Annotated in this window: 49 protein-coding genes, 1 pseudogene and 1 riboswitch (2 of these 51 only partly in view); of the genes and pseudogenes, 17 read left to right on the top strand and 33 right to left on the bottom strand. The window is 46.8% G+C overall.

Annotated features, from left to right (window positions below; genetic code table 11):
* Together gntK and MKY16_RS02465 are read left to right on the top strand one after the other, a co-directional pair.
* A protein-coding gene (gntK, locus tag MKY16_RS02470; protein WP_340953967.1) for a gluconokinase crosses the window boundary here: on the top strand, nt 1–53 show its 3' portion. The gene continues 1501 nt to the left of window position 1, outside the view; 53 of the gene's 1554 nt are visible here — the last part of the coding sequence; its start codon lies beyond the left edge, outside the window; the stop codon is at nt 51–53.
* A gap of 87 nt (nt 54–140) precedes the next feature.
* Nucleotides 141–332 carry a hypothetical protein gene (locus MKY16_RS02465; protein WP_307351902.1) on the top strand — a complete coding sequence of 64 codons (192 nt, stop codon included), beginning with the start codon at nt 141–143 and terminating at the stop codon, nt 330–332.
* A gap of 145 nt (nt 333–477) precedes the next feature.
* Here MKY16_RS02465 and MKY16_RS02460 read toward each other — a convergent pair whose 3' ends face one another.
* From MKY16_RS02460 to MKY16_RS02450, 3 genes are all read right to left on the bottom strand, one after another.
* Nucleotides 478–597 (bottom strand): YjcZ family sporulation protein, encoded by a 120-nt coding sequence (locus MKY16_RS02460; protein ID WP_340953961.1) that lies wholly within the window; start codon nt 595–597, stop codon nt 478–480.
* A gap of 116 nt (nt 598–713) precedes the next feature.
* Nucleotides 714–1535: a serine/threonine protein kinase gene (locus tag MKY16_RS02455; RefSeq protein WP_340953958.1), complete on the bottom strand. Its 822-nt coding sequence runs from the start codon at nt 1533–1535 to the stop codon at nt 714–716.
* A 143-nt stretch (nt 1536–1678) separates the two neighbouring features.
* Complete coding sequence (locus MKY16_RS02450) at nt 1679–2500, bottom strand: MerR family transcriptional regulator (RefSeq protein ID WP_340884179.1); 822 nt, start codon at nt 2498–2500, stop codon at nt 1679–1681.
* A gap of 534 nt (nt 2501–3034) precedes the next feature.
* Here MKY16_RS02450 and MKY16_RS02445 point away from each other — a divergent pair.
* Nucleotides 3035–3991 carry an L-lactate dehydrogenase gene (locus MKY16_RS02445; RefSeq protein WP_165147978.1) on the top strand — a complete coding sequence of 319 codons (957 nt, stop codon included), beginning with the start codon at nt 3035–3037 and terminating at the stop codon, nt 3989–3991.
* A 71-nt stretch (nt 3992–4062) separates the two neighbouring features.
* Here the strand turns inward: MKY16_RS02445 and MKY16_RS02440 are convergent, their stop codons facing one another.
* From MKY16_RS02440 to MKY16_RS02420, 5 genes are read right to left on the bottom strand one after another with little or no spacing between them, the layout of a single operon-like run.
* Nucleotides 4063–4791: an ABC transporter permease gene (locus MKY16_RS02440; RefSeq protein WP_069010775.1), complete on the bottom strand. Its 729-nt coding sequence runs from the start codon at nt 4789–4791 to the stop codon at nt 4063–4065.
* Nucleotides 4791–5507 carry an ABC transporter permease gene (locus MKY16_RS02435; protein ID WP_029514716.1) on the bottom strand — a complete coding sequence of 239 codons (717 nt, stop codon included), beginning with the start codon at nt 5505–5507 and terminating at the stop codon, nt 4791–4793. The genes MKY16_RS02440 and MKY16_RS02435 overlap by 1 nt, the downstream gene beginning before the upstream one ends.
* Complete coding sequence (locus tag MKY16_RS02430) at nt 5504–6421, bottom strand: ABC transporter ATP-binding protein (RefSeq protein ID WP_069010774.1); 918 nt, start codon at nt 6419–6421, stop codon at nt 5504–5506. The genes MKY16_RS02435 and MKY16_RS02430 overlap by 4 nt, the downstream gene beginning before the upstream one ends.
* A 59-nt stretch (nt 6422–6480) precedes the next feature.
* The gene (locus MKY16_RS02425; protein ID WP_340953955.1) at nt 6481–7911 is read right to left on the bottom strand and encodes a sensor histidine kinase; all 1431 of its coding nucleotides are present in this window, start codon (nt 7909–7911) and stop codon (nt 6481–6483) included.
* Nucleotides 7911–8585 carry a response regulator transcription factor gene (locus MKY16_RS02420; protein ID WP_340957541.1) on the bottom strand — a complete coding sequence of 225 codons (675 nt, stop codon included), beginning with the start codon at nt 8583–8585 and terminating at the stop codon, nt 7911–7913. The genes MKY16_RS02425 and MKY16_RS02420 overlap by 1 nt, the downstream gene beginning before the upstream one ends.
* A gap of 151 nt (nt 8586–8736) precedes the next feature.
* Here MKY16_RS02420 and MKY16_RS02415 point away from each other — a divergent pair, with 151 nt between their 5' ends.
* Entirely contained in the window at nt 8737–10539 is a 1803-nt protein-coding gene (locus MKY16_RS02415) for an alpha-glycosidase (protein WP_340953952.1), read from the top strand.
* 131 nt (nt 10540–10670) lie between these two features.
* On the opposite strand, the gene MKY16_RS02410 is transcribed toward MKY16_RS02415, so the two are convergent.
* The 6 genes from MKY16_RS02410 to MKY16_RS02385 form a co-directional block, all read right to left on the bottom strand.
* A complete protein-coding gene (locus MKY16_RS02410) occupies nt 10671–10823 on the bottom strand; it encodes a hypothetical protein (RefSeq protein ID WP_176715694.1) in 153 nt (50 codons plus the stop codon).
* Nucleotides 10824–11270: 447 nt separating this feature from the next.
* Complete coding sequence (gene manZ / locus MKY16_RS02405) at nt 11271–12113, bottom strand: PTS mannose transporter subunit IID (RefSeq protein ID WP_275041127.1); 843 nt, start codon at nt 12111–12113, stop codon at nt 11271–11273.
* An 11-nt stretch (nt 12114–12124) separates the two neighbouring features.
* The gene (locus MKY16_RS02400; RefSeq protein WP_013369101.1) at nt 12125–12895 is read right to left on the bottom strand and encodes a PTS mannose/fructose/sorbose transporter subunit IIC; all 771 of its coding nucleotides are present in this window, start codon (nt 12893–12895) and stop codon (nt 12125–12127) included.
* 31 nt (nt 12896–12926) lie between these two features.
* Nucleotides 12927–13415, bottom strand: coding sequence for a mannose/fructose/sorbose PTS transporter subunit IIB (locus MKY16_RS02395; protein ID WP_013369100.1), 489 nt, complete (start codon nt 13413–13415; stop codon nt 12927–12929).
* A 2-nt stretch (nt 13416–13417) separates the two neighbouring features.
* A complete protein-coding gene (locus MKY16_RS02390; RefSeq protein WP_013369099.1) occupies nt 13418–13837 on the bottom strand; it encodes a PTS sugar transporter subunit IIA in 420 nt (139 codons plus the stop codon).
* A 200-nt stretch (nt 13838–14037) separates the two neighbouring features.
* A complete protein-coding gene (locus tag MKY16_RS02385; protein ID WP_069010772.1) occupies nt 14038–16830 on the bottom strand; it encodes a sigma-54-dependent transcriptional regulator in 2793 nt (930 codons plus the stop codon).
* Between the two features lie 254 nt (nt 16831–17084).
* Here MKY16_RS02385 and rpoN point away from each other — a divergent pair, with 254 nt between their 5' ends.
* Entirely contained in the window at nt 17085–18401 is a 1317-nt protein-coding gene (rpoN, locus tag MKY16_RS02380) for an RNA polymerase factor sigma-54 (protein WP_340953950.1), read from the top strand.
* 141 nt (nt 18402–18542) lie between these two features.
* Here rpoN and MKY16_RS02375 read toward each other — a convergent pair whose 3' ends face one another.
* The 3 genes from MKY16_RS02375 to MKY16_RS02365 all read right to left on the bottom strand — a co-directional run bounded on the left by MKY16_RS02375 (nt 18543) and on the right by MKY16_RS02365 (nt 26573).
* Nucleotides 18543–19694 carry a response regulator gene (locus tag MKY16_RS02375; protein WP_340953949.1) on the bottom strand — a complete coding sequence of 384 codons (1152 nt, stop codon included), beginning with the start codon at nt 19692–19694 and terminating at the stop codon, nt 18543–18545.
* 156 nt (nt 19695–19850) lie between these two features.
* Complete coding sequence (locus MKY16_RS02370) at nt 19851–22997, bottom strand: ATP-binding protein (RefSeq protein WP_340953948.1); 3147 nt, start codon at nt 22995–22997, stop codon at nt 19851–19853.
* A 159-nt stretch (nt 22998–23156) separates the two neighbouring features.
* Nucleotides 23157–26573, bottom strand: coding sequence for an S-layer homology domain-containing protein (locus MKY16_RS02365; RefSeq protein WP_340953947.1), 3417 nt, complete (start codon nt 26571–26573; stop codon nt 23157–23159).
* A gap of 273 nt (nt 26574–26846) precedes the next feature.
* Here MKY16_RS02365 and MKY16_RS02360 point away from each other — a divergent pair, with 273 nt between their 5' ends.
* Together MKY16_RS02360 and MKY16_RS02355 are read left to right on the top strand one after the other, a co-directional pair.
* Entirely contained in the window at nt 26847–27827 is a 981-nt protein-coding gene (locus MKY16_RS02360; protein WP_340953945.1) for an aldo/keto reductase, read from the top strand.
* A gap of 99 nt (nt 27828–27926) precedes the next feature.
* Nucleotides 27927–28222 (top strand): annotated as a pseudogene (locus tag MKY16_RS02355) (MerR family transcriptional regulator).
* Here the strand turns inward: MKY16_RS02355 and MKY16_RS02350 are convergent.
* Together MKY16_RS02350 and MKY16_RS02345 are read right to left on the bottom strand one after the other, a co-directional pair.
* A complete protein-coding gene (locus MKY16_RS02350) occupies nt 28219–28884 on the bottom strand; it encodes a methionine ABC transporter permease (RefSeq protein ID WP_029514704.1) in 666 nt (221 codons plus the stop codon). The pseudogene MKY16_RS02355 and the gene MKY16_RS02350 overlap by 4 nt on opposite strands.
* A complete protein-coding gene (locus tag MKY16_RS02345) occupies nt 28881–29903 on the bottom strand; it encodes a methionine ABC transporter ATP-binding protein (protein WP_340953943.1) in 1023 nt (340 codons plus the stop codon). Before MKY16_RS02345 ends, MKY16_RS02350 begins: the two co-directional genes overlap by 4 nt.
* A gap of 261 nt (nt 29904–30164) precedes the next feature.
* On the opposite strand from MKY16_RS02345, the gene pdaA reads away from it, so the two are divergent.
* Nucleotides 30165–30962 (top strand): delta-lactam-biosynthetic de-N-acetylase, encoded by a 798-nt coding sequence (gene pdaA, locus MKY16_RS02340; protein ID WP_165147948.1) that lies wholly within the window; start codon nt 30165–30167, stop codon nt 30960–30962.
* Nucleotides 30963–31114: 152 nt separating this feature from the next.
* Here pdaA and MKY16_RS02335 read toward each other — a convergent pair whose 3' ends face one another.
* Nucleotides 31115–32815, bottom strand: coding sequence for a glycoside hydrolase family 13 protein (locus tag MKY16_RS02335; protein ID WP_340953941.1), 1701 nt, complete (start codon nt 32813–32815; stop codon nt 31115–31117).
* Nucleotides 32816–33076: 261 nt separating this feature from the next.
* On the opposite strand from MKY16_RS02335, the gene MKY16_RS02330 reads away from it, so the two are divergent.
* Nucleotides 33077–34168 carry a hypothetical protein gene (locus MKY16_RS02330; protein WP_029514701.1) on the top strand — a complete coding sequence of 364 codons (1092 nt, stop codon included), beginning with the start codon at nt 33077–33079 and terminating at the stop codon, nt 34166–34168.
* 222 nt (nt 34169–34390) lie between these two features.
* Here MKY16_RS02330 and MKY16_RS02325 read toward each other — a convergent pair whose 3' ends face one another.
* The 6 genes from MKY16_RS02325 to MKY16_RS02300 all read right to left on the bottom strand — a co-directional run bounded on the left by MKY16_RS02325 (nt 34391) and on the right by MKY16_RS02300 (nt 41973).
* Entirely contained in the window at nt 34391–35179 is a 789-nt protein-coding gene (locus MKY16_RS02325; protein ID WP_029514700.1) for an SDR family oxidoreductase, read from the bottom strand.
* 18 nt (nt 35180–35197) lie between these two features.
* Entirely contained in the window at nt 35198–36355 is a 1158-nt protein-coding gene (locus MKY16_RS02320; protein WP_340953940.1) for an SMP-30/gluconolactonase/LRE family protein, read from the bottom strand.
* A gap of 153 nt (nt 36356–36508) precedes the next feature.
* On the bottom strand, nt 36509–37522 hold the full coding sequence (locus MKY16_RS02315; protein ID WP_340953938.1) for a zinc-dependent alcohol dehydrogenase family protein: 1014 nt from the start codon (nt 37520–37522) through the stop codon (nt 36509–36511).
* 359 nt (nt 37523–37881) lie between these two features.
* Nucleotides 37882–38943 (bottom strand): EAL domain-containing protein, encoded by a 1062-nt coding sequence (locus tag MKY16_RS02310; protein ID WP_029514697.1) that lies wholly within the window; start codon nt 38941–38943, stop codon nt 37882–37884.
* Between the two features lie 270 nt (nt 38944–39213).
* Complete coding sequence (locus tag MKY16_RS02305; protein ID WP_340953935.1) at nt 39214–41316, bottom strand: bifunctional 2',3'-cyclic-nucleotide 2'-phosphodiesterase/3'-nucleotidase; 2103 nt, start codon at nt 41314–41316, stop codon at nt 39214–39216.
* A 222-nt stretch (nt 41317–41538) separates the two neighbouring features.
* Entirely contained in the window at nt 41539–41973 is a 435-nt protein-coding gene (locus MKY16_RS02300; protein WP_340953933.1) for a pyridoxamine 5'-phosphate oxidase family protein, read from the bottom strand.
* A 270-nt stretch (nt 41974–42243) separates the two neighbouring features.
* Nucleotides 42244–42353, top strand: a riboswitch (TPP riboswitch).
* 188 nt (nt 42354–42541) lie between these two features.
* On the opposite strand from MKY16_RS02300, the gene MKY16_RS02295 reads away from it, so the two are divergent.
* The 5 genes from MKY16_RS02295 to MKY16_RS02275 all read left to right on the top strand — a co-directional run bounded on the left by MKY16_RS02295 (nt 42542) and on the right by MKY16_RS02275 (nt 47049).
* Entirely contained in the window at nt 42542–43585 is a 1044-nt protein-coding gene (locus MKY16_RS02295) for an ABC transporter substrate-binding protein (protein WP_318627663.1), read from the top strand.
* A gap of 534 nt (nt 43586–44119) precedes the next feature.
* Complete coding sequence (locus MKY16_RS02290; protein ID WP_016818835.1) at nt 44120–44413, top strand: MTH1187 family thiamine-binding protein; 294 nt, start codon at nt 44120–44122, stop codon at nt 44411–44413.
* Nucleotides 44410–45186 carry an ABC transporter permease gene (locus MKY16_RS02285; RefSeq protein WP_029514693.1) on the top strand — a complete coding sequence of 259 codons (777 nt, stop codon included), beginning with the start codon at nt 44410–44412 and terminating at the stop codon, nt 45184–45186. The genes MKY16_RS02290 and MKY16_RS02285 overlap by 4 nt, the downstream gene beginning before the upstream one ends.
* Before the next feature lie 44 nt (nt 45187–45230).
* Nucleotides 45231–46181: an ABC transporter ATP-binding protein gene (locus tag MKY16_RS02280; protein WP_069010756.1), complete on the top strand. Its 951-nt coding sequence runs from the start codon at nt 45231–45233 to the stop codon at nt 46179–46181.
* A 55-nt stretch (nt 46182–46236) separates the two neighbouring features.
* Nucleotides 46237–47049 carry a TatD family hydrolase gene (locus MKY16_RS02275; RefSeq protein WP_340957539.1) on the top strand — a complete coding sequence of 271 codons (813 nt, stop codon included), beginning with the start codon at nt 46237–46239 and terminating at the stop codon, nt 47047–47049.
* A gap of 179 nt (nt 47050–47228) precedes the next feature.
* Here MKY16_RS02275 and nfsA read toward each other — a convergent pair whose 3' ends face one another.
* The 6 genes from nfsA to MKY16_RS02245 all read right to left on the bottom strand — a co-directional run bounded on the left by nfsA (nt 47229) and on the right by MKY16_RS02245 (nt 52930).
* The gene (gene nfsA, locus MKY16_RS02270) at nt 47229–47972 is read right to left on the bottom strand and encodes an oxygen-insensitive NADPH nitroreductase (RefSeq protein WP_318627665.1); all 744 of its coding nucleotides are present in this window, start codon (nt 47970–47972) and stop codon (nt 47229–47231) included.
* Nucleotides 47973–48263: 291 nt separating this feature from the next.
* Nucleotides 48264–50720, bottom strand: coding sequence for a heavy metal translocating P-type ATPase (locus MKY16_RS02265; protein ID WP_340953929.1), 2457 nt, complete (start codon nt 50718–50720; stop codon nt 48264–48266).
* 117 nt (nt 50721–50837) lie between these two features.
* A complete protein-coding gene (locus MKY16_RS02260; protein WP_165147930.1) occupies nt 50838–51038 on the bottom strand; it encodes a copper ion binding protein in 201 nt (66 codons plus the stop codon).
* Nucleotides 51039–51093: 55 nt separating this feature from the next.
* Nucleotides 51094–51444: a metal-sensitive transcriptional regulator gene (locus tag MKY16_RS02255; RefSeq protein ID WP_013308456.1), complete on the bottom strand. Its 351-nt coding sequence runs from the start codon at nt 51442–51444 to the stop codon at nt 51094–51096.
* A 129-nt stretch (nt 51445–51573) separates the two neighbouring features.
* On the bottom strand, nt 51574–52374 hold the full coding sequence (locus MKY16_RS02250) for a DUF3600 domain-containing protein (RefSeq protein ID WP_039270283.1): 801 nt from the start codon (nt 52372–52374) through the stop codon (nt 51574–51576).
* Nucleotides 52364–52930, bottom strand: coding sequence for a sigma-70 family RNA polymerase sigma factor (locus MKY16_RS02245; RefSeq protein WP_340957538.1), 567 nt, complete (start codon nt 52928–52930; stop codon nt 52364–52366). Before MKY16_RS02245 ends, MKY16_RS02250 begins: the two co-directional genes overlap by 11 nt.
* A 279-nt stretch (nt 52931–53209) precedes the next feature.
* On the opposite strand from MKY16_RS02245, the gene MKY16_RS02240 reads away from it, so the two are divergent.
* On the top strand, nt 53210–53668 hold the full coding sequence (locus MKY16_RS02240) for a hypothetical protein (RefSeq protein WP_340953926.1): 459 nt from the start codon (nt 53210–53212) through the stop codon (nt 53666–53668).
* A 69-nt stretch (nt 53669–53737) separates the two neighbouring features.
* Here MKY16_RS02240 and MKY16_RS02235 read toward each other — a convergent pair whose 3' ends face one another.
* Nucleotides 53738–54967: a multidrug effflux MFS transporter gene (locus MKY16_RS02235; protein ID WP_318627668.1), complete on the bottom strand. Its 1230-nt coding sequence runs from the start codon at nt 54965–54967 to the stop codon at nt 53738–53740.
* 202 nt (nt 54968–55169) lie between these two features.
* On the opposite strand from MKY16_RS02235, the gene MKY16_RS02230 reads away from it, so the two are divergent.
* Entirely contained in the window at nt 55170–55763 is a 594-nt protein-coding gene (locus MKY16_RS02230; protein ID WP_029514685.1) for a DUF5317 domain-containing protein, read from the top strand.
* Between the two features lie 282 nt (nt 55764–56045).
* On the top strand, nt 56046–57671 hold the 5' portion of the coding sequence (locus MKY16_RS02225; protein ID WP_049816859.1) for a bifunctional diguanylate cyclase/phosphohydrolase. It continues 225 nt past the right edge of the window; the window shows 1626 of its 1851 coding nt (coding positions 1–1626); its start codon is at nt 56046–56048; its stop codon lies off the right edge, out of view.

Genomic DNA, 57671 nt, shown 5'->3' with positions numbered 1-57671 from the left:
AATTCAAGGATATTGCGGAATTTCAGGCCAAGTCCCTACAATCCTTAAAATAGTGGAACCTGTTCTAACGCTGCTGCGTATTACCGTTTTATAAAAACCTGTCTATGTCAGTTGGGCAGGGTAAGAAGGAGGATTAGACGATGCTCAAACAATTACTGCACCGCCTGCTACATTCCACCTCTCATTCTCATAAGCGGCGATACAGCAGCTCAGACCGTTATTACGAACGTGAACGTGAACGTAAACGCCATTCTTCTTCAGACGGTTACAAGAATAGTCACAATGGACACCGATATTACAAGGATAAACGCCGTCATTACTCCAGTTCTTAGCCAAACAACAAGAAGTAGCGACGGAATAGAACGTAACTAAAGCGAAGACCCTTCTCATCTCAAGGGCCTTCGCTTTATTGTTGTGCGCCCTTCGTTATACAGGGCAACATCTGTGCATTTTACAGGAAATCGGTTATAACCGAAATTACAGAAACAGGGTTTTAGAGATGATCACCAGCAAAATAAACAGAACCAGAATTGCTCCTACAGAGGTCCATGCTCCTACACCATAACCCATTCCGCCTACTCCACACATATGACTCATTTACAACACTCCCTTCGCTCATTTACAGGATCATTGTATGTAGACCTGGTCAAATGCGTAAGGGGGGCATTCCCCCATTTTTGCGGCGAATGCCTGTTTATTTTCAGGAATTAACGTTATGGGTTAACCTCAAGCAGCAACAATGCTTCCTCCAGCTCTTGCATAAACTGTCGGCTATTCTCATAATGTGGCCGAATCTGAAAAAGACGCTCCAGCATATGACGCACAGGTGAACTCAGCTTCAATTCTTCCTGCCAGCTTGCCGGCGGTTGATCCGGCTGAGGCTCGTAACTGCTATACAGCATAAAAAGCATTAAATGTCCGACATCGTACAAATCGCTGTAGACGGCGACATCTTGTCGCTCGAATGCGCGCTTTTCCAGCATGGATTCGGTAAATACATCCTCCTGTCGCTCTCCCACCGCCAGAGCAAGACCAAAGTCGATCAGGTAAGGCTTCCCCTCACGGTGAATCACATTGGGAATGCGGATATCCCGATGGATATAGCCCCGTTCATGTACATGCAGAACTCGCTCCATTAACTCCAAAATGTAGACAACGCATTCCTGTTCTGTAAAGGAACGCTCCTGTTCAAATATAAGCTCCTCCAGCGTCATGCCGGAGATGTATTCCATGACCACAACTATTCCGTTCGAATGTTCGACACTTTCCAGTAGCTTCGGAATATTGGGGTGTTCCATCTGCCGCATAATATGAGCCTCGCGCTGCAATAGCTGAACTGCCTTCGCCCGTTTGCTCGGTCTGGGCAATTTCACCGCCACCTCTTGTCCGCTGTGCCGATCCAAACAGAGATAGGTCAGACCATAGCTCCCCATGCCTAAAAGCGAACGAACATCATAACGTCCGCTCAGTAAATCGCCAGGCTGTTTCGGATAATCCAACCATGATTCATATGCGTTCCGCAACCATGCAAACATACTTATATCCTTTCCTCTACATGCCGCAGCAACGTTTCTTATGCGGCTTGTTCTCGTATTCTTGTATTCCGTTATTATACCATCCACGATAAAAGACCATCAGTCCCGGAAGGTCTGATGGTCTTTATCAGAAAAGATGCTGGCTATGCCTCTCTGCGTCTGCGTGGTGTCAGACCAAGCCAGGACAACAACGAACTGCGCGATTTTCGTTGTCTGCCCTGGTAGGTACGCAAATTCGTAATTAACTGCCGATCCCGTTCTTCCTCGACCCTCTCTTTCATCCAACGTTTATGGTCCTCCAGTTGGTTTGATAAGCTAACATTTTTCTCCACCAAACGACTATGCTCTGCTTCCAGTTCCTCCAAACGGCTCCGCATTTCCAACAAAGCGTTTTGCACCATGTCCTGCATCTGCGCCAGTTCTTGTGGCTCTACGGACTCCTGTGTTTGTACAGATACAGGCGCTTGCTTCAATCTATACTCAATAGTTGATGCCAAAGTCTGGAACTCTTCCTGCAATTGTAGCTGCATGGGTTCTTCTGACAGTGTCTGAGCATTCATTTCATCCTGTAACTCTGTCAGTTCAACTGTAGCAGCGACTTGAGCCTGCATGACCGTCTCTTCCCTGCCTTCAGCCGCCGCCATTATTTCTTCCCAGGTTGCGGTCAGTGACTCAGCATCCGAGATGGGTGGCAAGCGGAATTCTTCATCCTCCATTGGAAAGGGAGCGGTCACTCTCTCAAGCACCACCTGAACCGCCTGCTCCATCGTCATATGCTGCTCACGCAACGCCCTCCGCATCACCTTCAAGCACTCAACATCCTCAGCACTGAACATTCTTGATTGATTCGCGGAACGCTGAAACACATACCCCTGCTCCTCCAGCGCCGCTGCATATTTACGAAGGGTACTCGCCCCGATTCCCAACTGTTTTGCTGCTTCCGTCGTCGATTTGATTTCTTCCATTTAATCATTACCTCCCCGGATGGTATGGAAAGAAATAAGCTTGTATATGTAGAATTCGCGAAATCCATTGGAAACCCTTTGGCAAAAATGTTCTAATATTGCAGACTGCTAAGAACCTTTGTCATAACGGAATCTTTGTAGAAATACAAGAAACGACATTGCAGAGAATACTTCGTTCTATGTACACTAAAGACTCTTTAAAGAGCATCACATAAATGTCATACTTTTATAATTCCTATGGCACTATTCCTTCCATCAACATAGTTCATGTTATAATTTATACAGCGATCACCTTAAATATAAATTGAAATGTACTCTCCTACCTTCCAGTAAAAGTATTGATAATTTACGTTCATTCTTCAATTAATCGCAGAAAGACACCTATTTCACAGTTCATTTTTAATTTTCCGGAATGGAGACAAAAAAATGGATATTTTCAAAAGATCAGCAATATGTTATGTTATGTAACGTAAAATGGATTTCAGGCATAATTTGTAGCATATTAACGTTCGCTGGAACGAGGAGGCAACATAGATGAAGGGGAAGGCAAGGAAAGTAGCTATTGTCGGCGCGGGAATGGTCGGTTCGAGCTGTGCCTACTCAATGGTTAATCAGTCCATTTGTGATGAAATCATGATGATTGACCGCACGTATGATCGGGCTTTGGCCCATGCACTGGATCTGTCCCATTGTATGGAGTTTACGTCCACACGTACTAAGGTACGTGCAGGCACGTATGCAGACTGCACGGATATGGACGTGGTGATTATAACGGCTGGAGCCAACCCTAGACCAGGTCAAGACCGCCTGTCTGTACTGGACGACGCAGTGCTTATCACCAGAGAGATTGTAACAGCGATTATGGAGGGTGGCTTCGACGGTATATTCGTCATTGCCGCTAATCCTGTCGACATTGTAACGTATATGGTACAAAGTATATCCGGTCTGCCGCGCAACAAGGTGATCGGCACGGGCACCTCTATCGACTCGTCCCGGCTCAAGACGTTGCTTTCTGAGGTGTTTTCCATAGATCCACGCAGCGTACAAGGATATGCTCTTGGCGAGCATGGCGAATCCCAATTCGTTGCCTGGTCACACGTAACGATTGGCGGTAAGCCGCTTTTACACATTTTACGGCAGCATAAGGAACGATTCAGCCACGTCGATCTGGACGACATTGCCCGTAAAACCAGGGATGCAGGCTGGGAAATCTTCACCCGCAAAGGCGCCACTTATTTTGGTATTGCCAATGCTCTGGCATACATTACCCGTTCCATTTTAAATGATGATGGTAAAATTATAGCGGTCTCTGCTGTATTGGACGGCGAGTACGGGCACACCCATGTCTGCACAGGCGTTCCAGCGATTATCGGCAGCGGAGGAATTCAAGAGGTCATCGAGTTGGAACTAAGTCCAGAGGAACAAGCGAAGTTCGACGCCTCTTGCCACTTTATCAGCAATAATATCCGTGCCATTTCAGACTTAGTGTAAACCAATAGCACAGAAAAAAACTCCTTACCCTCATTGAGGATAAGGAGTTTTTGCAATCCCCGTATTTCGCCCTATATCTCTTTATAACGAAATACCGTCAGTCCCGCCAACGTAAATACGACAAAGCTGCCCATTATAACCGTCAATAGTGTATCAGTTGGCACCATGAACGCCCCAAAGTTGTCTCTTCCACTCGGCATCATCGCCAATAAAGGCTGTGTCCATGGATAGTACGGACCGTAGGTTTGAGAATTGGCGACCAGAATATTCGGCACGGTGAACACAAAATTCAACGCAAGCGGTGCGGCAAAGCTGGACCACAAGAAGGATACCATCAACTGCAACGCAGCCAGCGGCAGGCAGGCTACCCAGCCTGCGAGCAGACTTTGAGCGATCACAGCCCAAGGAATCGGTCCGTTCATCCCCTGCACAGCTCCAACACTCAGCAACGCTCCCCCGAACAGTAGCTGGGTCAATCCGACCAAGGCCATAATGATAGTCAGCTTAGCTGCGTACAGACTGGTGCGGGACAATGGCAATGACATCAGCTGCTTCCAGCCGCCGCCCCCATGCTCGAAACGGCAGACCAGAGACCCAAACACGGCCGTCAGCATCGGCAGGAACAGCAGCGCATGAACTGTAAGCATGGCTGACAACAGCAACAGCCAGTTCCCTCCCGGATTCGCCAGCAAACCAATCAGGACGGCAATCGCCGGGCTGACGAGCGCGAGCAGCCAGACGGGCGATTTCGCCATTTTCAACCGTTCAACAGAAAGTAACCGTGCATATCCTCCGAACATTACGCCACATCCTTTCGGCTAAAATGGGCCGCTGTCAGCAGGCTGAGAAGCATACCCGTTCCGCACCCGACGGACGCAAACATCCACGCTTGAGGTGCAACCCAGGCGAATTGAGGCCAGGCCAATGGAAACCATTCGGACAACTGTGAAGCAAACAAGCTGCCAATGCCTAACGTAATGCCCAGTGTTACAGGTAGCGCTTGATTATGGAATGTGACTGTTAACCACAACAATAATACGAGCATAGGCAACGTGCCGCCTAAGGGCCAAAATCCGAGTCGTAGCAGTTCTCCTACGGGTGCAGGTTCTCCCCCGAAGCCAAGGATCATTCCCAACACCCAAGTCCCTACCGTCAGGAGTAGACAGGACACACACAGCATCCCAATCGCCAACGTCAGCTTGGCCATATAGACGCTGAATTTGGAAATCGGCAAGGCCAGCAACTGCTTCCATGAGTTAGATGTATGCTCCACATTCGCCAACATGGAAGCCACCATAGTAGCTCCTAGCACCAGCGCAAGGGGTACAAAAAGAGCGATGTTATCCATCAAAACTTCCCACAGATGACCCTTGTTACGCGGAATCAGATAGTCATATCGAAGTCCAAAGTTGAGCGCCTGCATGGCCACCAGCCCAAGGGGACCGAGGAACACCAAGAACCAGATTCCCTTTCTGCGTGCTTTGAGCAGATCCGCCGTGAGTGCTCGCAGCATCATAAGGAAGCCCCTCCTTTGCCCACCACCTGCATGAACATATCCTCCAGCGATTTGCGGCGTTCCTCCACACGGTATACGGCATGCGTATTTTCGACCAATCTTCTGACCAGCAGCGCAACAGCCGCATCATTCATGTTCTCGAACTCCAGCGCCGATCCGTCCTTCACCGAATGGTAGCCCTGCTCACGCGCAATCAATTGGGCTGCTTCCGGTTCCGACACGACGATCCGAATTCCGCCCGCGGATTCCTGACGGAGATTATGAATCGTGTTTTGAAAGACCAGCTCTCCTTCACGAATAATACCTACGGTATTCGCCATATGCTCTACCTCGCTCAACAGATGGCTGGATACCAGTACGGTGATCCCCCGTTGCTTGGGCATCGCCTGAATCAATGTGCGCATTTCCTGAATACCCTCCGGGTCCAAACCATTCGTAGGCTCATCCAAAATGAGCACTTCTGGATTCCCAAGCAGGGCTGCTGCAATACCAAGTCTCTGCTTCATGCCCAGCGAGTAGCCTTTGACTGGACGTTTGGCATGCTTGGTCAGTCGGACGACCTCTAACACTTCCGCAATGTTTTGCTTGGGTACATTCAAAATACGGCGAATGGCCTCCAGATTTTCAATGGCGTTCAAATGACCATAATACGAAGGATACTCCACCAACGAGCCGACTTTACGCAAAATATCAAGCTTATGTCTGCGAATATCTTTGCCGAATATACGGATCGTTCCTCGAGTTGGGCGAATAAGTCCAAGCAGCATGCGGATCGTTGTCGTTTTCCCTGCTCCATTTGGACCCAGAAATCCGTAAATATCTCCCCGAGCTATTTTCAGGTCCAGCTGATTAACCGCCGCGCGGCCTTTGTATATTTTGCTGAGACTGTTCGTTTCAATAATGTATTCGTTCAAGTTCCTCACCTCGACACCTATCGTAACGTGCCAAGTTTAAAGCCAAGGGAACTCTGAGTTTAAGTTTTGTTTAAAAAACGGATTCGGGTCCCGGCTGATGAACTGAAAATCTCCCTCTCCAAATTCATTTCGCGAGCCAGCAGTTCTGTAATCGCCAACCCAATCCCGGCTCCTTTTTCACTGGACTGTTGCTCCATACCAGGCCCTTTATCTGTGATAACCAATGCCTCTGTCCCATTATCCTTCTGGACTTGAACACCAATATATCGGCCTGAGGCAGCATGGCGAACTACATTTTGAAAGAGATTGTCCAGCAGACGACGGAAGCCTTGCTCATCGACATTCCACACCATACTATGCTCAGGCAGGTCGATATCCACTTCAAAGCCCTCCTTCTCCCACACCGGATACCAGCTGGCTACACACTCCCGCACTAGCCGCAGGATATCACGCGGTGTGTTATTCATGGTGTATTTGCCACTGGATAGGAGATTATAGGTCAGCAAGTTGTCGATCAGACTCCCAAGGTCCTTTAGCTTGTTTTCCATTAGTGTAATCGACTGTTTCCCTCTGCTGCTGAGATTTTCACCATCTAGTGTATACAGATGGCTACGCACGACCGTAAGCGGCGTCCGAATATCGTGTGACAGATCCGCGACCAGTCTCTTCCGTAGCTCTTCCTCCTGACGCTCACGTCCCCGACTCTCTGCCAACTGCTCGACCATCTGATTAAATGCTTCTTCCAGCTTGCCGATTTCATCCGGGCGTCCATTGGCAACAAGAATAGGCAAGCCGTCCTCTCCTCGCTGCGACATGGCGGCCTGAAGCTGCAACAGTCTACGCCGAATGTCTCCAAAAAACAGAAGAGATACGGATATAAAAGCGCCCAAAATCAATACAATAAAAAAGAAATAGTACATCAACATACTACTATCAGTAGGTGGCTGTTCAAAGAACGAACGAGGCACTTTTAATACCATATAGCCCTGATTTACATCATTCTTGCCCCCGCCAATAAAGGCTACTACCGTAAACGGCCCCTCATAGCTTGCTTGCTTCATAAAAGCTATAGCCTGCGCAGCGTTCCATTGTTTTGGCAGGTTAGGTTGGGTCGGTAACTCCAACCTAGTTAACCCTGCGGTATCCACCCAAAATATTTGGGATTTAGGGAACATATCTTGTTGTATTTTGCGCAGATGGACTGAGATTTGCTCTGGTGTGGCTCCCTTCAAGGCTACAGCTTCGCGATGCCAGCTATTTTCGGTATGGGTAGCAGAGGGATAGTAAGCGTTTTTAGGCTTGGACCCCGCCCCCCAATTGAATAACACGCTATATATCAAGGCTGTAGCAGGCAACACAATGGGCAACAGCATCATAGCAACCACAATGATGACCAGATAACGGAACAACAGTGAACTGCGAAACCGACCTCCCTGATCCGGCTTAGAGCTGGGATGCAGCCTCCTCCAACCCTTGCGCGTCCTGTTCATTATGCTTTCACCCGATATCCTACACCACGGATCGTCTCAATGATGCGAGGTGTCGCAGGATCAATCTCCAGCTTTTCGCGCAGGTGTCGGATGTGAACCATTAAAGTTTTGTCTCCGTCGATATATGGATCTCCCCATACCGCTTCAAACATTTGCTCTTTCGTCATAATCTGGCCCAAATGCCGCAGTAAATAAGCAAAAATGTGATATTGCTTGCCTGTCAGTGTAATTTCCTCCCCGGTATCACGGTTCACAATACGGTTATCAGGAGAGAACACAGAGAGATGCCCCAGTTGTAAGGATTCTTCAGGCACGGTTCCTGATCGGCGCAGCAAAATCTCCATACGTGCTATGAGCTCGTCCGGGTGAAAGGGCTTGGTTACATAATCGTCGGCGAAATCCAGTCCTTGCAGTTTATCGTCAATGGAGGTACGAGCAGACAACATGAGAATGGGAAGCTCCGGGTACTCTTTCTTGAGCCGTTTCCCTATGGTGAATCCATCCAGACCAGGTAACATCACATCCAAAATCACGAGTTGGCACGTACGGGCTGCCTCCACAGCCCCATCCCCGCTGCGAAGCCATACTACAGCGTAATTCCGCTCTTCCAAATACTGATGCGTCCAAGCACCGATATCCTGGTCATCTTCGATATATAACACATTTGTTTTCATCATGAGCACCTACTTATCGTTTTTCTTTTATGTAATGGGCATTATAGCATTTATGGTACATAACCCACTTAAAAAGGTTAATAACTATCTTATACGACATACGCTTCACATTTTCAAATTTGAATGCTTATGAAAAAAGGAGGCCTACCCGATGCTGCTGGAAGCAATATACCATCACCCGAAACGCAATTGGGCTTTTGGTTATAATGATGAAACGATATTTCTACGGCTACGTGCGAAGAAAAATGACCTGAACACCGTTCATGCTCTCACCGGAGATAAATACGATTGGGACCGCACCCGACAGCTTGTCCCGATGTCCAAATTCGCTACTGATGGCAGGTTTGATTACTATGAGTGCAGTATAAAACCTACTCACCGTCGGCTGAAATATGGATTTTTGCTAGAAGACGGTGAGGAACGTATTTGGATGAACGAGGACGACTTTACTACCCAAGAACCCGAAAATGCAGATAAACTGTTCCAATATCCGTTCTTGAACCCGATTGATATTCTGAAGCCACCTGCATGGGTGAAGGATGCGGTATTTTATCAGATTTTCCCGGAACGATTTGCGAACGGTGACCCCTCCATCAGCCCAGAAGGTGCAGAGACATGGGGTGGAACCCCACAAAGAGACAATTTTTTCGGTGGCGATCTACAGGGGATCCTGGATCACCTGGACCACCTGAACGATCTGGGAATTAACGCCATATATATGACTCCTGTCTTCAAGGCGACGACCAATCATAAATATGATACAGAGGATTATATGGAGGTGGACCCACATTTCGGGGACAAAAAGACATTGAAAAAACTGGTCGATGCCTGCCACGATCGAGGAATTCGGGTGCTGCTTGATGCGGTGTTCAACCATTCAGGGCGTACTTTTAAACCGTTCGTCGACGTCCAGGAAAAAGGCGAAGCCTCGCCTTACAAGGACTGGTTCCATGTACATAGCTTTCCCCTGAAAGTGGTGGATGGCATACCGACGTACGATACATTCGGGCTGGAACCGATGATGCCCAAGCTGAACACCGAACATCCTGAGGTAAAAAAGTACCTGCTGGATGTGGCAAAGCACTGGATCGAAGAAATCGGCATCGATGGTTGGCGGTTGGATGTGGCAGACGAGGTGGACCACGCCTTTTGGCGGGAATTCCGCACTACGGTCAAGCAGGCCAATCCGGATGCGTACATTTTGGGTGAAATGTGGAATGAATCGTCTGAATGGCTTCAGGGGGACCAATTCGATGCAACGATGAATTATCCGTTCACCTACGCGGTGAATGATTTTTTCGTCAAAAAAGTGACCGATGCCCAAAGCTTTGCCTACGCCATCGGACGACAGCTGGCCCGCTATCCACAGCAAGCATCCGAGGTTGCTTTCAATCTGCTGGATAGCCATGATACACCGCGCCTACTGACGCTGTGCGGGGGCGACATGCGACTGATGCGGCTGGCTGCTTTGTTCCAGTTCACGTATATGGGCGCACCCTGCATTTTTTACGGCGATGAGATCGGCCTGGATGGAGATGCCGATCCAGGCTGCCGCCAGTGCATGGAGTGGGATGCCGATAAGCAGGACCACGAGCTGTTCGACTTTTACCGCGAGCTGATTGCGCTTCGTAAGGGGCACCCGGTCCTCCGTGATCAAGGAGGCATCACTTTCCTGGAGGCACAGCCGGAGGGTGCCTCACTTGCCTACGAGCGCCGCAGCGGGGAAGAAGTGCTGCTCGTGCTGCTCAATCGTTCCGATGAGGATCACGTTTTTGAATTGGACATTCCTGAGCAGGAATGGCAATTAGCCTTTGGCGAAAGCCAGTGGTCCGTAGGACCGAAGGGACTGCATGCCGAGCTTCCTCCTTACGGATATGCTGTGCTGAAGGCAACGCCTGTGCGATCAATCAACTCTGCAAAAGAAGTCGACAACAAGACGCAAAGCAAGGCATAGGCTATGTAGACGCGGATGCTGATGAAAGTACCTGCCGAATACGGCAAAAAAAGCGAAACCACCAGGAACAAGATAGTTAACTTGTTCCTGGTGGTCTTTTTACGTTAAATATGGGCTTCTATCCAAGTCGATTATTTGTTTTTAACATCTGTTCTTACTACCCCAACGTCTGAAGCATTGATAGAAATGGGGTTGCCGCCTTGCCCTGTTTGAGCTGAAGAAGATTGTCTAACGTCCACCCTAATTCTTTTGCCCTTAAAGCCAGTTCGTCTCCTTTTTCCCAATGCAGTGGCCTCCTTAAGTCTTCATGGCTTCATAAACCTCTCAATATGACCTAACTGTGGAGAGATATGCTATATGCATATGCCGCTGAAGAAAACAGGTCTCGGCGAATATCAGATCATAGAGAAAAGAGGCTATTAGTACCCGAGCTGGCAAGCTCCTCCAAGAAATTGCAACGAACATACTAACAGCAAAAGAGCGGAACCTGCTTTTACAGGCTCAATGTGGCTTTAAAACCATCATTGAGCCTGTAGTGATTAATGATATAGAATCATTGCTTATATCAGCTATCAACAAGCCAGCAGCCTTTCATGACTATCGTTGAACGCTAGCAGATTCGCTTGTAGATGATTGAATATTTTAATCCGTAAAATTTAAAGCGTTTACAAGTTAAGCGGCAGGTTGCCGGTCAGAGACGGCTGCTTGACCGGATCACTTTACAAATTGGCTTAAGCCAATACACCAAGAGCGTATCCAATAATTCCTATTGCGAATAAAGCAAAAATCAGAGCTATAGCATTTACTTTCTTTTTGAGCAGTCTCATGCATAAAAAAGTCAGCAAGAGAGGTAACAGACCAGGTATCAATTGATCCAGAATCATCTGTATCGTCGTAACAACCTCTACTCCATCCGAACGGGTATATCGGGATACTTCGAGTGGTATATTCAGAGTAGTCCATTTGGATACGAGGGCGCCCATAACAAATAGTCCCAGGATGGAGGCCGATTCCGTAAGCTTTTGCAGTCGGTTTCCGGACATGTCGGACACAATCTCCGTCCCTTTTTTGTAGCCGTATTTCAGTCCGTACCACTTAGTGGCCAGGCGAATAACATTAAAAAGCAAGAAAAATAGGACAGGCCCGATAACGCTTCCGGACAACGCAATGGAAGCTCCTAATGCAGCCAGAACGGGGCGTAATGTTCCCCAGAAAATAGGGTCTCCTACTCCAGCCAAAGGTCCCATTAAGCCAACTTTCACACCACTTATGGTAGCATTATCAATCGGCTGGCCATTGGCTTTCTGCTCCTCCATAGCGGCCGTTACCCCCATAATCGGTGCAGAGATAAACGGTTGAGTATTAAAAAACTCCAAATGCCGCTTTAGTGCTTCTTTTTGGTCTTCCTTCTTGCTGTATAACCGCTTGATTGCCGGAATCAAGGTGACACAAAAACCAATCGACTGCATACGCTCAAAGTTAAACGAGCCCAGCAGGAACCATGAACGGAAAAACATTTTGTTTAAATCGCTTTTGGTCAACTTTTTTTCTTCCATAGTACCCCACTCTTTCATTAAGAATTTCTTTAGAGCTCTTCAATTTCACCCACTTGATCTTTGCGCTGGCTATATTTAGGATTGAGCTGGATATACAGCAGAGCCAGAACCGCCCCCATGATTCCAAAGCCAACCAGATTGATGCTTGTAAATGCTGCGATGACAAAGCCCAAGAAAAAGAAAGGCATCAGATATTTGGCTGCCATCATGTTAATAACCATGGCATACCCTACAACGACGATGAATCCCCCAGCAATTTGCAGCCCTTTTGTAATGACCTCCGGGATCGCGTCCAGCAAAGTCGTAACCAGACCGGTTTCTGCTGCAATAGCCACCAATACGGCAGGCAAAGCGACGCGTAATCCCTGAAGAAGGAGGGCTATGAAGTGACATAATTCAATTCCTTTGAAATTTGAAGATTCGGCATATTTATCTGCCAGATGCTGAAAGAACACGGTAATCGTTCTAACAAAGATAGTTAACACTTGTCCGCCAGCCGCAATCGGAATCGCAACGGCAATTCCCGCACCGATCGATTGGTGCCCGACAATAACCAATATGGTTGAGACTACACTGGCCAAAGCCGCATCCGGAGCCATGGACGCTCCGACATTCATCCAGCCCAAAGCCAACAATTCCAGCGTACCGCCTAGAATAATACCGGTTTTGAGATCTCCCAGGACCAGACCGATCAGTGTACACGCAACTATAGGACGATGAGTCTGTCCTTCATCCAAAACACTGCCCATTCCGCAAATGGCTGCAACCAGCGTGACCATTACGATTTCAAAAACACTCATGTTTGACCCCCTCTCTTATGCGTACGTGTTGTTAAAACTGGACATTTTGGAGCTTGTTAATCAAATTAATTTTAGGATCACTGGCCACTTTTCTAATCTCCAGTTCTATCCCCTTTTCGTGCAATTTATAAAATGCCTCTACATCCTGCTTGTCTACGGACACTGCTCCGGTAATTTGTGTTTTGCCTTCTTTGAAGCACATTCCACCTACATTTACCGATGTAAACGGTACCCCACCTTCTACAACCCGCAGTACATCCGTGGGATTGGTAAACAGGAACAAGGTCTTGAAATCGTTATATTTAGGATTGTTATAAGCTTCAATCGCTTTCGCAATCGTGACAACATAAGCTTTAATCCCTGGCGGCGCCACTTGTAACAATAAGGTTTTGCGCAGCGTATCCGCAGCGACCTCATTGCTGACGGCGATAATTTTGTTACACTTCGTTTCCTTCACCCACACCGTAGCCACCTGACCATGAATCAGACGGTCATCAATACGAACAAATGATATTTCCATACCTATAATTCCTCCTCTGTTTGTATGTCCCGGATGACACGAAAAGACTTCATTGAATCCTGACCCGCACGGATGGCCAGATCACTTAGATTCTCCACGTTCTCCAGCCCTCTATTAGTCAGCAGGTCTACGATCATTGGCAGGTTTACCCCTGTTACAATGTCCATTTTTTCATACCTGGCCACAATCCTACTGGCCGCATTATAGGGACTGCCACCAAACAAATCGACGAGAAAAATCAATCCGTCCGTCCAATCAATTGTTTCCAAGGCCGCTTTGTACTTCTCAACAAGTCCGTTAACACTTTCACCTGGTTCAAACGTTACACCCACCACATTTTCCAGATGGCCAAAAATCATTTCCGTGGATCTTAGGATCTCTTCAGAAAATTTTCCATGAGTGCCAACAATAACACCTATCATTTGTTTCACCCCCTCCTTGCATCCTTCGCCTATACTTATATGCAAGTCTCATGCCAAGATTCTGTATGATGCGATTAACTATCAAAAAAAAAGACCAAACCCTCGGCTACTCCGGGAATTTGGCCTTTTCTCACCAACTACTTATTATCCTTATCCGCATGATTAATACACATCCAGCATCGTTTTATACACTTGCGCCACTACTTGGGGATACAGTTATATACTTCGCTTAGGATTTCGCAAATATAATATTTTTCATCATTAGTCAGCTTAATGTTAATACTGGAGGCAAATATATTGCAGGAACGGTTCACCACATCGATTAATCGTTGGTCAAGCAAGGATACATCCTCCTGATACACTAGCCCTTCTCCAATGACCATTCGTTCCAGCGCATGAGCCGTATGAACAGCAAGCTGAACCTTCTTTGCATAATGGAAATCAGCCTCCAGTTCCTGTTCCAGCTGCTCGATAAATTTCATCAAAATCCCCAAAATTTTGTGAGGATTCAAATAAGTCATAAACTCCTTTAGCGTATCCTCACATAGATCTCTTACGATCACGCTTCCGTGTTCATGCATAACAGGCAACTGATTGTTGAGCAACAATTCTCTTAATGCCTGTTCACCGCTTGCCTCGATCAGTTTTTCCAAAGGGATAAACGGTACATTGAGCTCGCTTGGCCGCTTAACCCCAATCACCGCAAGAAGCGTATGCTTGGCCCGTAAATCCTTCACCACTTTATCCAATTCCCTGACCTTTGCCGGTACAACAACTATTTTCTCTTCGGTTAAGTCATAAACAACCTTCTCTACAAACTCCTTTAGCTTGGCGGCGGCACCTTTGCCGGAGGAACAGACCGTCACGATTACCTTATTACTGGTCTTTTCCGCTTTCACTCCAGCATTTCCAGTGTTATATCCACGAAAATCCTTCAAAGATTGATAAATTTCCTCTATATTCATATCAAAAATACTGGCCTTTCGCACAGCCTCCAACACAAGCGGGGTTGAAACCATATCGATAGTCTTCACCTTAATCCCGACACGTTCCATAATGGTTGCTTCAAGATTGAGCAAGGAGCCCATATCAACCAGCAGCAATACGCCTCTGCCATTGTCAATGTCCTTCACTTTTTCCACAATAACTTCCAGGATTTCTCTGGGGCTAACATCCAAAGGCATGTCTACTGCGCAAATATTTGAGCTCCCCAGCAGGCTGTCGACAACGCTAACGACACTGCTTGCCGTACTGTTGCCATGTGCAGCTACGATGATTCCCACATTTCCCTGGTGCTCCTCTTCTACCGATTTCAGAAGAATCGCCACATAGGTGGTCTCGGCATCGGGTACGCTGACTTCAAACTTGGACTCGATCAAATCCTTGATAATGAGTGCCAGTCTGTATTCTTCATCCTGATCATTCATCGGTTCATAGATTTGTTTACTGACATATTTTTTCTCCCGGATTCGCTTTAAAAAAGCACTTAAATGAAGACTGAAGGCATAAACAAACCTGTCGCTGTAATTTCTGTTCAATTCTTTTTGAGCCATCTCTTGCACCTGTTCAGCGAACTCTAGGATATTTCTGCCTACGATCTTAAGGATCCGTTCCCTTCCCCCTTTGATGTTATAAAATCGGTTATAGAAGCTTTTGATGTGAATATTGACATCTGTAGTAATAAACTTATTGATAAAACTGTCGTCGAGTCCTTCTTCTTTGAGCATCCCTATCTTGTCTTCAATCAATTTGTACAAGTTGAACGGCAGTTCAAAAGCGTCTACTTCATCCATTCCTTTGCTGCCTTCAGGAGTAATATACAGCGAGGAGTTGACCATCTCCATTTCGGCAATCTCCTTGCGGTTCTTCCCCATATTAAATAGACCTTCCTTGATATTTCCGGGCAAAATTTTAAAATCAAGTTCAATCTCTTCCTTATTTTCATGTATGCTGTTCAAAAATCCTTTGGCACACACAAGCTGAATGTTCGATTTCAACTGACCGATATTTCCATAGGTTACGCTGCCAATCAGTGCTTTTACAGTTTCCAATTCAACCCTAATAGGCTTGTTCACACGATGGGCTTCGTTTGCAAAGAGATGCTTCAGGATCAAAAACCTCTCTTCAACAGTTCGCTCTTGCAAGGAAGGAATGTTGATCGTAATCGGTATCCGTCTGATAAAGGTTTTCAGCATGGAAGAACCGGGATCTTCGGTCGTAGCGCCGATGAGCAGCACATTCGCTTCCCGCTTGCGCTCCGACTCGCCCAATTTGTTGTAACTGTTCGTGTCCATGAAATAAAATATCATTTCTTGGCCTTCTGGGGGCAGCCGATGAATCTCATCCAAAAACAGAATGCCCCCATCCGCTTTCTCGACCAGTCCCTCTTTCTCCCGATCAGCCCCGGTAAATGCTCCTTTTACATGACCAAAAATGTGGGAAAGTAGCAGCTGAGGGTTATTGTAATAATCAGCGCAGTTAAATACGATAAACGGTGCTTGCTCTGAAAAGCGCTTCATATATTTCCCATAATTATACATCAACCTAGCGAACATTGTTTTTCCAACGCCAGTCTGTCCCACAATCAGCGTATGTAGGCCCTTCGGCGGGTATAATATTGCCGCTTTTCCCTGCTCAACCTGGTTCCTCATACTCCCCATGAAACCAATTAAGGCGTGAAACGGATCCACTTGCTCTCCAGGCAGCAATATTTCATGAATACTGTTGACTTGGATTTGTTTCTCTTTAAGCTGAACCCGAAAGGTCTCCTCGATCACCTGCTTGTGCAAAAACTTGACGGGTCTCCCCTTGATTTTAATAATCAAGTCGGCGCGAAGTAGGCTATTAAGCTCCTTGCTTACATTATTTCTTAACATATTCTGTTGATCGGCTATTTCCGCAGCCGTAATTCCACCGCCGTCCTGCAAGGCCTCTACCGACAGTTTCTTTGTCCCATTGGCAATATACTCTAAGATCTCATCAATTCGTTTCACGGTATTCCCCCATGCTGACTAGTTCTTATTTAATTAGTATATAAAAAAAGAAATAATCCTCTACAAGAAAATAAACTGACAAGTTAATCATTAATCTGATACCCTTTTTATTGAATCTATCCAAAACTCAAATTCAGCCCATTCCATTCACTTCTTTTCCAAGATCAAAGGTTGGCAGTATAATTGCATAAGCTTCACGAATAAGCTGCATAAAAAGTTATTTTTGTTTCCCAGTAAGGAGCTGAGATAAAATAATGCGCTACGGATTACAGCAAGAGCAAACATTCAGGCTGGCTATGACTCCAGAATTACGACAAGCCATCACGATTCTTCAATATTCTTCGGTCGATCTGATGTCATATCTTCATGAGCAAGCAAATGAAAATCCGATCATTGACTTGGCAGAGATCGATATGTCCATCGAAAGAATCAACACAGAAGAAGAATATTCGCTACGAAAAAATGATAATCCGGTAGACCTTCTGGACTTTGTCTCTAATCCCGCAGATAATTTATATAGACATCTCAAAGCGCAGCTTGGGATGGTCCGCGGGCTATCCAAACTACAACAGATGATTGGCATGTTTCTAATTGGGAATTTAAATGAAAAAGGCTACCTTGAGCTGGATGTAAATACAGCTGCCGGAATACTTGACGTCCCCACCGATGAGGTTGAAAATATACTTGCCCTGATCCAAGGCTTTGAACCGGCAGGAATCGCTGCCCGCAGTCTGGAGGAATGTCTTCTTTTGCAGCTGCGATATGCCGGGAATGATGATGTTTACCTGGAAGAAATCGTGCGACATCACATGGTCAATCTTTCATGTAACCGCATACAAAAAATCGCGGATGCTCTAGGGATCGACATTCACATGGTACAACAAATGATCGATCAGATACGCAAGCTGAATCCTTGTCCGGGAGCGGCATTTGCTCCATATGAACGCCAGTATCATATAGCAGATATCTCAGTGGAGAAATCCAAAAACGACTACGTTGTGACAGTTAATGATATCACAGTCCCACGCGTCGGGATTAATCCTTTTTACCAAAGTATGCTTCGAAAGCCGGCAATGGAGGAAGAGAAACGATTTCTTCGTGAGAAGATGAATACAGCATTATGGCTTATTCATAGCCTTGAGCAGCGCCGCCTGACCCTGATGCGTGTGGCCCAGGCTATTGTTGATAGGCAGCGGGAGTTTTTTGAGCATGGCGTTTATCATCTGAAATCGATGACCCAAAAGGAGATTGCTGGAATAACCGGCCTGCATGAATCCACGATCAGCCGGGCGGTCAGTAATAAATACATGCAGACGCCCCGTGGATTGTTTGAACTCAAATATTTCTTCACCTCCGCCCTAGGATCGAAAGACGGAGATGCTACTTCATCAGAGAGCGCAAAAATGCGGATAAAGCAGATCATCGACAGTGAAGAGAAGCAAAAACCATTTTCAGATCAGGCAATCACAGAGCGGATGGCAAAGGAAGGACTAGAGCTGTCACGCAGAACGGTAGCCAAATACCGTGAAGAATTGGGGTATTTATCCTCCACCAGGAGAAAAGTGTATTAAAGCTTCAGCAAACGGTTGTGAAAACTAAAAAGCAGCGCTATCACATTCTCCCGGCTGCCTCCCTCGTAGAATCTCCAATAGAATAGGCCAACCAGTAATCTCCGGTTGGCCTATTCATACGACCTGAGCCAGTACAGCCGTTTACGCAGGTAGCGTCTGTGTTTTTAATTGCACGTATAACTGATGCGTCACCTGCTGCGGTTCAATACCCAACTCATCTTCCAGTATATTGGCGAAGCTTTCATAATGCTTTTGCGCAGCGGTATAATCGCCCAGTTGGGCATAGGCGGTCAGCAGCAGACTGCAGATATCGTCTGAGTACGGCTCCCGTTGCTGTAGGCTGAGCAAGCGCTGAACAGACTGCCGGGTACGACCTGAGCGAAGCTCTTCTCTCGCCAGCTCAGAAGCACATGCCAGATACATATTGCGCAGCTTCTCCCTTTTTGCATACGCCCACGGGTAATCGTGCTCCTCCAGATAGTTGCCACGGTATAGAGCCAACAGGCTCTCAATACGCGGCGTACCGCCGCTACCGGATGCAGCCCATTCGGATATTCCCCGCTCGAATAGCTCCACATCTGTAATCCAGCCATTGCGGTTCAAGCGGTAGCGATCCAGATTGTATTCCAGCTTCGTATCTTGCATCCGTTCTTTCAACGCCTTGCGAATTTGGTAAATGGACGTGTGCAGGTGAACTACGGCTTTGTCCAAATGATATTCAGGCCACAGCGCATCTAGCAATTGTTCTTTGCTCACCCATTCCCCTTCATGGTGTAGTAAAAAGGAAAATAGCTCCTGTGACTTTAATGTGCGCCATTTGAGTGGTTTCGTTCCTACGGCTTCCTGTCCAACCTCCAAAATTTCAAGTTTTTGAAAACAACGCACCTTGGGGGATTGCTCTGCCGCAATTCCCTTGCTGGAAGAGCGGGAATCAGCCAGCGTGGCTGCAATCCGGTCTAACGTTTTGGATAGCCGCCGGGCATGAACGGGCTTTAACAAGTAATCCAGTGCTTGCAGCTCGAACGCTTCAATAGCATATTCCGAGTACGCGGTCACAAAGACGATATGAATATGAGAATCCAGCTGCTGAATCCACTCGGCGGCCTCCAGACCGTTCATCTCTGGCATTCCGATATCTATAAAAACAATATCCGCACGTTCTGCCGCCAGATAATCCAGCCCCGCTTGTGCAGACGTATATTTGCCCATTACCGTTAACCGTCCGTCCGCCTCCAGCAGCCGTTCCAAGTAGGTTAATGCCGATCTCTCATCATCAATCAAAATCGCCTTCATTTGTGTCCGTACTCCCTTCCTGCTGTAACCATCCATCATGATGCTCTATTTACATGCTATCTGCTTTAACCATACGATTTTTAATTTCTTATATTTTATATATCGTATCATCGCGGACGCGACATTAGCTTTTCCGACAAATATACTGTACTTTTTTTATTCATCGGTATTCCGGGGTGTGATCGTTTCCGGCACACGGAAGCTTACCGTCGTCCCTTGCATAGGATTACTTTCAATCCGCAACCCTTCTCCATACATATGGATAAGACGGCGATGGATATTACGCAATCCCACGCTGGAAGATACATGATCCTCCGACAGCAGCTGTTCCAGTCGCTCGGGTGGAATCCCTACGCCGTCATCGGTCACGCTGACCACAAAATCGGTTCCATCCTCCTGTACAACTACGCGCACGGTTCCACCCGTTGCCCGTTGCATCACACCATGCCGTATCGCATTTTCCACGATAGGCTGAATGCTTAATGGCGGGATAAGCGACCGGATGTTCCTCCCTACCTCTATGGTCACCTGCAAACGTTCTTCAAATCGCGCTTTTTCCAGTGCCACATACGATTCTACCAATTCCAACTCCTTGGATAACGGCACCGTATTCTCCCTGTTCTGAAAATCAAAACTGCCCCGCAAATACTGACTCAGCTCCATGAGCAGCTCCGCTGCTTTGTCCGGATCTACGGCTACAGTCGACACAATAACATTCAAGGCATTGTACAGAAAATGCGGCTTGATTTGTGCCTGTAAAAAGGCCATTTCCGAACGCACCGCTTCTTCTGCCGAATGACGCATGTTCAACAGCGTGCGCACACGCGCCTTTAATTCCTCAGCATCAACAGGCTTACGTAGAAAATCATTCGCTCCCGCCATAAAACCTGCGCGGATATCGCCGGGCAGGTCGCGTGCCGTCAGCAGCAGCACCGGTAGCTCGGACAGGGAATACCGTTCCCGTATCCGTCGGCACAGCTCAATACCGGACATTTCCGGCATCATCCAATCCGTAATGACCAGGTCAAATCGGGTACGGCCATTCAGCATGTGAAGTGCCTCCTCGGCATGATCCACAGCCACCACGCTACAACCTGTGGTATATAATAGCTCCTCCAGCACCCGAAGATTAACCTCATCATCGTCCACAGCCAGCACTTTGTAAGGAACAGTTTGAACTTGCTCCAGTGCATCCTCTTCATGCAAAATCACATTCTGACCCGACGTCACGCCAGGCTGCAATATAACCGCAGAAGAAACATCGTTTTGAGCTTCATGCACCAACGTTCCTGTCTGTGCTAAGGGCATTGTAAAATAAAAGGTCGAACCCTTGCCCAATCTAGATTCTACCCGGATATGACCCCCATGCAGCTCCACCAGACGACGGACTATGCCTAACCCAAGCCCTGTCCCACTGTATCCTTCATCCTCAGCATTCGCCCCTCGGTTAAAAGGTTCAAATATATGCGAAAGATGCTCCTGGGCAATACCAGGTCCGGTATCCTTCACACTGATTTCCATTTCACGGCTCCCCGCTTTGGCAGAGATTACGATTTCGCCTTCCTCCGTAAATTTCACCGCATTACCCAACAAATTGTACAAAATCTGAATCAGCCGATCCTCATCCGCATCCACTTTGGGCAACGAATGGGGCCATTCTTTGACGAAATGAAGCTTTTTCTTACCCACCGTATGACCCAATACCTCCAGCACGGAATTCACAGCTGCCTGTACATTGGCAGGCCGACGATTTAAGGCTAATCTTCCATTTTTTAAATTAGAAAAATCCAGAATATCGTTAATTAAATAAGAAAGTCTGCGTCCTACATTCGCAATCAAGACCAAATTGTGCTTTTGCGGCTCATTGAATTGTGTCCCGTAGCGGTCTAGCATGGATTGAGCGATATTAATAATCCCATGCAGAGGAGTGCGCAGTTCATGTGACGTGTTCGCTAGAAATTCGTCCTTTAACCCATCCAGTGTGAGCAACCGTCGTGACAGGTTCTCAACCTCCATAAACGAATGTACAAAACGTTTGGCTAGTAGGAGTGTTTGAGCCAATACGAATATGAGCATTTCATAGGCTGTCACCCCACGTACATCTCCCCAGCCCAGAATATACACAAAACTAGTCACTACAATCATAAGAATGCTCATAATACTAATGACTAGCAGTGCAGCGTCATCCGTCTGTTGAAGAAGCCCACGAATCAAGATTAGTAACACGTATCCCACACTGACTACACCAAAAAGAAGAATAAACAATTCAAAGGATGAGAGTACCAATGTAGGCAAAAATAGCCCCATACCCAGCATCAGTGCGGTTGTAATATGATAGAAGCGCAGCACGATCCGATTCATAACAATCTGCGTCGAAAGATGAACATAGCGGATCAGAAAATAGTAGAACAGCGTTGACGAGAACGACTGTATTTTCAGTACCCATTCATAAGGTAAATCCGGTATTCCCCAAACCAGCAGCTTTTCTCCATGTGTCAGAATATAAAATAAAGCCGCGATGCAAAAGCATCCTAAGTAAAGTAATGCCTTCTCCTTTTTACGCAAAAGGTATAGCATGATAAAAAATACGGTAGGAATAAAAAATCCTGCGATCAGTACGGTGTCCTCTGCCATTGCAACTTCCCGGCTATGCGTAATGCTCTCGTAATCCCCAAATAACAGTGGATAAATAATCCCACCAGAGGAATAGCTATAATTAGCCACATGCACGGTAATATCAGCCGAATGTCCATCTACCGATGCAAACCCAACATAGGGAACATTGCCCTGCTTACCCTTGTCGGCAGAAACAGAGGGAATACCACTCGCTCCGACGTTTTCTCCGTCAATCCATACTTGGCTGGCACTGCGAATGTTTTGCATATAGATGCCGTACAGATTTTCCGCTTTTTCAGGCAACAGCACACGGATATGATAGGTTCCATATCCGGTCGCCTGTCCCTTAGGCATCCACTGATTCCATCTACCTGGCACATCCACAATCTTGGCAGAAGATCTCGTTTCCATCCCCAACTCTGAAGAACTCTGATGACTTTCCCAATCCTTATCTTGTTGCATTTCATGAAAGGATAAAGGTTGCACAAGCTGATTAGGGTAAAATTCCCACTCCCCTCCCAGCTGTACAGGGCCTTCCTTATGAGGGTCCCAATTACGCAAATCAATAATACCGTTATGAGCTTTCCAATGACTGTTTCCGGATAAAACACCCGACACTAACGGATACACTGGTAACGCAACCGCAAGCAGAAGTATAATAAAAAATAAAACACCCTGTTTTTTCATAAATCCTCCGCTCTTTTCAATAACGTCTATCTTTTGTATCGGTTATTCTATTCAGCTACATTAGAAGCGTTGTCCATACAAAAAAGGACGCCCGCCGCAGATAAAATCTGTGCGGAATCGTCCCCTTCAATACGTACTTGTAGTTTCTAGCCTCTCCTATTAAGGAATCATAACGCCATCAATACTACCGCCAGGAATCGAGCTTGAATCGTCTCCACTGTTATCGCTCGGCGGTGTTGCTCCACTGCTGCTGTCGCCGCTTCCTGTTCCGTTGCTATCGCTCGGCGGTGTTGCTCCGCTGCTACTGTCGCCGCTTCCTGTTCCGTTGCTATCGCTCGGCGGTGTTGCTCCGCTGCTACTGTCGCCGCTTCCTGTTCCGTTGCTATCGCTCGGCGGTGTTGCTCCACTGCTGCTGTCGCTGCTTCCTGTTCCGTCGCTATCGCTCGGCGGCGTTGGTCGACCGTTACTGTCACTGCTTCCTGTTCCGCTGTTTTGTTGCTGGCTGGCTACAAAATCTTTATACTCCTGAATCGCATCTTCCAGATCCATGTAATTTTTCTTAAGTTCTGGCATAGGCAAATACTGGTCCAAACGATTGAATGCATCCACTACTCTGTGAAAGTAGACCGTCGTAGGATCTGTACCATTTACTGTAAGCAGATTGTTCGCAATGTTCTTAAGCTCATTGATATCAAGATCAGTTACGATCCATTTGAATTGGTAGTTCGCAAACGCTGTAATCAGATCCGTATTAGCTTGGTCTACCTGTACCTGTGTGCTATCCGGATTATTAAGCACAAGGTTTGCCAGATTAATCTGCCCTTGAAGTTCTTCGTTATCTTGTTCCGTATAATGACGGCCGAACGTCAAAATTTCATTATTGGCCAAATTGATATTGTGATTCAACAACGTAGTATCCACCGTTATAGGTGCAGCATACTGGCTCTGTACTTGTTGCAGCTCCTCATATACAGGAACAACGTCTTGTAATTCAAAGCTGGACAAGCCTAAGAAAGTAGAGGCATGCTCTGAAGCAGAAGACAAGGCTTGCTGAGCCTCAGCGCTTAATGCGCCTGAATTTTGCAGCAAAATTCCATTGATCGAAGTCTGCATTTCAATGACTTTGTCTCTCAATTGTAGTCTTTTCTCGTTATATTTTTCAAGATAGGTCCCTTTAGCCTGACTTAATTGATTATAAGAGATGACCAATTGCTCCTCAGGAGTAAATGGCATAATGAGTGCAAAGTTGGCTTGTCCTGTTTGTTGCTCTAAAGACAGCATTTCCGTATTCAAGTAATTACGAGCCACAGGGTTAGACAGCAGTTTTAGTTGAATATCTTGAACCAGCTGCTGCAGTTTTTCCCGAGTTGTAGCAGGCAATGGCACAGTGAACTCCGTAAGCCTTTGACTCAGCTCCATGTTCAAGTTCAATACGTCCTGCTGGGTCATAGCAGTGTGCATCTTCTCTGTATATTCCTGAATCAAGTTATCTAGTTCAGCATTTTGAGAACCATTCTGATCGTAGATAACCTGCGCTTCTTGTAAAGTATTCTTAAGCACCGAGAAGTCCGCTGCTTGCAGTGCCAAGAATGATTCTGTAGCAAGATCTATTTTTTGTGTCCATTCTTCCAACTGCTCAGTTGTAGCCAATGGATTCACATATACATTTGATCCTTCTCTTACTAAGGACTTGTAACGCGCTTTATCTGTTTTCAAATTATCCACACGATCTGTTACATCGACAAAATGCAGATAGGCATCTCTGAGTTTTACTGATGCTTTGTATACCTTTATTACTCGACGCAAGCTTTCTGCTTCCCGATCCACAATATTTTGAGGCGCATTTCCTTCCAACACATTGTTGCCAAATTGAATCGCTTGACTTAGTGAGTCGTCCCAAAGAGGTGGAAATTCATCACCAACCATTCGGTTTTGTTCAAGGGTAGTCGAAGCTAACTGAACCAGTCTAGTTAATTCCTGTGTTCCAATCACCGGCTCTGTGGCTGAGGTTGTGTACACAGAAACATCCTGTTTCAATGTGCTGAGCGCTTGATCTACTTCTGCCTGTGTAGCTGCCGTATTGTTCAGTACCAGCATAGCCTGATTGATTGCTATGGACAGGTTTTCCTTCGCTGAGACCGTGTAAAGCGCCTGATCCAGTCCACCCTCACCTGCACGCTCCAACAGTTCTTTGGCTGCATGGACTTCCGTCTCCAACTGACTGCGGTCTATACTGACGATATCACTGTCACGTTTTTTCTTATCTTTGCTATCTGTGTCCGTGACAACCGATCCAACAGAGGATGAGTTCTTCGTACCATTTACGAGACTAACTGCTTCCTTCATCGCATTATAGTTAACAATAACATCCTGCGGCTGTTTTTGTTCCGGCAGATTGAGCTGGTTGATTGCAGCCCCCTTGGCCAGTGTGATAAAAGGAACACCCACATATTGTGATGCATCCAGCAAACCAATACTTCCGCTCACCAACAGCTTGCCTAGTCCCTGTTGCAATGAAACACGACTAATCGCTGCATCCCCCTCGGTCCCGATCGATGCATCATTTTTCAGCGTAAGGTTGTCAATCTTTGTCGTCCCGGTTGCAGTCAGTTTGGCATCCTTGGAGCCCAGTTCTACACCGGACCATGTCGTATTTTCCAAAATGGCCGATACAGGCTGGGTCCCTGAGCCTTTGATTTCTAATACGCCTGTGGAGGACATGTTTTTCAAGGTTACCGAACCATTGACGATCAGGCGTCCATCAAAAGACACACCCTTACCGTCAAATACACCACCGTCTGCGTTAATTTCCAGCTTATTTACACCTGTGAGTGTACGCAAATTACGGTTAAGATCGATTTTTGCCCCTTTTAATACAGCTTTGTTATTTTCACCAAACAAGCCTTGCAAAGATCCTTCCAACTGGTACGGGATATTTCCGATTCGAACGGTATTGCCCTCTGATTTCACTTCTCCTACCGGATGATCCAGCAGGCTGACGAATACTTCCGCACCACTCTCCCGGTTCAATGGATTTTTCAAATCCGTTGCAGAAGCATCCTCTGTTAACAGACCGTAAGAGCGGGCAACCTGAACTGCATTTTGCTGTGCATCCGCAGTACTTGTATCCTGCAAGTGCATTGCACGTACGAGCGAAACAATCAGTTCTTCCTTGGTAATGGCATCCCCCGGACGGAAGAGTTCTCCGTTACCTGTCATATACCCGGCTGCACGTACGGCCTCAATATAGGGAGCGCCCCATGCATCGGACGATACATCCATAAAAGAAGTCTGCGGCTGATTGTTAACTTCCAACTGGAACAGACCGCACAAAATTTTGGCCGCTTCAGCGCGGGTCAAATTCTTTTGTGCCATAAAATCGCCCTGATTCCCACCTGTCATCAAACCCAAAGTACGAGCTTGTGCTACAAATCCAGTTTCACTTTGTGTATCTGCTGTCGCTGCATAAGCAGTCTGAGCGCCCCCCAGCCAAGGCAAAGATACGATGGAGCCTGAAGCAATCCCCAATACCATCGCAGATGCAATCCATTTATTTCGATTTATAAGTTTCAACATTTCCACTCCTAGACGCTATTTATTGGCATATATCCTGTTTTATCAAAGTCTTTAGTCATGTTTAGTCCTACGTATTATGCAACCAAGGAACTATGCTAAGAGAATTATACGAAACCCCACTGAACCGATTCTGAACAATTAGTCCTATATGAAGGCATCACGCAACAAAATCGCTTGACTTGGAGTGAACTCCAAATGTAATAATATCCGGTGTAAGTAGCTGGAGTAGAACATTTGAAGAAAACAATATCTAGGAAAGAGAGGTATAATCAAATGGACTATATGAAACTTGGAAATACCGGCTTGGATGTATCCCGGCTTTGTCTTGGGTGTATGGGCTTTGGGGTTGCAGAACGATGGATTCATCCATGGATATTAGATGAAGAGCGCAGTCGTCCCATTATAAAAAAGGCCCTGGAGCTAGGCATCAATTTTTTTGATACCGCGAATGTATATTCAGACGGAACTAGCGAAGAAATCGTCGGACGGGCTTTAAAAGATTTTGCGAATCGAGATGAAATTGTCCTTGCAACGAAGGTTCATTTCCGTATGCATCAAGGCCCCAATGGTGCGGGACTTTCTCGAAAGGCTATTATGAGTGAAATCGATAAGAGCCTTAAGCGACTGGGGACAGATTATGTGGATCTGTACCAAATTCATCGCTGGGATTACACTACCCCTATTGAAGAGACGATGGAAGCATTACATGATGTTGTGAAGGCTGGGAAGGCAAGATATATCGGAGCTTCTGCCATGTACGCATGGCAGTTTCTAAAGGCTTTGCATATAGCTGAGAAGAATGGATGGACCCGGTTTGTATCGATGCAAAATCATTTAAACCTCTTATATCGTGAAGAGGAGAGAGAGATGCTGCCGCTTTGTAAGGAAGAAAAAATCGGTGTGATTCCATACAGCCCACTTGCAGGTGGAAGATTGACGCGTGATGCGCAGGAAACAACACATCGTTCCGAAACCGATCAAGTGGCAAAATCTAAATACGATGCGACTGCAGATACCGATCGATTGATCGTGGAGCAGGTTGCGGCCATCGCAGAAAAACGCGGAGTTCCACGCGTTCAAATCGCACTTGCCTGGTTGCTACAGAAAGAACCGGTAACAGCTCCGATTATCGGTGCTACAAAAACGTTTCATCTTGAAGATGCAGTAGCTGCTCTTTCGATTACGTTAACACCTGAAGAAATCGCATTGCTGGAAGAGCCGTATGTTCCTCATCCGGTAGTTGGCGCCCAGTAAATATGGATGAAATGACAGTTTCGAAATAAGAAACGACAAGAACGCCCTATCCATTTACATAGGGCGTTTCTTGATCAGAAATCAGGAGGTGAAGTCTGCATGTTGATCGCAGAAGTAAGCAAAAAATTCGAACTATCTCAGGATACACTCCGCTATTATGAACGCATCGGACTTATTCCGCGTGTGAACCGTAATAAAAGTGGCATCAGAGATTACACGGAAGAAGATTGCAGATGGGTTGAATATATTAAATGTATGCGAGAAAAGAACTCCTAATAGAGCAGCGCAAGCAGCTCATTGCAAAAATGAAAGATATGAACAACGTATTGGAACGCATGGATTATAAAATTACAAGCTATGAACAGACAATAGGTGAAAAAAAACATCTAATTTAACCCCTGCGTGCTTTACGGGACAATAGGTTCCCCAAGGACTGAACACCTTGTACAAACAAGACTAGAATGATGACGGTAATCAGCATAACCAGCGTATCAAAACGTTGATAGCCATATGCGATCGCCAGATCGCCAATTCCGCCTCCGCCGACCGCACCAGCCATAGCAGTAGCACCAATCAGACCAATGGCTGCTGTCGTTAACGACAAAATCAGAGAACTGAATGCCTCAGGAAGCAAAAAGTATCGAATGACCTGGAACGGGGTCGCCCCCATCGCATCTGCTGCCTCCAATATCCCCGGATTCACCTCCAACAGCGAGTTTTCGACCAGCCTTCCGATATATGGCGCAATATATATAATCAAGGGGACAATTGCCGCGCTGGTCCCAATGGATGTATGCACAATCAGACGGGTTAACGGAATGATCGCAATCAGCAAGATAATAAACGGTAAGGAACGAACAATGTTAATGATCGGATTCAAAATATTGTGCAGCCATTTGTTCTCCAGAATTCCGCCCGGGCGTGTGATGACGAGTAAAATACCGATAGGGATACCGATCAGGGCGCCAATGAATAAGGATATGCTGACCATGAGCACGGATTCATACAAAGCTTCCCACAGTTGATCCCAGGTTATCGTGGTTCCTGTAATCATCATAGACTCTCTACCTCCTGAATATGGACTCCTTTGCTCTTGATAAAATCAACAGCCTGCTGAATGGAATGCTGCCCACCACGCAGTTGGATTGTCATATAGCCAATCGTCGTTTCTTGAATCTCCGTCATATTGGCAAACAAAATGTTCACATGGATATCATGCTGCCGAATTAATTCATGAACCACCGGATCAGAAGCAACCTGTCCTATAAATTCCAGCTTGTAAATCCGCTGTGATTCTTGCTGTTCGAACGTTTGTAGCACACTCTCGGGTACTGCATCGTGAATGACCGTGCGTACAAAGCTCTGCGTCGTTGGGTGCTGCGGCTGTCCGAATACCTCCAGGACATTGCCCTGCTCGATGATTTCCCCTTTTTCCATTACGGCAACCTTGTTGCAAATTCGCTGAATCACCGACATCTCATGGGTAATGATCAATATGGTGATCTTGTATTCCTTGTTGATTTTGCGAAGCAAGTCGAGAATAGACTGCGTGGTCTGCGGATCAAGTGCCGAGGTCGCCTCATCACAGAGCAAAATGGACGGGTTGCTCGCAAGCGCCCGTGCAATCCCGACACGTTGCTTTTGTCCGCCGGAAAGCTCGTTGGGATAGCTGTTCGCCTTGTCCGACAATCCTATGAACGCCAAAAGCTCTTTCACACGCCCCTCTATTTCGCGTTTGTTGCGCTTAAGCAGCACCAACGGAATTGCAATGTTGTCGAACACCGTTTTTGATTCCAGCAGATTAAAATGCTGAAAAATCATTCCAATCTTCTTCCTTACCTTCCGCAGTCCAGAGGTCGAATAGGTATATAACTGCTCCCCTTCAACAAGAACCTCTCCGCTGGTTACTTTCTCAAGACGATTGACCAAACGGATTAGCGTACTTTTCCCTGCGCCACTGAATCCGATAAATCCGAAGATGTCCCCTTTATCCACTTTGATATTTATATTTTTTAACGCTTCAATACTTAGGCCTTTTCTCACGTAGGTTTTAGATACATTCCTAAGTTCAATCATGAGTCCTAACTCCTTCCGTTCTTACAAGTATGTAAGATATTCTGAGCTGATGCTTTTCTTCGGCATAAACGATCGAATTAAATCCGAGTATTCTAGTGAGTTTTATAAAGTATACTACTTCGATTTAATATTCATGTCAATATGAGTTTTACATTCGGTCAAAGCATGTCCTTGCATAAATCAGTACGATATTGCAGATGGTATGAAATATGTCGAAGCATACACACCTTACCCGAACGGGACGAAAGCGGAGGAAAATAGATGAAGCGAATATTTACCTTGTGGCTATGCATTGCAGTAACGGGTATGTTGGCAGTTACGGCGGAACCCGCATGGGCTACTCAGACTGTTGACGGACAGCCTTATCATTTTGGGTTTAAAAAAAGTAAAGGAGGGGAGCTGCCTTCCATCGCACAAGAAGGCTTTATGCACCTGATCGAAAGACAAGGTGGCATCTTTCTGGGGGATACGACTAAAAAAGAATTATTTCTCACTTTCGACAACGGCTATGAGAATGGGTATACTCCGAAAGTGCTGGATGTATTGAAGGCCAAAAAGGTTCCGGCCGCCTTCTTTGTGACGGGGCATTTTGTAAAAGACCAGCCAGCTTTGATGCGACGCATGGCGAGTGAGGGCCATATTATCGGCAACCATTCATGGAGCCATCCTGATATGAGCACCATTTCTTCGGCAGAGATCCGGTCTGAGCTGGATCGGGTACGAAATGCATCGGCAGAGCTAACCGGGCAAAAAGAAATGAAATATGTCCGGCCGCCTCGCGGCATTTTTAGTGAAAAAGCATTGGCTTCCTGTCGAGAAGCCGGATATACGAGCGTATTCTGGTCTGTGGCTTACAAGGACTGGGACACAAAAATTCAGCAAGGAACGGACTATGCCTATCGTCAAGTCATGCAGCAGCTCCACCCTGGAGCGGTCATTTTGCTCCATTCCGTATCCAAGGATAATGCCGAGGCGCTTGCTTCTATCATCGACGAGGCTCGCAAGCAAGGGTATGAGTTTAAAAGTCTAGACGACCTTAAGGTGAAACATTATCACTAAAAAGTAACTACATTTAATGAGACCATATCATAATGAGCCCGATCCACACCTGCCCATGGTAGCCAGTGTGGATTGGGCTTTTTAGTTTACTCCAAGGAAGGGAAGGCTCTATGGGCCTTCCCTTCCTTTTACCATTCTAAAGATAGCAAAGCCTAATGCATGGTTAGCTTATACACTCTGGCTTCATAAGGCCGCAGCTTCAAGGCATGCAGTTGTTCCCCTTGTACCGGTTCGTAGTTGGAGAGAAGTAGTTCCGCCTTGGCGGCAGGAAGCTCCTCACCTTCGGGCCAGTGGAACACCGGATCACGGTCAAAGAAATTCAAAATGACCAGCAAACGCTCTTTTCCCAACATACGAGTGAATACATACAGCTCTGTATCCAGTGGCAACAGAAGCTTGTATTCGCCATAGACTATGACCTCATGTTGTTTGCGCAGAGCAATCAACTTACGATAATAGTGGAAAATCGAGCCTGGATTATTTCTTTCAGCCTCTGCATTAATGTGTGTGTAGTTATCGTTAATCTTCATCCACGGCTCTCCATCGGTAAATCCGGCCGCAGGACCAGCATCCCACTGCATAGGAGTGCGTGCATTATCCCGGCTTTTTCGCCAGATTGCCGCCATAATCTGCTCCTCCGGCTCACCAATCTTTCGTTGCTGCTCATAATAGTTTAACGTTTCCACATCCCGATAATCATCAATCGACGGGAATGCAATATTCGTCATCCCAATTTCCTCACCCTGATAAATATAAGGCGTACCCTCAAGCATATGTGTGAAGGTTGCCAGCATTTTGGCGGATTCCACACGATATTGTCCATCATTCGCAAATCTGGAGAGAGCCCGAGGTTGATCATGATTGTTGAGATAATTGGCATTCCATCCTTCCTGATGAAGCACTGTCTGCCAACTGCTTATTATTTTTTTCAGCTCCACCAGCGTCCATGGCTTGGATTTCCATTTTTCCGTCCCTAGCCCTTGTGCATCAATAAACATGTGTTCAAACTGGAAGACCATATTCAATTCATGCCGCTGGTCTCCCACATAATCAAGCGCCTGTTCCGGTCCTAAGCCAGACGTTTCGCCAACTGTCATTAAGGGATAACATTCCAGCACCTTTTCATTCAGCATCCGTAGAAGCACATGTACCTGTTCCAGATTGGAAAAGAGCTGATAAGCCCGTACCAAGGTTCGTTTGTCGGGATTATCGGCATCCGGCAGCCCTTCGGCTTTGACAATATGGGCAATAGCGTCAAAACGGAAGCCATCGACTCCCTTTTTCAGCCACCATTCCACCATGCGGTAGAGCTCGCCCACCATCTCTTCATTTTCCCAGTTCAGATCCGGCTGATGCTCGGAATATAGATGCATGTAATATTCGTCTGTAAGCTTGTCATATTTCCACACTGAGCCAGAAAAATACGATTCCCAGTTGTTCGGATATCCGCCATTTTTGCCTGTTCGCCATATGTAGTAGTCCCGCTTCGGATTATCCTTGGACGAGCGTGACTCCGTAAACCACGGATGCTCATCCGATGTATGGTTTAATACCAAATCCATCATGATTTTGATACCTCGTTCATGCGCCTGGTGAAGCAGTTCGTCAAAATCCTCCATTGTTCCAAACTCATCCATAATGGCATAATAATCGCTAATATCATATCCATTATCGTGATTGGGCGATTTATATACCGGACAAATCCAGATAACATCAATACCCAGTTCACACAAATAATCCAACCTGGACAAAATGCCTCGCAAGTCCCCTTTACCGTCTCCGTCAGAATCCTGAAAACTGATCGGGTAAATCTGATATACAACGGCTTCCTTCCACCATATTTTTTTAGGCATGTTTCCCTCCTGTAGCTTCTCTGTACATCCAATAGCTTATGCTCTTAACATACACGCAATACCTGGCTGCGAATCGTTGGTGATTGGGAACAAGAGTCTTGTAAGCTTGCTTCGACGCATTAGCAGAACCGCTATAATCTGCGGAGGTTTATTTTAAAAAAATATTTTGTAAAACAGGTTGTATAAATGGATCTGGCGTTACCTATATTTATGAACTGCCCATATACATGTACCCACTTTTGAATAAAAGGAGGAATTTACATGAACCATCGATCCAAGGAGCCAAAGGATCTGATTGTGGAAACTGCCGTGATCCCGCCCAACATCCATGTGGATGTGGAGTCAGCCACTGAGGGCGGAACACGCCGCCTGATGCTTAGCGATAACCCGGAGACGCTTACCCATGTGACGGTACCTACCGAGCAAGCCACCCTGTGGCATGACATGGTTCGCTCGACAACCCGAACAGTCAAACATCGCATTTTCGGCTGGCATTATAACAAAATCGACAGCCCTGTTAAACTGGGCATCACTGTAGAGAACAGGAGCGCTGCTAAACTGGAAGTACGCCATATTGAACGCGCTCTTAAGATTGTGCCTGAGGACGGCAACTGGATTATTGATGTCGGGCAGTCTATTGCCAAAAGCTGTTTGGCGGGTACGATGGAACGTGTGAGGCCAGCAGACCGTCATAAATTCGGCAAAGGCACCGCTCTGCTGGAGGAATTTGAGCTGCCCGAGGGATCGCTGGCCGGATTCATCTATGACCTTACCGTAGAATTTGCTGAAGGCCACGGTACGCTGGATTATGTGATTCGCACCGTGATCAGCAAGGACACGCAGACCGATCTGCGCCAGATTCATATGGATGCGCTTCCTCCCGTACCTCCACCACAGGCGCATCCACGAGGGGTGTGGTCCTTTTCCGAAACGAATGCGCGGATGCCAGAGTACGTGGTGGGACAGAGCGCAAACTATCGGGCGTGTGCCACCAAAAAGCTGAACGGTGAGGCTCCTGCCGATCTGCTGTTTACCGGGGCACGCAGCGAGCTGGGGCCTGCGCTAGATAATCGCGGACAATTCGGAACCATATACAACGCGACCATTCCCATCGTTAACGACAGTGACGAGGTACGTATCGTCAGAATCTACGCGAATCCACGTGGGGGCGCGTTCGCCGGGGCTGTACGCGTGGATGATCGTGTATATGGTATCCCTTTGCTACGAGATAATACCAAGGTATGCCGATTAGCTGATATCAGCGTTCCCCCCGGCAGATCCAGCTATTCTCTCAGCTTCATGGTTGCAGGTAGCGCAACTACGCCGCTAGGTCTGTACGTCATTACACTATAGCTGTGCTCACGATGACTGGATGAGCGAACGTGGGGCCAAAATGTTCACAGGAAATGGTCTGCTCTATAGTAAATGGAGCTGTCCCAAAGTGGTTTTAAACTTTATTGGACAGTCACGCCTCTTCATTAGTATAAAAAAGCGCGAGTGCAAGGGTTATTCCCCCCCTGTAGCTCGCGCCTTTTGGTTCATGCTCACCCGGTTTGTGTCAGAATAAATATCGCTCTATTTGAACCGCTGGACCTGCCTCGAAGGCATTATGGTCAACTCTGGAATATTGACATGCTCCGGCTGCTCTAGTGCATAAAGGGCAGCTTCTGCAACATCATCGGGATGCAGCGGCAAAACGCTCGAAGCAAACGCCCGAATTTCCTGCTCGGGATATCCGGCCACCTGCGAAAACTCCGTCGCCACCGCCCCGGGGTGAATCGCAGTTACACGAATTCCTTGCGTACTGGTCTCCAAACGCAATGCAGAGGCTATGGCGCTAACGCCGTACTTGGTAGCGCTGTATAGTCCTCCTCCGGCAACCACTTCCTTCGCTGCAATAGAGGAGACAATGACAACATCCCCCTTGGCCTGTTCCCTCATTGGCTGAAGTCCGTACTTCAGTGTCAGGACAAGACCGTGCACATTCGTCTTGTAAAGCTCCTCCCAGCGTTCCAGTTCCACCTCTGCCAGCGGACTTCGATACCCGAAGCCGGCATTGGCAACGATAATGTCAAGCCGCCCCCAGCGTTCAAGAATGGCGTGGACCGCCTGCTGTATGTCTTCAGCCTTTTGGATATCGGCAGGTATTGCCATGACCTCATACAATTCCTCTTGGTGCAAGTCGCGAACCAATTCATCCAATCGCTCCTGACGGCGCGCCAATACAGCTACATACGCGCCACGCTTTGCCAGTTTTTTTGCAATCGATGCCCCAATGCCGCTGCTTGCGCCTGTTACCAAAGCTACTTTCCCGGCCAGGCTTTCCTTCGCTTTCCAGGATAATTTCAACTCATCCAATATCATGTTAAACCCTCCCCAAGCTTATTTGGTTAAAAGCACGCGATGAACACCCTGGCTGCCTCCAGGAGCTGTACCTATATATAAATATCCGTCATGGTTTACAGCCGTGGTTATCCCATAAAGCGAGCCTTCAGGATCATGCCAGCTTCCGATGAATTTACCCTGCGGATTAAGCTCCACAGCAAGTCCATGCTTCACAGGTGCGCTTGCACCGCTGAGCAGCGATTGAGGCAATTTGGCCATCATTCCAGCCAGCCACGGGCTTCCATGCATCTGATCTACAAAGGGAATACGTGTCGTGAAGAGACCGACCCAGAAATGGCCTTGATCATCACGCGTAATGTTATCCGGAAAACCGGCGAGATTATCTGCAAAAATATCCGAAGTCCCTTTCTTCGGCCCTTTGAGCCAGTATCGGGTCAATTGGTAGTGATACGACTCTGCCACAAGTACAAAATCTTCGTCCGCAGACAAGGCAACCCCGTTCGCAAAATAAAGGCCTTCCAACAGAACTGTCGTCTGCTTGGTCGCCGGATCATATTTCAGCAAACGTCCATGCGGCTTGTTCTCGGCGATTTCTTTGAAGACTACACTGCCATAATTGGAGGTGTCAGAAAAATAAATAGTACCATCTTTGGCAATATCCAATTCGTTGGCCAAATAGATCGGTGTGTCGTCGACTTGATTGGCCAACACCGTCACGTTTCCGGAAGGATCTACCGACAGTAGCCCCTTCTTAACATCCGTAACGATCAGATTTCCACTTGCGTCAAACATAAGTCCATTGGGCGTTCCTTTGGTATCTGCATATAGCTGGGCCTTTTGCGGATTGCCCTTTGTATCAAAGGCAACCTTATAAATTTTCCCGTCGGAGTCTCCCGTATATAAATTTCCTTCCTTGTCAAAGGTGATAAATTCCGGAAACTTAGGGGCATCTGTAACAAGCTCGGCGGAGCTGAGTTTGTTGTTTTGTTGCCATGGACCCGCTTGTTCAAAAGAGGGGGCCGAAGGTGCAAGCCATTTTGCAGGCTGTACAGGGGAAGGGATGAGCATAAAAATAACCACTCCCAGAAGGATTACCGACAGCAGCGATAATCCGGTTCTGCGTACCCACTTACGCGGTTTTTTATTCTTTCTTTCTTGAGAATCTTTGACAGATAAATCAGGTTTACTGGGCATTAGAGTGCCTCCTATGTAATGTGAATAATATTTCAGCATTTTGCATAATTCAATTCCCAACGCTCGAAAGTACACTATATAGACGAACTAAACCGTTTCGATCTATATAGTGCTGATTTGAAATTGCTCTTGGGATTTATGCAAAATGCTCATTTATATTTGAACGACGATTTTACCGAAATACTGTTTTCCTTCAGCCAAAAGTGCGAAGGCTTCGCCGATTCGGCTGAGCGGGAATACCCGGTCGATGACAGGATGTAAACGATGGCGGGAAATGGCACGATTCATGTTTTCGAAATGTTCCCGGTTACCAACCTGGCTGCCGCGAATCGTCGCAGCCTTCTGCAAAATGCTGGTGACATCGAACTCAGGAATGGTCAAGCCCGATAAGAATCCGACCATGCTCACAGTCCCTCCAGTACGAAGTGCATTGATGGATTGCGCCATTGTTGCCGCTCCCCCTACATCCAGAACATGGTCGACTCCGCCGCCTGTCAGCTCCAGAGCTACCTTATCCCACTCTGGAACCTCCGAATAGTTGATTGTCTGCCATGCGCCGAGAGCCTTTGCCCGTTCCAGCTTGTCATTGCTGCTCGATGTGATAATTACCCGTGCTCCCGCCATCAGAGAGAATTGAAGCCCAAAGATGGAAACACCGCCTGTTCCTTGCAAGAGCACCGTATCTCCCGCTCGTAGCCCACCGGATTCCATCAGCATGCTCCATGCGGTTAATGCCGCAATCGGCAAAGTGGAAGCCTCCTCCCAAGATAGATGATCCGGAATGGCGACGACCCCTTCTTCATGCAGAACGATATATTCAGCCGCCACTCCACTGAGCGGGCCTCCCAGACTGTCCTTTAAGACCTCCGCTCTCGCGCTCCCGCCAATGAATTTCTGTTGTAAATTTGCCGCTACCCTTTGTCCAACCTGAAATTTTGTCACCCCTTCGCCCACAGCTACAATTTCACCCGCTCCATCGGATAACGGAATGAAGGGAAATTGAATGCCGATCGGCATGACTCCGTTGATAACTACCAAATCACGGTAATTGAGGGACGCTGCCCTTATGCGGATCAGAACTTCCAGCCGTCCAGGCACCGGTGTGTCAAGTTCCGTCAAGGTTAACTCTTCAAAGCCAAAACCGTTTTTCAGTTGCACTGCTTTCATTTTGGTTGTCCTCCCTGTATTGTTAAACCTTTTACCTAATATAGATACATCGTATCACCAAGGAAACAATGTTTCCTATATAGTACACTGTATCCAATTGTCTTCAAAACGTCAATCTTTACTTTTAAAAAAAACGGTCGTAAACTGCTTCCGGGCTTTTAACGTCCCTTACCAAGTAAAATTGGAGACTGGATGGCTTTGCTTGCCAGAGCTTGTTCAGGTGGGCAAGCATGACCAAAAAACGCGAGTTGCAGGGGTGAAATAACCTCTGCACTCGCGTTTTTTACATTAATGCTTATACGACAGCCTTATTTAAGCTCCAATTTTTATAAACTACATCTACTTAAATTTGTTCCTGACTATATTACGCTGCTAAGCATAAAATTGGAGGGCGGACCAGGCTCCGGCTTGCCAAACAAATAACCCTGAGCCAGTGACACACCTGCTTCACGACAAAATTCAAAATCCTCTATCTGCTCTACTCCTTCAGCCAACACTTGGCCTCCAAAACGAAAAGCCGATTCTACAATTCCTGTGATTTGCCGCTTCTGATTACTGTTACTATGACAGCCGTCAATTATACTACGGTCAATTTTGACATAATCCGGCTGAAGGCAATTCATAAGCTCTGTCGTAGAATAGCCTGCCCCCACATCGTCCAGGGCAACTGAAACTCCTCGATTACGATACTGCTCAAAGATATGATGCAAAAAATTAAGGTCGTCTATCTCTTCCGTTTCTACGACCTCAAATACAAAATCCTTCGTACTCATGGATAACCGATCAATCGTCTCAAAGGTGTGATTCAAGCAATAAGCCGGATTATAAATGGTGGAAGGGAGAAAGTTAATAAAACGTTTAATCCCCGCCGGAAGGCATGTTGCACTTTTTTCAATAGCGGAAAAACGAGCCGAGCGATCCAGATGAGCATGCAAGCCAGCTTCACGAGCGATTTCAAACAGTCGGAAAGGCTGAAAAGGTCTTTCCGCATGTGACGGACGCAGCAAAAACTCAAACCCGATAATATCCAGCTTGTGGTCAACAATAGGCTGCATATGGCTGGAAAAACTTTGATCCTTAATAATACTCACGATATCCGGATGTTGCAGTCTGGCTTGCAATTGACTAAATAAAAGCCAGTCCTCATATCCTTCGACATGATGCAAGCCAGTCACCACAACTTGTATATGGTTCAAGTATTCCTGCGGCAGACGAGCCAGTCCGTTAACCAGCTGTTCCAACTCTGAACGGCTCTCATAGCGAAACTCTATGCCGCCCTCACGCTCATGTTGCTGCTTCATTTGTTCCGATAGCATACCCAAACCATCTAATGCTGGAGTAAGCGACACCCTGGAATACCTAATTCTAAGCAATCCTTGATCCTTTATAGGTAATATGATGCTGCAATTGCTGCATGTCATAATGGTCCTCCTCGGAACAATTTTCCGGTTTTTTCACCATTATATCACAAATAACTAGAACAAAAGTACTATATAATTACGTTTTTTTACAAAAAAGCAGCTTTTTTTAACGATAACTTAGGACTTAAGTACATATTCGACAAAAACAAAACCTTTTTACACTCATAATAATTCGGGGCTGTTTTTTTGACATTAAAAAAAGCAACAAATCTCTTGGTTAAAGAGACTTGCTGCTTCATTCTGATATTGAGTGAAAACTAAAATTCGAAGTTATTTGGACGCCTTTGGCTTTGTTGTTTTAACTGGTTTAACAGCCGCCGGTTTGGTCGTTTTAACAGCTGGCTTTGCTGTTGCTTCCGCGGGAGCCACAGCTTCCTTTACAGGAGTCGTTGCTGCACTAGGCTTAGCGCCAGCTTTTAAGCTGTATTTGGCAAAGCCGTCTGCCGCGCTGCTCAAATATGAAATTTGTTGATTGCCTGCCAGCACGTCTTTGGCATCAGGAGAGGACTCGAAAGTAACCTTTGCCTGACCAAAAGGAGCAATAGACCAGTTGTCATCCGCCGATGGATTAATCGTTCCGTTCGTACGGATATAGTCAACAACGACTTGACGACTTTCATCCGGTGCTGCCATCACAATTCGTTTGCCATCTGGGTTGGCCAGTTTGGATGAGGAAGCACGATAGTTATTGGTGGCTACGATAAATTTCTGCGCAGGATCAATAGCCTTCCCATTGTATTGCAGATCCTTGATACGATGCGCTGAAGAATCAATAATAGTTCCCTTGGCATCATATCGTGCAGGCTGCGTTACATCAATCTGGTAATTCACACCGTCAATGACATCGAAATTGTAGGTTGGGAAATCTTTGTTGATCAGCGATTGCTCCTCAGTTTGCTTTGGATCAATACGGTTGAACTGACCCGCAGACCACTCCAGCCATTCCTGAATTTCAGCACCGGTCACTTCTACAGCATGAACCGTGTTCGGGTACACATACAGGTCGGACACGTTTTTAATCGCTACCGTACCTTCAGGAATATTAGTGTAATACTCGGCTCCGTTTCGACCGCCGGCCTTGAATGGAGCGCCTGCCGACAATACTGGAAGTTTTTCGTATTCAGTTCCTTTGAGATGGTTTTGAACATACCATTTCTGTGCATTCGTCACAATTTGAATGGAAGGGTCGTCCTGCACTAATGCAAAATAACTGGTAATTGGCGCCGTCGTTGTTCCTACAGGCTGGCGAATATAATCCAGCGTTCCTTGATGCTCTTCTTTGACCGCATCAATCAGTTTAAATTCAGGGATAAACTGCACAGTCTGATTAGTGGTGCTCACAACCGGACGCACTTGAGATTGAGAGTTAGTCACGTTCCACTCGCGATTTTTCTTTTCTAGGCTCAGGTCAATGATACCCAGATCCTTGCCCCATGAGGAGGCTTCCACGGCTGGTACGCCATTAATGGTTCCCTTATCCAGATCTACACCCTTCATATCTTTAAAATCAGGGCCAGGGAAAGATTTATGAGCATGCCCAAACAGAATAGCGTTAATTCCGTCCACCTGGCTCAAATACTTAACGGCATTCTCCATCAGTGGCGTTTGTGGCACATCCTCATAACCGGTATGCGCAAGCACGACAATAATGTCAGCACCTTCCGTCTTCATTTGAGGAATAAACTTTTTCGCCGTTTCCACAATATCCTTCGTAACGACTTTATCCTTCAAATTGGCTTCATCCCACTGCATAATTTGAGGTGTGACCAGACCGATCACACCCACTCTGAGTGTATGCTCTTCGCCCTTCTCGTCCGTTACTGTTTTATCAAGAATCTGATAAGGGGTAAAATAATTCTTAGTAGCTTGGCCCCCTTTATCAACATAAACGTTCGCATTTACATAAGGAAAATCAGCTCCCTTGAGCGATTTGTCCAGAAAGTCGAGACCGTAGTTGAATTCATGGTTGCCCACTGTAGCTGCATCATAGCCCATCAGGTTCATCATCTTGTAGACCGGATGGACACCGCCTTCTTTCTCAAAGGTTTTGTTGCGGGCCATATAATCGCCTAATGGGTTGCCCTGCAGCAAATCACCATTATCGAACAGCATACTGTTTCTTGTTTCACTACGTGCCTTCTGGATCAAGCTAGCTGTACTAACCAAGCCATACTCGTTGGTTTCTTTGTCCGAATAGTAATCGTAGTTCATCAGGGACGCATGGATATCCGTTGTTTCCATGATCCGCAAATTCACCGTAGCGCTATCACGAGAATCACTAGCTGCCCAGGATGGAGCGGCTGAAAACACCAGCATGCTACAAGCTACAACTGCTGCTGTAAACCCTTTAAACCAATTTTTACGTAATAACAAAATATACCCCTCCTCATTAAGGTGTATGCCTCATATACATACTTTTGCACATATATGTAAGCCTTGAACTCACCATTTCTATTTTAATCCAACGCCAGACAAAAGAGTAGTCATTTACTTAAAATTATTTATGAAAAAATAATTAATTTTCTCAAAAACAAAAAAACCAGCAAACCTCCTGAAAAACTTGGAGATTTACTGGCTTATCCATTTATATTCGTATTATTTCTTCCACACCTGGCGCTCCATTTGCTGACCCACATACTCAATGCGAGTCGGATTCACGTCCAGAATGACATAATCGGGATCGTCCGGTCCGGAAAACCACTCCTTCAAGGAGTCGTTCCACACTTGTTTGCGTAGCCCCTCATCAGCTGTAATTTGGACGGTAGCCTCCACTTCAACAACTTCCTTCGTACCGCCAACCTCATAACCCAGCAGCAGATAAGCATTCGGATTGTCCTTTAGCTCATCCACTTTATGCGTTTTGCGATCTGTCGCCAGATGAATGTTCATTCCATCGTTAAAAAGGGCCATATAGCGTACTTTCGGTTTGCCACCCTCTACCGTACCTAACGTACAAAATTTGTTGTTATCCAAAGCCTTCACAATGGCTTGTTCCAGTTGGTTGCGATCCAATGTTTCCGTTTTACCCACAGTACAACAACTCCTTTTCACGAATTAGAATTCTCTACGGCCATGCCATTGGGCACCAGCCCATCTGAACCTACCTGCGCAGCTGTTCTGAAAATAACATGACCGGATCGAATCGGATTGATTCATACTCATTTTCAGATCAAAGCTCACAGTAAAAGTGTACCCTGTCGTTCGGCAAATGAACCGTCATCTCTCCCTTCATGCTGGACAGACCCGCATTCAAAGCATATAATCGTCGTAGTAAACCCGAATAAATGAACCCATTAAACCATACAATGCCAGGGGTGCTGGAATCGGCCGGCTGAGAGTGTGTCCCAAGACACTGACCCTTACAACCTGATCTGGGTAATGCCAGCGTAGGAATGCTTAAGCAAGATGTGCCTTTTTTACATAGGACCATCCCTTACTTTGGTATATACAAGCGCAAGCGTCCCGGAAACTCGGGGCGCTTTTTTTGTTGAAGTTGTTGGAAAGATCGCGTCCGGCAGATGTTATTTTTATGAAAATGGGAAACTTAAGCTGTCTGATTGGATGGATAACGGGTAATCAAAAGGAGAGAACACTAACGATGAAGCGCATGAAAATATTAAGCCTGGGACTGATCAGTCTGTGGCTCATGGCCCTGACCCTGACCGCTTGCGGTGGAAGTCCCCCTACATCCCAAGAAGCGGCTTCCGCTACCGACACTCAAACGTCTACTCCGGCAAAGGGGCTCAAAGATGTTAAAATCGTGCTCGACTGGACACCCAATACGAATCATACGGGACTCTATGTCGCCAAGGACAAAGGATTTTACGAAAAAGCAGGTTTGAATGTCCAAATTGTTCAACCTGGTTCAGGCGGAGCCGATCAAATGGTTGCTTCTAATGCTGCACCTTTTGGTATCAGCTACCAAGAAGGCGTCACACAGGCTCGCACGCAAGGCGTACCGCTTGTATCCATCGCTGCGGTGATTCAGCATAATACCTCAGGCTTCGCAGCCCCGGTAGATCGCGGAATTAAGAGCCCGAAAGATTTTGAAGGTAAAAAATACGGCGGTTGGGGCTCTCCCGTAGAAGAAGCGGTCATGAAATCCATCATGGATTCAGACAAAGGCGATGTGAGCAAAGTGAAGATCGTCAACATGGGCAATGCAGACTATTTTACAGCCGTGAAGCGGGATATCGACTTTGCCTGGATTTTCTACGCATGGACCGGAATCGAGGCCCAGCTTCGAGGTGAGCCTCTGGATATGCTGTATGTAAAAGATTATTCCAAAAGCCTCGATTACTATACGCCTGTAATTGTGAGCAACGAACAAACGATAAAAAATGATCCCGAGCTGGTTAAAGCGTTCATGGATGCTACCGCACAAGGCTATGAATACACTATCGCCCATCCGGAAGAAGCCGCGGACATCTTAAGCAAAGCTGTACCGGAGCTGGATAAAAAACTGGTACTTGCCAGCCAAAAATGGCTAAGCCCACGTTATCAGGATGATGCCGCGCAATGGGGCGTGCAAAAAGCGGAGGTATGGCAAAACTATTCGGACTGGATGTACGAACGCAAGCTGCTCAGCAAGCCTTTGGAAGTCGATAAGGCCTTCACAAACGACTTCTTGCCCAAGCGCTGACCATTTGTTAAAACGCTAAATAAGACTGAACTAGACAAGTGAACGAAGCGCCACTACGCAGTCGGATGATGCTTCCCATCGCTGTTGTACCCAGATTTCTTAATAAAAACTTATGATTAGTGTAGAAATCCGGGGAGGTTATGCTTCCGAAGCGAGCTTTCCTACGGAAAGCTTTTAAAGCGAACGCTAACGCTTTTACAGCACCATTCCGCCCACTTCGTTCTCGTTCCACTTGGTTTATTCTTTAGTCTCATAGTATCTAAAGCGCAAAAACAGATGCGCTTGTGTGTAAAAATGCCACACAACCTATCAAAAATTAAAGTGCTTTTAAGACGGTTGGCAGCGTAGCGGTTCATTTGAATCTAGAGAAGCGTAGCGCTCGCCTTTGCCGTGGGATTCTTACCTTTTAAAATTTATTCAAAGAATCCCATGGCAACAGCGATCGTAAGATCAAATGAAACGCGAAGCGGTCTCCCCGCCTTAAACCACCCTATTTTCTCTAAAACACTTCAAATGAAGGACAGGTGAATTTGCATGGCTAATACACTGCTCAGTATTCAAGTAATCCCTAAAACTCCTAATAACGAGGACTCTTACCCGTATGTAGATAAGGCGATTGAGGTCATTCAGCGCTCCGGTGTCAAACATCAGGTGAACCCATTGGATACGACCATGGAGGGCGAGCTCGACGAGTTGCTGAAAGTGGTTAAAGAAATGCATGAGGCTTTGACGGAAGCGGGCAGTCCCAGCGTCATTTCACAGATCAAAATCGCACATAACCCACAAGGCATCAGCATGAACAAGCTGACCGAGAAATATCGCCCATGAATCCGAAAGGCAAGAACGCATCCTGGTGGAAAAGCGTATGGCCGCCCCTTGTGGCGGTCCTCTTCTTTTTAGCAGCCTGGCAGGGGGCGGTTTCCTATTTACATATTGAATCCTGGCTACTGCCAGCTCCATCCCTCATCGTACAGGAGGGCATGGCCCAGACGGCGCTGCTTGGTGCCCATACATGGGCTACAATTCGCCTGACACTTGTGGGATTCGCTATAGGGACAGCAACGGGACTGTTGATCGCCATCGTTCTTCATACCATTCCTTTTCTCAAATCCGCCCTGTATCCGCTGCTTATCCTGAGCCAAAACATTCCGATCATCGCCCTGGGGCCGCTGCTCATGGTGTGGTTTGGTTTTGGCATGCTGCCCAAGCTGATGGTCATTACCTTAGTATGCTTTTTTCCCGTGGCTGTAGCGACCATGGACGGGCTGACACGGACGGACCGTATGATGATGAACTATATGCAGATGTCGGGTGCCGGTCGCATGGCTATTTTTATGAAGCTGGAGTTGCCACACTCGTTGCCGCAAGTATTCTCCGGCATCAAGATTGCTGCCACCTACAGTGTGATGGGCGCAATTATTGCCGAATGGATTGGTGCGAGCGAAGGAATCGGATATTATATGCTGCTGCAAAAATCGGCCTATCGCACGGACCTCATTTTTGCCGCCATCGGCATCATTGTCGCGCTCAGTTTACTGATGTTTGTCATCATAGTACTACTGGAAAAATGGCTGGTTCGCTGGAAACCGGATCAGGAATAGCTTCCTCCTTGAATTAAATACAGCAAAGAAAGGACGTGGCACATATGAGTCTGCATCCGACTGACTTATCATCACACAACGTTGCTAATGAACAACGAGCCGGGGACCAGCAGAGTCCTTCGACTGCCCCTTCTGCTCTGGAATTGGACGGGATCAGCCTCGCCTTCCGCGAAAAGCGAAGCTTACTGCCCGTGCTGCAGGATGTATCCCTCACAGTCAAGCCGGGAGAATTCGTTTCTCTCATCGGTCCGTCAGGCAGCGGCAAAAGTACGCTGTTTCACATCATCGGCGGGCTACTCAAACCACAGCAGGGACGTATCCGTATGCACGGACGAGACATGACTGGTGAACGTGGGCATATCAGCTATATGCCACAGCAGCCCGCCCTTTTCCCGTGGCGCACCACGCTGGATAATGTACTGCTTGGGCAGGAAAATGCTCCACGTAAAAATACAGCAGTCCCCCCTCAGTACGCCAGTGAACGCGAACGTCGCAAAGAAGCCCTGCAATGGCTCGAGCAGGTTGGACTAGGCAAATTCGCCAAGGCGTATCCACATACGCTGTCTGGTGGAATGCAACAGCGTGCAGCCTTTCTTCGCGCACTGCTCAGCCCGCAGGAATTAATGCTGCTGGATGAGCCGTTCAGCGCACTCGACGCGCTGACACGTGCAGATATGCAGCAATGGTTACTGCGGATGTGGGAGAAGAACCGCCGCTCTGTGCTGTTCATTACCCACAGCATTGAAGAAGCGCTGCTGCTCTCCGACCGCATTTATGTGCTGTCAGCGCGACCTGCTTCGGTGGTGCATGTCGTAGATGTCCCTTTTCCCCGCCCGCGTAGGGAAGAAATCACCCTCGATCCTCTCTTTATTGAATGGAAGCGAACCATGACCGGCTGGATGCGTGAGGAAAAGTACAAACTGGACGGCGACATGGACAATGCTCAGAGCGTTCACAAGAATATCCCGGAAGATGGATTGAATCGGCATGAGTGACGTAAAAGTTCGATGTGCATCGAAATGGAACAGCCAAACAAAGCTAGGCTTGGATTTGACCACAACAAGACCCGCTCCATTAATCGACGCGCACATTCATGTAGACAGCTACCCGCCCGAGCAACAGAAGCTATTGCTCGCTTCACTTGCTGATAGCAGCGTCCAAGCTGTGATAGCCGTGTCGATGCATCTGGACTCCAGCCGAGCCAATCTACGGTTAGCCGAGCGTTACCCTGGGCTAGTACGGCCAGCCTTTGGCTTTCATCCCGAACAGGCCCTTCCACCGCAAACTGAGCTTGACCTCTTGTTCGACTGGATGGACGAACATGTACAGCAGATGGTCGCCGTGGGTGAAGTCGGCTTACCCTATTACAATCGGCTAGAAGCCTCGCAGAGCGGTTCACCTTTTGACCTCGCTCCCTACATAGTGCTACTGGAGCGTTTCATCCAGTTTGCAAGCAAGCATAGCAAGCCCATTGTCCTGCACGCCGTTTATGAAGACGCAGACATCGCCTGTGACCTTCTGGAACGTCACGGCGTCACGCAGGCGCATTTTCACTGGTTTAAAGGCTCTGCCGCCACGACCGAACGTATCGCCCGGAACGGCTATTATGTCTCCTTCACACCGGATCTCCTGTACGAAGAAGAGATCCGCAGTTTGGCAAGGCAGTATCCGTCTGATCAGATCATGGCAGAGACAGACGGTCCCTGGCCGTTCGAGGGTCCTTTTACCGGACAACAGACACATCCACGGATGACTGCCGACGTCATTCGCACGTATAGCAAGCTGACGCATCAACCTGAATCTGCCGTCCGTCAACTATTTTATGAAAATACGAGACGTTTTTACTCACTATCTGATGGATAAAGGTATACCAGCTGTTTACTGACTGGAAGGTTTACAACCACAACATGCAACCAAAGCAAAGAACCTCCTTATTTACGCGGAACTTCATCATACGTAAATAAGGAGGTTCTTGTATTTTCAAACGTATATAGCTCAAATACTACTTGTATTTTGCAGAGTTTTTTATCACTACTCAACTTTTATTGCTTCAAGAAACCCTTCTGTTCCAAAAATGGCTTCAACTGCAAGCGTGCTGGCTCGGTCAATCTTCCGGCCATTTGCTCAGACCATGGCGTAGAGCGTTGACCGCCCGTACGTTCCTTCAAATATTCCGCTGATGTGTGATCGTATACCTCTACAGCTTTCATCGTCTGATTTTTGTCGTAGCCGTTCATATGCAAAACACCGGACAGCGGAAGGCGTGGACGCAAGCCCGTTTCCTGATCCGGTACACCAATACACATACCGAATACTGGATACACCAGCTCTGGCAACCCTAACAACTCAGACACCTCTGCTATGTTAGTACGAATGCCGCCAATGTAGACGATGCCCAAGCCCAGTGATTCAGCGGCTACCGCTGCATTTTGTGCAGCTAACGCGGCATCAATGGTCGCAACCGTATAATTTTCAACGGACCCCTCATAGGAAGGCTGACCTGGCTGATGGTGGAGCGTGACCTGTTTCAAGCGATACAGGTCTGCGCACCATACCAAAAACGCAGGGCATTGCTCAACGTAAGCCTGCCCTCCTGCCAACTCCGCCAGTTTTGTTTTCAAAGAAGGCTCGGTAACGGCGATAACGGTATATGCCTGCACATTGCTGGACGAGGAAGCCATTTGGCCAGCTGCCACAATAGCTGCGAGCTGCTCGTCGGTAATGGGGGCTGACTTGAATTTTCGCACAGACCGGTGATTCATCAACAAGGAAATCGTATCATTCATGACTGCTTCACTCCTAATCCATAATATAAGCTCTTTATCTACTTCAAGCTGTGAGTATACGAAGAAGTTCTTGCATGCTTGCATGGCACTCCTACAAATATTATGGAACTTTCGCGAATGATAAGCAACCTGACGTAATGAAAGTTGAATGGTTTTAAAAAACCAAACACAACAAAAAGCAAGCACGCAGAGAAACCAACCAATTGCGCGTACTTGCTCTATACTCTGATAATAACTTTATCTCGATACAGAAGTCCGACAGCACGTTATCCTGCCGATACATCCATACACTTACAGCTTTACTCGTTGGAGACGCAGCGCATTCAGCACAACTGAAACAGAGCTAAATGCCATGGCCGCTCCCGCCAACCATGGGGCAAGGAAGCCCAAAGCAGCTATCGGAATACCGATCACGTTATACCCGAGCGCCCAAAACAGATTTTGCCGTATGTTTGTCATGGTCCGGCGGCTCATTTCAATCGCGTCAGGAATGCTGTTCAGGTTGCCGCGCATGAGGGTAATATCCGCCGCCTCCATGGCCACATCCGTTCCCGTACCCATCGCCATACCAATATTAGCAGTAGCCAGCGCAGGCGCATCGTTAATACCATCCCCAACCATAGCTACGATCATGCCTTGTTCCTGAAGCCGTTTCACTTCCTCAGCCTTTCCTTCAGGTAGCACCTCCGCCAGCACTCGTTCAATTCCGGCCTCGGCGGCAACAGCCCGCGCAGTCCGTTCATTGTCACCCGTAATCATGATGACTTCAATGTTCATCGCGCGCAGACGGGCAACGGCCTCCCGTGACGTTTCTTTAATCGTGTCCGCTACGGCCACCAGTCCGGCATAGGAACCGTTCACAGCGACCAGCATCGCGGTTTTCCCTGCTTTTTCCAGATCATTCATATACTGCTCAGCTAAGTCATCTATTGCGATGCCTTCCCTGCTCATCAATCGGCGTGTACCGGCCAATATTTGCTTACCTTCCACATGTGCCTTCACACCATAACCCGGAATATTTTCAAAATCTGTCGGTCCTACTAGCTCAATGCCTCGATCTGCAATCCCCTTTACAATGGCTTCCGCCAGCGGATGCTCTGAGCTTTTTTCTGCCGCACCGAGCAACCGCAGCAAATCCTTTTCAGCCATGCCGCTTGCTCCAACCATAACATCCGTCAGCTCTGGCTTGCCATTCGTAACTGTACCTGTCTTATCCAACACCACTGCGTTGACTGAACGGGTCATCTCCAAATGCTCGCCGCCCTTGAACAGAATACCATATTCAGCGGCACGTCCCGATCCTGCCATAATGGACGTTGGAGTAGCCAATCCGAGCGCACAAGGGCAAGCAATGACGAGAACTGCAATCATTTTCTCCAGTGAGCCTGCAAAATCAGTCGGCGTCACAAGGAAAAACCAGACGATAAAGGCCAACACAGCGATAGCAACAACAATGGGGACAAAAATACCGGAAATCTGATCCGCAATCCGCTGAATGGGAGCCTTGGAGTTTTGCGCATCTTCCACGACCTTAATAATACGGGACAACGCCGTATCACCACCCACACGCTCGGCCTGGATACGTAATATCCCGTTTTTATTGAGCGTCGCTCCTGTAACTGCGGAACCAGCTTCTTTTTCAACCGGCAGACTCTCACCACTTAACATGGATTCGTCCACTGCCGAACGTCCGTCTACGACCACACCATCGACAGGAATTTTCTCGCCGGGTCGTACAATAAAGATATCCTTCACACGTACCTGTTCAATCGGAATATCAAGCTCTTGCCCATCACGTACTACACGTGCCGTTGTCGCCTGTAGACTCATCAGGCTCTTGATCGCCTCGGACGAACGCCCTTTGGCTACCGCTTCGAACCATTTACCAACCAAAATAAGCGTAATTAGCACCGCGCTTGTCTCGTAATACAGCTCCGGCATGGTCATGACAGGCATTCCCGCCATCCCCTCCATAACATCAGCCGGACGCAGAGTAAGGTACAAGCTGTAAAAGTAAGCCGCAGACGTACCCAGTGCAACTAACACATCCATATTCGAACTGCCGTTACGAAGCGCTTTGTACGCGCCCACATAAAACTGCCAACCAATGACGAACTGAATCGGCGTTGTCAGCACTAGTTGGAACCATGGATTCAAGAACAGTTCTGGCACATAAATCCATGATGTAAAGGAAAAATGAGCCACCATCGCCCACAACAACGGCAACGACAGCACTGCGGACACAATCCACTTCCATTTTTTACGATGGATATCCTTACTGCGGACATCCGCGATATTGTCCTCAGCGCTCTGCGGGATCGCTCCGTAGCCTAGATGTTCAATCTTGCTCACCAGATCACCAACCGCAATACTCCCCGCGGCATATTCCACATGAGCGGTTTCCATCGCCAAATTTACCGTGGCACCTGTTACACCAGGCATCCGATTCAATCCCTTTTCAATCCGGGTTGCACAGGCCGCGCAAGTCATGCCCGTTACATTCAGATTGGCTTCTTCACTTACAGTTCCAAACCCAAGAGAAGCAATTTTATCGCGGAATTCAGCGATCTCCACCTGCTTGGGATCATAGGATATCGACGCCTGCTCCAAAGCCAAATTCACATTAGCCTGTGCCACACCATCTATTCGCTTTAAACCTTTCTCAATACGGCTTGCGCAGGCGGCACAGGACATCCCTGTAATGTGAAGCGTTGTCTGCTTGTCACCGTCGGTCGCACGGTTTTCCATGGTATAACCCTCCTCCTATACCCCAGTGGGGTATATCATATCCAAAAAGAAAAAGCTTCTAATACGGAAGCTTCTCCTTCGAAACAAGTCTTTTCACACATAAAACACCTTCATTACTTAAACAACATCATAGCCTTGGTCTTCAATGGCTGTTTTCAGCGCTTCAACGTTCAGCTTGGACTCGTCATATTCTACATTCACTTGTTTCATTTCGAGGCTGACCTTGCCGGTAGCGCCAACTTTCTCCAAAGCTCCTTCTACTGCCTTCACGCAATGATTGCAGCTCATGCCTTCTACATTCAATGTAACTTGTGCCATTTTCTTTTCCTCCTCTGGGGTACTTCCGTACCCATAATGTGTATGAATACTACTCTTAACGGATTAGCTTCTTGACCGTAACCAGCAGCTCGTCAATCACTTCCTGCTCTCCTGCCTGCATGCGCTCAATGACACAGCTTTTCATATGCCCTTCCAGCAGCAGCTTACCGACACCATTCAGCGCGGACTGGACAGCCGCAATCTGGTTCAGTACATCGTCACAGTAGGTATCCTTCTCAATCAAGCCTTTAATTCCGCGAACCTGACCTTCAATACGGTTCAACCGGGATACGAGGCTGTTCTTGAACTCTGCCGAATGATGACTTTTTCTAACTGTCTTTTCCCCATCTGTTCCACAGTGATTCTCATGGACTTCAGTGTGGGAAACAGGTTGCTCCTCAGCCATACATCAGCCTCCTGTGTGGTGTATATATGCATTTAACGTTTGTTATATCTCCATCATAATATACCCCCACGGGGTATGTCAACATTCCAGGAAAATGTCACTTTTTCGCCTTGATTTTCGCCACTGCTTCTACTCAAGCGAATTAAATTGATCAAAATAAGGCTGTAGCAACTCTAACTGTTCCTCATAATCTTTTCTATCCCTCTCAGATAAACGATCTGGATATAGTACACCTTTGGCCCCTGTAATGCGGGGTACATACTCGTAGAACTTCGTGAACAGTACACGAAACTTTACAAATTCATCCTCAGTCAGAACCTTTTTCGCATAGTCCAGCTCGACCTGTAAATCGATGCCTGCGTGGGCCTTTGCATCTAATGTGCCCGTAATGGCAGAATCACCGCCATCTTTTTTACCATCGTCCGTTTGGGTTAGCGCTTTCCCCTGATTCAACTTGTCATAATACGGCTCCAGCTTGGCAGATATATGATCGTATTCACGCTGTTCCTCTGCGCTTAAGCGCTCCTTGTGGAGTGCGCCGTTTTCATCCGTCATTTTCAGATTATAGGCCCCGAGTTCTCTCAATAACCCTATAAAAACAGTGAACTCCTCTTTCGTTAAATGCCCCTGCACCTGCTGCAACTTGGATTCTACTCTATTATATTCCTCTGGCGATCCTCCCATTTCAATTAGCTTTTCCTGTGAACCATATATTGTATCCGCCAAATAAGTGTAAGTAGCAAAAGCACCTGTTGGAATTAGTAATAACACTACGAGAAGAGTTATCACAATATACCTTTTCATAGGTTTAGGTCCTCCTTTTTCAAGCCGTTCAATTTGACCCATAATGTTTTCTTTTAATTCAGCCGGAGCCAATATGTGGTCATCATCCTGCTGCATCACCCTACGTAGTTCTTGCTCAAGCTTCATGGATCTTCTCCACCTTTCCGATTAGAAAATGTTCCTGCTGCTCTTTCGATCGAAGCTTTTGCAAAGCCGCGTGAATTCGTGATTTCACCGTGCCTAACGGTATCTCTAAAATATTGGAGATTTCCTCTTGGGAATATTCCTGCAAATAGTGCAACACAATTACCTGTTTAAGCTTGAACGAAAGCTGCTGAACTGCTTGGAGCAATACATGATTTGCAACCTTGTCCACAATTTCCTCAGAAAAATCATGAGATGAATGAAGTTCGAGCCTTTTTGCTTTGCTTGTGATTCGTAGCCTCATCCATTGTTTTCTACGGTAAGCCCGGATCTGACGCATAACGACCCCCATTAGCCAAGGCTGAAAAGGACGTCTTTCGTCAAATTGCTCAAGTGATTTATATACATGAATATAAATTTCCTGCACCACATCATCAGCATCCACTTTCTCTTCCAACAAAAAATGCACCGTTCTATAGACTGTATGAATTGTTTGATCATACAGTTCTCTGTAAGCCTTACGACTGCCAGCCAGCGTCTCCGTAACAAGAGCAACCATCAAATCATTCTTTGTCAAATTTGCCCGCCTCCTTGCGTTGTCCAATCCTGATCTCCCCCTTTCTTTCATCTCACATCTATATATTTGGCAGGAAACCGAAATATCGTTCGATTCTGTCTCAACATCAGGAAAATAGTCTCCGCATAATCATTCTTTAGCAGGACTACTCTTTTGGTAATATATTGATATAATATTAAAGTTGCAATTCCCACTTGTCTTGTATATATACAAACGAGCAATCATAACAAATCATACGTCGAAGGAGCTTATTAGAAGTCAATGAAAATAAAGATTACACCCTTGTTACGGCTTATCCAAGGCCTGTTGTGGTTTAAAATCCTTGTAATCATTATCGCAGGATGTGTATTTATTTCAGCCCAACCGATAGGTGGGGAGTCTCGGTTAATCCATATGGCCTCCCGCACGCTATCCATCACACCTCCACTTGAAGGTTCTACCGCTCATATGGTCGGATTTGTATTCGGAAAATTGCTCTTTCGATTACTTCCTACAATAATGATCTTGCTGTTTATTGCGATAAAAAAGTATAAACTTACCCTTACTTTACTGCTTTTCGTATCCATTTTTGGTTTAAACATCAACGGAATAGACCCTTTCTTTCCCGTTCATATCTGCATGCTTATTTCAATTCTGGTTCACAAACCATCTCGTATGTACTTAAAGCAGACACCTCTGCCCGCAAAGGAAGCCGAGGATATCTCGATTGCAAAACGGTAAAAAACTCCCATGGACTGAAATGGTTCACGTATCAGTCCATGGGAGTTTTTTAGTTCAATTCGCCTTATTTCAAGCCTTCGCGCGTGTTTCCTTAGCAAGTACGGCAAAGCTTATTAGCGCACCAACCTCGGCTATAGCTATAACGATCGCCATCGGTACGGGGGTGGTTCCACTCCCCAAACCTACTAGCGGTGAAGCGATGGAACCCAGCAATAGAGGCAACAAACCAAGCATAGCGGACGCACTGCCTGCGGAGCGCTGCTGACTCTGCATTGCCAATGAAGTCGTCGTTGTACTTACAATCCCTACGCAGGAAACGACAAAAAACAGAGGAACTAAAACAGCAAACAATTGACCTCCAGTAAAGGCTACAGTAAGCAAGCTGATTCCGGCTACAGCCGCAATGACCAGACCCGACAAGAGTAACTGTCGTTCGCTGAAGCGACCCACAAGTCTACCCGTTAACTGGGAAAACAGTACAATCCCCAAACCATTCACTGCAAAAATGATGCTATACGTCTGAGGGGAAACCCCGAAAATATCCTGAAGCACGAATGGTGAGCCAGCAATATACGCGAACATCGCTCCCGTAATCAGCGCCTGTGAGAAGGCATAGCCCATAAAGCGTCGATCGGCAAACAAGTGACCGAGTGTCCCCAGCGTCTGCTTCAAACCACCGGATGAGCGGCGGTTCGTTGGCAACGTTTCTGGCAAACCCAATACGACGGCAATCAGCATAGCCACGCCGACCACACAAAGTACCATGAATACACCACGCCAGGAAACAAAGTTCAAAATGGCACCGCCCAGTACTGGTGCAGCAATGGGGGCCACGCCGTTCACCAGCATGAGTAGTGAGAAAAAGCGTGTCAATTCTTTGCCCGAGTATAGATCACGGGCTACAGCTCTGGAAATCACGATCCCTGCCGATCCTGTAAGCCCTTGAATAAAGCGAAGTGCAATGAGCATACCGATATTCGGCGCAAACACGCATAACAGCGAAGCAGCAGCGTACAGAATGAGCGAGATCACCAGCGGTCCTCTGCGCCCCCTTACATCGCTAAGCGGACCAGCAACGATCTGTCCAACGGCCAGGCCCAACAGACAGGCGGTCAAACTAAGCTGCGCCAACGAAGTAGTCGTATGCAAATTGTCGGCTAATGTAGGCAGCGACGGCAAATACATATCTATGGACAACGGCCCGAAAGCACTCAATGCACCCAGGACAAAGGCGATCCATAATATTCGCGATTTGGTCATATCTGCGGCAACCATAACAGTATTGGATAACCGGTTCATAATAATAATCATCCTTTTCACAAAAATATAAATAATTACTTCAATATATCATGATATCACTCATTTCGTCTGGCTTCGAATCATTACACGCTAATCCGCAATTTTTTTTCAAAACTGCTATATATCAGGCAGGAATTTACCAATTTCAGGTCGAATTATACGGTAACCAAAACAAAAAATTTGTGGAATCTGGAGAATGATAATGGTCTATGATGGAGTGCTACTGGGTCTCATTGTAGGTCTGTTCAGAGGAGGCTGGCGGCAAGGTCTGATCCGTTTCAGTCAAATTCGCCTTATAGCCGGCTGGATGTTCCCCGTGCTGCTACTGGTACAATTCATTATTTTTTATTTCCAAGAAAAATGGACTGGGCTGGCAGCCATTAACGGGTATCTATTTATGGGAGTCTACGTGGTTGGATTGATATTTCTCTGGTTGAACAGACATCATAAGGGATTCAAGCTTATTATCATCGGCGTATTGATGAATTTTATCGTTATGGCGGTGAATGGCGGCAGGATGCCAGTCTCGTTGAGCGCTTCGGAGGTGCTGGGTCCCTATTATACAGATATGCTTAAATCCGGAAGTGTCATCTCGAAACATTACATGATGGATGCGAGTACGCGTCTATCATTGCTTGGTGACATTATTCCTCTCTCCAAGCCCTATCCCCGCACGCAGGTAATTAGTATTGGAGATGTTGTCATGAACTTCGGGATGTTTCTGTTTATCCAAAGCATTATGGTCGTGAAAAGAACCAAGGATAAGCAGCAAGAAACCAATCCCCGTCACGCCTAGTGCGTACCTTATTCCAAGGAAGGGAGGGAACCCTATGAAAAACTTGAAATACTCCCGTGTGATTATCAATGCTATTATTGTAGCTTCTGTCATAATTGCTTTGACTTCCGGTTACAAAATCGGGGGCTAGTCACCGATAAGAAAAAAAGGAAGCACAGGCTCAACAAAACAGGCTGGATTCCGGCCTGTTTTTTCATGTGAAATTTTCGATTATAAAATTGTAAATTATCCCATTCACCCCTGGTAGCTTTGACATCAAGATACGACAAGGCAGGAGAAGAAATGATGAGTATAATAAAAAAGCTGCAAGAACGGGTTACCGCGACTGGAATATATGTGTTTTTCATATGTTTGGCAGGCTTGATCGTTCTCCTGTATACGAATCAGTGGTCCTTTTTGCACTATACGACAACAGAGTGGGTCACGATCTATTCCCTATTGGGAGCAGTTCTAATTCTGGAGCATTTTACATTCCAGCTACCACCGGCCAGTAACAAGCAGTCCATGGATTCCTCCGTGTATCTGGCTTGTATTTTTGTGCATGGCACCGAAATTGCTATTCTGATTTTGCTGTTAAATGTAATCATTGCTATGTTCCGGCACACAGAACTGTCCTGGTGGAAGCATACCGTCAATTTTTCTATTTACGCCCTTTCCATTTTCCTGTCTTCAACAGTATTTGAACTAAGCGGCGGAACGCAGGGAGCTTTAAACCAAGAGCATTTCGCTTCCTACCTGCTGGCGTTAATTTGCTACTTTGCGGTGAACACAATCACACTGGGCATCTACTTTTATATCGCATACAAAGGGTCCTTCAATGAGCTTAAACAGGCTTTTTTGGCTGAATCCCTGCTCGTATACTTATGTACACTCATTCTGTCTTTGGTATTGACTACACTGATTTATAACAATGGCATTCTAGGACTTTTGCTGTTCCTTGGGCTAAGCATGCTCCTATCTCACGCATTCAAGCAAATGTTCACGCTGTATCGGGAAATCGAAGAAAAAGCAAACATGGATCGCAGAACAGGGCTATACAATCACAGCTACTTTGAAAATACACTTGAAGCTGAATTAAATATATCGAGATCCGAGAATACTCCCCTCAGTCTGGCGCTGATTGATATTGATGATTTCAAAAAATACAATGATCATTTCGGTCATCTTAAAGGCGATCAGCTACTGGGATTTCTCGGTGAGTTTCTTAAGAAGGAAACCTCCGACACCCCCATCACCGTATCCCGCTACGGTGGAGAAGAATTCACCCTGCTTATGCCTGATCATACCGCTGAACAAGCTTATGAAATAGTCAATGCTATTCGAAAAAGATTAAATGATTCTCGTTATGAGGGTGTCGAAATTTTTCCACATGGCTGTCTGTCCTTCTCCGCAGGTATTGCCCAAAGCCGCATTGACATCTACGACAAATCACAGCTGGTCGATCTGGCGGATAAAGCCCTGTACTACGCCAAGAAACAGGGCAAAAACATCGTTCATACGCATGGAAGCTTAAATGAAGTGGAGCGTGAGGTCGATCTGGGGCAGGATATTCGTGATCTTGAGCAGCAGCTTAATTTGTTCTTATACAAGGATATTAATACCTTCAAGCATTCAAAACGGGTGTTCAGATATGCAGCAGACATGAGCGATGTGCTTCAACTCGGACCGGAGGATAAGCGGCGTTTCATACTAGGAGCTCTCATTCATGACATTGGTAAACTGGAGATTCCCTGGAATATCCTCAATAAAAAAGAGAAGCTGTCCGGTGAGGAATGGCAGATGGTGCAAGCGCATGTCATGTGGGGCAAGCGTATTGTAGAAGCCAACGAACGATTCGTAGATTTGATTCCTTTTGTGGAGCTGCATCATGAACGTTATGACGGAGGAGGCTATCCGTTTGGCTTTAAG

It is taken from the genome of Paenibacillus sp. FSL L8-0641, from assembly GCF_038006265.1.
Classification (GTDB): Bacteria; Bacillota; Bacilli; order Paenibacillales; family Paenibacillaceae; genus Paenibacillus; species Paenibacillus polymyxa_D.
This window is presented reverse-complemented; position numbering and strand designations above follow the sequence as displayed.

Coding starts and splice junctions, on each gene's coding strand:
- MKY16_RS02465 (WP_307351902.1), top strand. CDS start 141: ATGCTCAAACAATTACTGCACCGCCTGCTACATTCCACCTCTCATTCT.
- MKY16_RS02460 (WP_340953961.1), bottom strand. CDS start 597: ATGAGTCATATGTGTGGAGTAGGCGGAATGGGTTATGGTGTAGGAGCA.
- MKY16_RS02455 (WP_340953958.1), bottom strand. CDS start 1,535: ATGTTTGCATGGTTGCGGAACGCATATGAATCATGGTTGGATTATCCG.
- MKY16_RS02450 (WP_340884179.1), bottom strand. CDS start 2,500: ATGGAAGAAATCAAATCGACGACGGAAGCAGCAAAACAGTTGGGAATC.
- MKY16_RS02445 (WP_165147978.1), top strand. CDS start 3,035: ATGAAGGGGAAGGCAAGGAAAGTAGCTATTGTCGGCGCGGGAATGGTC.
- MKY16_RS02440 (WP_069010775.1), bottom strand. CDS start 4,791: ATGTTCGGAGGATATGCACGGTTACTTTCTGTTGAACGGTTGAAAATG.
- MKY16_RS02435 (WP_029514716.1), bottom strand. CDS start 5,507: ATGATGCTGCGAGCACTCACGGCGGATCTGCTCAAAGCACGCAGAAAG.
- MKY16_RS02425 (WP_340953955.1), bottom strand. CDS start 7,911: ATGAACAGGACGCGCAAGGGTTGGAGGAGGCTGCATCCCAGCTCTAAG.
- MKY16_RS02420 (WP_340957541.1), bottom strand. CDS start 8,585: ATGAAAACAAATGTGTTATATATCGAAGATGACCAGGATATCGGTGCT.
- MKY16_RS02415 (WP_340953952.1), top strand. CDS start 8,737: ATGCTGCTGGAAGCAATATACCATCACCCGAAACGCAATTGGGCTTTT.
- manZ (WP_275041127.1), bottom strand. CDS start 12,113: ATGAAAGAGTGGGGTACTATGGAAGAAAAAAAGTTGACCAAAAGCGAT.
- MKY16_RS02400 (WP_013369101.1), bottom strand. CDS start 12,895: ATGAGTGTTTTTGAAATCGTAATGGTCACGCTGGTTGCAGCCATTTGC.
- MKY16_RS02395 (WP_013369100.1), bottom strand. CDS start 13,415: ATGGAAATATCATTTGTTCGTATTGATGACCGTCTGATTCATGGTCAG.
- MKY16_RS02390 (WP_013369099.1), bottom strand. CDS start 13,837: ATGATAGGTGTTATTGTTGGCACTCATGGAAAATTTTCTGAAGAGATC.
- rpoN (WP_340953950.1), top strand. CDS start 17,085: ATGCGCTACGGATTACAGCAAGAGCAAACATTCAGGCTGGCTATGACT.
- MKY16_RS02375 (WP_340953949.1), bottom strand. CDS start 19,694: ATGAAGGCGATTTTGATTGATGATGAGAGATCGGCATTAACCTACTTG.
- MKY16_RS02370 (WP_340953948.1), bottom strand. CDS start 22,997: ATGAAAAAACAGGGTGTTTTATTTTTTATTATACTTCTGCTTGCGGTT.
- MKY16_RS02365 (WP_340953947.1), bottom strand. CDS start 26,573: ATGTTGAAACTTATAAATCGAAATAAATGGATTGCATCTGCGATGGTA.
- MKY16_RS02360 (WP_340953945.1), top strand. CDS start 26,847: ATGGACTATATGAAACTTGGAAATACCGGCTTGGATGTATCCCGGCTT.
- MKY16_RS02350 (WP_029514704.1), bottom strand. CDS start 28,884: ATGATGATTACAGGAACCACGATAACCTGGGATCAACTGTGGGAAGCT.
- MKY16_RS02345 (WP_340953943.1), bottom strand. CDS start 29,903: ATGATTGAACTTAGGAATGTATCTAAAACCTACGTGAGAAAAGGCCTA.
- pdaA (WP_165147948.1), top strand. CDS start 30,165: ATGAAGCGAATATTTACCTTGTGGCTATGCATTGCAGTAACGGGTATG.
- MKY16_RS02335 (WP_340953941.1), bottom strand. CDS start 32,815: ATGCCTAAAAAAATATGGTGGAAGGAAGCCGTTGTATATCAGATTTAC.
- MKY16_RS02330 (WP_029514701.1), top strand. CDS start 33,077: ATGAACCATCGATCCAAGGAGCCAAAGGATCTGATTGTGGAAACTGCC.
- MKY16_RS02325 (WP_029514700.1), bottom strand. CDS start 35,179: ATGATATTGGATGAGTTGAAATTATCCTGGAAAGCGAAGGAAAGCCTG.
- MKY16_RS02320 (WP_340953940.1), bottom strand. CDS start 36,355: ATGCCCAGTAAACCTGATTTATCTGTCAAAGATTCTCAAGAAAGAAAG.
- MKY16_RS02315 (WP_340953938.1), bottom strand. CDS start 37,522: ATGAAAGCAGTGCAACTGAAAAACGGTTTTGGCTTTGAAGAGTTAACC.
- MKY16_RS02310 (WP_029514697.1), bottom strand. CDS start 38,943: ATGACATGCAGCAATTGCAGCATCATATTACCTATAAAGGATCAAGGA.
- MKY16_RS02295 (WP_318627663.1), top strand. CDS start 42,542: ATGAAGCGCATGAAAATATTAAGCCTGGGACTGATCAGTCTGTGGCTC.
- MKY16_RS02290 (WP_016818835.1), top strand. CDS start 44,120: ATGGCTAATACACTGCTCAGTATTCAAGTAATCCCTAAAACTCCTAAT.
- MKY16_RS02285 (WP_029514693.1), top strand. CDS start 44,410: ATGAATCCGAAAGGCAAGAACGCATCCTGGTGGAAAAGCGTATGGCCG.
- MKY16_RS02280 (WP_069010756.1), top strand. CDS start 45,231: ATGAGTCTGCATCCGACTGACTTATCATCACACAACGTTGCTAATGAA.
- nfsA (WP_318627665.1), bottom strand. CDS start 47,972: ATGAATGATACGATTTCCTTGTTGATGAATCACCGGTCTGTGCGAAAA.
- MKY16_RS02265 (WP_340953929.1), bottom strand. CDS start 50,720: ATGGAAAACCGTGCGACCGACGGTGACAAGCAGACAACGCTTCACATT.
- MKY16_RS02260 (WP_165147930.1), bottom strand. CDS start 51,038: ATGGCACAAGTTACATTGAATGTAGAAGGCATGAGCTGCAATCATTGC.
- MKY16_RS02255 (WP_013308456.1), bottom strand. CDS start 51,444: ATGGCTGAGGAGCAACCTGTTTCCCACACTGAAGTCCATGAGAATCAC.
- MKY16_RS02250 (WP_039270283.1), bottom strand. CDS start 52,374: ATGAAGCTTGAGCAAGAACTACGTAGGGTGATGCAGCAGGATGATGAC.
- MKY16_RS02245 (WP_340957538.1), bottom strand. CDS start 52,930: ATGGTTGCTCTTGTTACGGAGACGCTGGCTGGCAGTCGTAAGGCTTAC.
- MKY16_RS02240 (WP_340953926.1), top strand. CDS start 53,210: ATGAAAATAAAGATTACACCCTTGTTACGGCTTATCCAAGGCCTGTTG.
- MKY16_RS02235 (WP_318627668.1), bottom strand. CDS start 54,967: ATGAACCGGTTATCCAATACTGTTATGGTTGCCGCAGATATGACCAAA.
- MKY16_RS02230 (WP_029514685.1), top strand. CDS start 55,170: ATGGTCTATGATGGAGTGCTACTGGGTCTCATTGTAGGTCTGTTCAGA.